Annotated in this window: 42 protein-coding genes and 1 riboswitch; of the genes, 19 read left to right on the forward strand and 23 right to left on the reverse strand. The window is 74.0% G+C overall.

Features of this window, described 5'->3' with window-relative positions:
• Together AB0N76_RS27575 and AB0N76_RS27580 are read left to right on the forward strand one after the other, a co-directional pair.
• Nucleotides 1-463, forward strand: a 463-nt coding sequence (locus AB0N76_RS27575; protein WP_363561473.1) for a hypothetical protein, incomplete at its 5' end; no start/stop codon positions are given.
• Nucleotides 464-485: 22 nt separating this feature from the next.
• Nucleotides 486-842: a hypothetical protein gene (locus tag AB0N76_RS27580; RefSeq protein WP_363561475.1), complete on the forward strand. Its 357-nt coding sequence runs from the start codon at nt 486-488 to the stop codon at nt 840-842.
• A 135-nt stretch (nt 843-977) separates the two neighbouring features.
• Here the strand turns inward: AB0N76_RS27580 and AB0N76_RS27585 are convergent, their stop codons facing one another.
• The 3 genes from AB0N76_RS27585 to AB0N76_RS27595 all read right to left on the reverse strand — a co-directional run bounded on the left by AB0N76_RS27585 (nt 978) and on the right by AB0N76_RS27595 (nt 3505).
• Nucleotides 978-1775, reverse strand: coding sequence for a hypothetical protein (locus AB0N76_RS27585; RefSeq protein ID WP_363561477.1), 798 nt, complete (start codon nt 1773-1775; stop codon nt 978-980).
• Nucleotides 1776-1794: 19 nt separating this feature from the next.
• Nucleotides 1795-1995 carry a hypothetical protein gene (locus AB0N76_RS27590; protein WP_363561479.1) on the reverse strand — a complete coding sequence of 67 codons (201 nt, stop codon included), beginning with the start codon at nt 1993-1995 and terminating at the stop codon, nt 1795-1797.
• Between the two features lie 136 nt (nt 1996-2131).
• The gene (locus AB0N76_RS27595; protein ID WP_363561481.1) at nt 2132-3505 is read right to left on the reverse strand and encodes an MATE family efflux transporter; all 1374 of its coding nucleotides are present in this window, start codon (nt 3503-3505) and stop codon (nt 2132-2134) included.
• A gap of 202 nt (nt 3506-3707) precedes the next feature.
• Between AB0N76_RS27595 and AB0N76_RS27600 the strand changes: the two genes are divergently transcribed.
• From AB0N76_RS27600 to AB0N76_RS27630, 7 genes are all read left to right on the forward strand, one after another.
• Entirely contained in the window at nt 3708-4250 is a 543-nt protein-coding gene (locus AB0N76_RS27600) for a PadR family transcriptional regulator (protein WP_363561483.1), read from the forward strand.
• Between the two features lie 388 nt (nt 4251-4638).
• Complete coding sequence (locus tag AB0N76_RS27605; protein ID WP_363561549.1) at nt 4639-5385, forward strand: class I SAM-dependent methyltransferase; 747 nt, start codon at nt 4639-4641, stop codon at nt 5383-5385.
• A gap of 177 nt (nt 5386-5562) precedes the next feature.
• Complete coding sequence (locus AB0N76_RS27610; protein ID WP_363561485.1) at nt 5563-6195, forward strand: phosphatase PAP2 family protein; 633 nt, start codon at nt 5563-5565, stop codon at nt 6193-6195.
• Nucleotides 6196-6304: 109 nt separating this feature from the next.
• Entirely contained in the window at nt 6305-7207 is a 903-nt protein-coding gene (locus AB0N76_RS27615) for an acyltransferase domain-containing protein (RefSeq protein ID WP_363561487.1), read from the forward strand.
• A 252-nt stretch (nt 7208-7459) separates the two neighbouring features.
• Nucleotides 7460-8305, forward strand: coding sequence for an isocitrate lyase/PEP mutase family protein (locus AB0N76_RS27620; RefSeq protein ID WP_363561551.1), 846 nt, complete (start codon nt 7460-7462; stop codon nt 8303-8305).
• Nucleotides 8306-8370: 65 nt separating this feature from the next.
• On the forward strand, nt 8371-8628 hold the full coding sequence (locus AB0N76_RS27625) for a hypothetical protein (protein ID WP_363561489.1): 258 nt from the start codon (nt 8371-8373) through the stop codon (nt 8626-8628).
• A gap of 104 nt (nt 8629-8732) precedes the next feature.
• Complete coding sequence (locus AB0N76_RS27630) at nt 8733-9692, forward strand: bile acid:sodium symporter family protein (protein WP_363561491.1); 960 nt, start codon at nt 8733-8735, stop codon at nt 9690-9692.
• Between the two features lie 495 nt (nt 9693-10187).
• Here AB0N76_RS27630 and AB0N76_RS27635 read toward each other — a convergent pair whose 3' ends face one another.
• The 3 genes from AB0N76_RS27635 to AB0N76_RS27645 are packed head-to-tail and all read right to left on the reverse strand — an operon-like array spanning nt 10188 to nt 13326.
• Entirely contained in the window at nt 10188-11045 is an 858-nt protein-coding gene (locus AB0N76_RS27635; protein WP_363561493.1) for a hypothetical protein, read from the reverse strand.
• Nucleotides 11042-12895, reverse strand: coding sequence for a GMC family oxidoreductase (locus AB0N76_RS27640; RefSeq protein ID WP_363561495.1), 1854 nt, complete (start codon nt 12893-12895; stop codon nt 11042-11044). The genes AB0N76_RS27635 and AB0N76_RS27640 overlap by 4 nt, the downstream gene beginning before the upstream one ends.
• Nucleotides 12892-13326, reverse strand: a complete 435-nt coding sequence (locus AB0N76_RS27645; RefSeq protein ID WP_363561497.1) for a hypothetical protein — start codon at nt 13324-13326, stop codon at nt 12892-12894. The genes AB0N76_RS27640 and AB0N76_RS27645 overlap by 4 nt, the downstream gene beginning before the upstream one ends.
• 335 nt (nt 13327-13661) lie before the next feature.
• On the opposite strand from AB0N76_RS27645, the gene AB0N76_RS27650 reads away from it, so the two are divergent.
• Nucleotides 13662-14456, forward strand: coding sequence for a DUF4389 domain-containing protein (locus AB0N76_RS27650; protein ID WP_363561499.1), 795 nt, complete (start codon nt 13662-13664; stop codon nt 14454-14456).
• A 136-nt stretch (nt 14457-14592) separates the two neighbouring features.
• Here AB0N76_RS27650 and AB0N76_RS27655 read toward each other — a convergent pair whose 3' ends face one another.
• The 4 genes from AB0N76_RS27655 to AB0N76_RS27670 form a co-directional block, all read right to left on the reverse strand.
• Nucleotides 14593-16392 carry a S8 family serine peptidase gene (locus AB0N76_RS27655; RefSeq protein ID WP_363561553.1) on the reverse strand — a complete coding sequence of 600 codons (1800 nt, stop codon included), beginning with the start codon at nt 16390-16392 and terminating at the stop codon, nt 14593-14595.
• Nucleotides 16393-16750: 358 nt separating this feature from the next.
• Nucleotides 16751-17581, reverse strand: a complete 831-nt coding sequence (locus AB0N76_RS27660; RefSeq protein ID WP_363561501.1) for a poly-gamma-glutamate hydrolase family protein — start codon at nt 17579-17581, stop codon at nt 16751-16753.
• 141 nt (nt 17582-17722) lie between these two features.
• Entirely contained in the window at nt 17723-18478 is a 756-nt protein-coding gene (locus AB0N76_RS27665) for an alpha/beta fold hydrolase (protein WP_363561503.1), read from the reverse strand.
• A 195-nt stretch (nt 18479-18673) separates the two neighbouring features.
• Entirely contained in the window at nt 18674-19339 is a 666-nt protein-coding gene (locus AB0N76_RS27670; protein ID WP_363561505.1) for an AAA family ATPase, read from the reverse strand.
• 674 nt (nt 19340-20013) lie between these two features.
• Between AB0N76_RS27670 and AB0N76_RS27675 the strand changes: the two genes are divergently transcribed.
• The 3 genes from AB0N76_RS27675 to AB0N76_RS27685 all read left to right on the forward strand — a co-directional run bounded on the left by AB0N76_RS27675 (nt 20014) and on the right by AB0N76_RS27685 (nt 21710).
• Entirely contained in the window at nt 20014-20214 is a 201-nt protein-coding gene (locus AB0N76_RS27675) for a hypothetical protein (protein ID WP_363561507.1), read from the forward strand.
• A 133-nt stretch (nt 20215-20347) separates the two neighbouring features.
• Nucleotides 20348-21190: an aldolase gene (locus tag AB0N76_RS27680; protein ID WP_363561509.1), complete on the forward strand. Its 843-nt coding sequence runs from the start codon at nt 20348-20350 to the stop codon at nt 21188-21190.
• 1 nt (nt 21191) lies between these two features.
• Nucleotides 21192-21710, forward strand: coding sequence for a dihydrodipicolinate synthase family protein (locus tag AB0N76_RS27685; protein ID WP_363561511.1), 519 nt, complete (start codon nt 21192-21194; stop codon nt 21708-21710).
• Here AB0N76_RS27685 and AB0N76_RS27690 read toward each other — a convergent pair.
• Nucleotides 21707-22960, reverse strand: a complete 1254-nt coding sequence (locus AB0N76_RS27690) for an RNA-guided endonuclease TnpB family protein (protein WP_363561513.1) — start codon at nt 22958-22960, stop codon at nt 21707-21709. The genes AB0N76_RS27685 and AB0N76_RS27690 overlap by 4 nt on opposite strands.
• 132 nt (nt 22961-23092) lie before the next feature.
• On the opposite strand from AB0N76_RS27690, the gene AB0N76_RS27695 reads away from it, so the two are divergent.
• Nucleotides 23093-23485: a dihydrodipicolinate synthase family protein gene (locus AB0N76_RS27695; RefSeq protein ID WP_363561515.1), complete on the forward strand. Its 393-nt coding sequence runs from the start codon at nt 23093-23095 to the stop codon at nt 23483-23485.
• A 23-nt stretch (nt 23486-23508) separates the two neighbouring features.
• Here the strand turns inward: AB0N76_RS27695 and AB0N76_RS27700 are convergent, their stop codons facing one another.
• Nucleotides 23509-24084, reverse strand: coding sequence for an XRE family transcriptional regulator (locus AB0N76_RS27700; RefSeq protein ID WP_363561517.1), 576 nt, complete (start codon nt 24082-24084; stop codon nt 23509-23511).
• 171 nt (nt 24085-24255) lie between these two features.
• Here AB0N76_RS27700 and AB0N76_RS27705 point away from each other — a divergent pair, with 171 nt between their 5' ends.
• The 3 genes from AB0N76_RS27705 (at nt 24256) to AB0N76_RS27715 (ending at nt 26292) form a co-directional block, all read left to right on the forward strand.
• Nucleotides 24256-25023, forward strand: a complete 768-nt coding sequence (locus tag AB0N76_RS27705) for a hypothetical protein (protein WP_363561519.1) — start codon at nt 24256-24258, stop codon at nt 25021-25023.
• 174 nt (nt 25024-25197) lie between these two features.
• Nucleotides 25198-25365, forward strand: coding sequence for a hypothetical protein (locus tag AB0N76_RS27710; protein WP_363561521.1), 168 nt, complete (start codon nt 25198-25200; stop codon nt 25363-25365).
• 66 nt (nt 25366-25431) lie between these two features.
• A complete protein-coding gene (locus tag AB0N76_RS27715) occupies nt 25432-26292 on the forward strand; it encodes a hypothetical protein (RefSeq protein WP_363561523.1) in 861 nt (286 codons plus the stop codon).
• A 2-nt stretch (nt 26293-26294) separates the two neighbouring features.
• On the opposite strand, the gene AB0N76_RS27720 is transcribed toward AB0N76_RS27715, so the two are convergent.
• The 3 genes from AB0N76_RS27720 to AB0N76_RS27730 all read right to left on the reverse strand — a co-directional run bounded on the left by AB0N76_RS27720 (nt 26295) and on the right by AB0N76_RS27730 (nt 33551).
• Complete coding sequence (locus AB0N76_RS27720) at nt 26295-27230, reverse strand: ABC transporter ATP-binding protein (RefSeq protein ID WP_363561555.1); 936 nt, start codon at nt 27228-27230, stop codon at nt 26295-26297.
• 154 nt (nt 27231-27384) lie between these two features.
• Nucleotides 27385-30222: a hypothetical protein gene (locus tag AB0N76_RS27725; protein ID WP_363561525.1), complete on the reverse strand. Its 2838-nt coding sequence runs from the start codon at nt 30220-30222 to the stop codon at nt 27385-27387.
• Entirely contained in the window at nt 30219-33551 is a 3333-nt protein-coding gene (locus AB0N76_RS27730) for an FtsX-like permease family protein (RefSeq protein WP_363561527.1), read from the reverse strand. The genes AB0N76_RS27725 and AB0N76_RS27730 overlap by 4 nt, the downstream gene beginning before the upstream one ends.
• 329 nt (nt 33552-33880) lie before the next feature.
• Between AB0N76_RS27730 and AB0N76_RS27735 the strand changes: the two genes are divergently transcribed.
• Entirely contained in the window at nt 33881-34588 is a 708-nt protein-coding gene (locus tag AB0N76_RS27735; RefSeq protein ID WP_363561529.1) for an ABC transporter ATP-binding protein, read from the forward strand.
• A gap of 36 nt (nt 34589-34624) precedes the next feature.
• Here AB0N76_RS27735 and AB0N76_RS27740 read toward each other — a convergent pair whose 3' ends face one another.
• On the reverse strand, nt 34625-35224 hold the full coding sequence (locus AB0N76_RS27740) for a GNAT family protein (protein ID WP_363561531.1): 600 nt from the start codon (nt 35222-35224) through the stop codon (nt 34625-34627).
• Nucleotides 35225-35442: 218 nt separating this feature from the next.
• Here AB0N76_RS27740 and AB0N76_RS27745 point away from each other — a divergent pair, with 218 nt between their 5' ends.
• Nucleotides 35443-36354: a hypothetical protein gene (locus AB0N76_RS27745; RefSeq protein ID WP_363561533.1), complete on the forward strand. Its 912-nt coding sequence runs from the start codon at nt 35443-35445 to the stop codon at nt 36352-36354.
• Nucleotides 36355-36576: 222 nt separating this feature from the next.
• Here the strand turns inward: AB0N76_RS27745 and AB0N76_RS27750 are convergent, their stop codons facing one another.
• The 7 genes from AB0N76_RS27750 to AB0N76_RS27780 form a co-directional block, all read right to left on the reverse strand.
• Entirely contained in the window at nt 36577-37002 is a 426-nt protein-coding gene (locus tag AB0N76_RS27750) for a hotdog domain-containing protein (RefSeq protein WP_363561535.1), read from the reverse strand.
• Between the two features lie 296 nt (nt 37003-37298).
• Nucleotides 37299-37486, reverse strand: a riboswitch (cobalamin riboswitch).
• A 104-nt stretch (nt 37487-37590) separates the two neighbouring features.
• On the reverse strand, nt 37591-38784 hold the full coding sequence (locus tag AB0N76_RS27755) for an LLM class flavin-dependent oxidoreductase (protein WP_363561537.1): 1194 nt from the start codon (nt 38782-38784) through the stop codon (nt 37591-37593).
• Between the two features lie 61 nt (nt 38785-38845).
• Entirely contained in the window at nt 38846-39982 is a 1137-nt protein-coding gene (locus tag AB0N76_RS27760; protein WP_363561539.1) for an acyl-CoA dehydrogenase family protein, read from the reverse strand.
• Nucleotides 39979-40713, reverse strand: a complete 735-nt coding sequence (locus AB0N76_RS27765; protein WP_363561541.1) for a class II aldolase/adducin family protein — start codon at nt 40711-40713, stop codon at nt 39979-39981. Before AB0N76_RS27765 ends, AB0N76_RS27760 begins: the two co-directional genes overlap by 4 nt.
• Entirely contained in the window at nt 40703-40984 is a 282-nt protein-coding gene (locus AB0N76_RS27770; RefSeq protein ID WP_363561543.1) for an acyl carrier protein, read from the reverse strand. The genes AB0N76_RS27765 and AB0N76_RS27770 overlap by 11 nt, the downstream gene beginning before the upstream one ends.
• A gap of 117 nt (nt 40985-41101) precedes the next feature.
• On the reverse strand, nt 41102-42544 hold the full coding sequence (locus tag AB0N76_RS27775; RefSeq protein WP_363561545.1) for a class I adenylate-forming enzyme family protein: 1443 nt from the start codon (nt 42542-42544) through the stop codon (nt 41102-41104).
• Nucleotides 42541-43185 (reverse strand): nitroreductase family protein (locus AB0N76_RS27780; protein WP_363561547.1); only part of this gene is annotated, 645 nt, incomplete at its 5' end. The genes AB0N76_RS27780 and AB0N76_RS27775, both read right to left, overlap by 4 nt.

Genomic DNA, 43185 nt, shown 5'->3' on the forward strand with positions numbered 1-43185 from the left:
CGCCACCGCCACCCGACGCGCCGTCGGCGGCACCGGTACCGGTACCCGCGGGCGGCTCGCCGCCGCCGGCGGCGGGTCGGAGGCCGCGGCGGCGGCCCGCACCGGCGTCAGCATCAAGTCGGTGCGCCTCGCGCTCGGCAAGGCCGGGATGAGCGTCAAGGGGTACGACATCGTCCACGTCCCGAAGATCGAGCACCCCAACTCCATCGCGCTCGGCAACAGCCCCTTCGGGGGGAAGGGCGGCGGCAACGCGCTGCGCGTCGCGATCACCGGGCCGAACGAGCTCCCGCTGATCGAGATCAGCACGGAGGGCCTGCGGGACATGGAGACGGCGCTCAAGACCATCCTCCACGAGCTCTACCATCACAAGACCGGGCACCTGCCCGATCTGGAGGAAGCGGCCGAGAACTATGCCGAGAAGCGGTACGCCGAGTACCTCCGCAGAACGAAGAAGAGGAAGTAAGGAAAGCAGTGGGAGCGCGGGAATGAAGGCCTACACCGACAGTGAGATCCGCGAGCTGGCCGGCCAGCCCGGCTTCGTCGACGACCAGTCGGAGAAGCTGTGCCCGGCCTGCGGGAAGCAAGCGGTGCGCAGCTACGTCTACGAGGGCAGCCGGGCCGGTCGGCCGGTGCTGTTCTGGCGGACGTGGTGCCACGCGTGCCGCCGGATGTGCAGCTCGGTCGGCGTGAAGCCCAAGCGGCTCGCGTTCGACGATCCGTTCGTCCGGATGACGCCGGACGAGCGGAGGGTCGTCTCGGCTGATTCGGACGGTTTCTTCGACCGGCTGGACCAGCTGTGGCGGAAGGGGACGCTGCCGCAGCGCTTCCACGGCGCCGCCTGAAACTCCTGATTCGAGGCACCGGCCGTCGGCCTCCAGGACCCGGAGCGGGTCCTGGAGGCCGACGGCGTTTCGGGGGGATCTCGCCGTTTCCGCCTTGCGGTTCGGGGCTCGCCGGTGGGCTCGGCCGGGGCTGGCTCAGCGGCGGACGAAGAAGGTCGCCGCGTCGCGGTTGCCGAGCCAGCGCAGGGTGAGCGGGCAGTGGGACAGCGGGCGCCAGTGGGCGGCGAGTTCGGCGAAGAAGGACGGCTCGGCGCAGAGGCCGCCGGGGCGGTCGCCGAGGTAGAGGACGCCGGGGCCCCGGTAGGCGCGCAGGGCGTCGACGGCCATCGGGTCGCCGTGCGGCGGCCAGAGCAGGGCGAGCACCCGGTCAGGGTGGGCGGCCGCGTCCTCGGCGGCCCGGCCGGGCCCGACCTCGGTGTACTGGAAGCGGTCGGTGAACCCGTTCCGCCCGGCCCGGGCCTCCGCGTCGGTGGCCAGCACGTCGACGCCGCGGGCGCGCAGCAGCCAGGCCCAGTAGCCGCTGCCCGCGCCGACCTCCAGCAGGCCGCGCCCGTCCAGACAGCCGGTGATCCAGTCCAGGGCGGTGCGGGAGGCCAGCGCCCAGCTGTAGATCCGGGAGAGCTCCTGCCGCCGGGGCAGCGGCCGCCCCAGCTCGGCGGGGAGGTGGTCGAAGACCTCGATCACCGGCCGCTCGCGGGTGCCGTGCCGCAGCGCGGGATACCAGAGCAGCGGGACCATCTGCGGGTTCCGCGCGGCGAACTCGACGTCCTGCTCGGGGAGCAGGTCGCCGAGTTGCCGGAACGGGCGGCCCCAGCCCGGGTGGTGCAGCTCGGGCCGCTCGGGCCGGGAGGCCCAGAGGTGGATGAGCCGCTCGGCGGTCTCGGCGACCAGCCGGGCGGTGGGGTCGCCGGACGCCCCGCTTCGTTCGTTCATCGGGGCGGCCGGTGACCCGTCAGAGCGCCATGTGGTCCTGGACGACCAGGCCACCGGCGATGTCGGCCGGCTGGCCGAGCATCCCCATGTGCGCCTCGACGACGATGCCGGGCGTGTCGGCGGGCTCCTGCACGGCGCTCACGCCGCCCACGACGGCGGCGGCCGCGAGCGCCGCGGTGGCGGCACCGATCAGGGCGGTGTGACGGTTGCTCAGTTCCATCGCGCTACCTTCGGTCTCGAACGATCGATCGCGCGCAGTCTAGGCAGGGGGATCCGCTCGTTCAATCGATTTTCCGACGGCCTTCCGGCGGCTTTCCCGCGGCCCGTACGGCCTGGCCGCCGACCTGCCCTCCCGCTCACTCGACCGCCGCCGGTGCGCGCCGGACCGGTCGTCCGCCGGCGCCGGACGGCCGGTGCCCGACCGGCGGCCGACGGCGGCCCACCAGGAGGTGGAGCAGAGCGAGTTGGGCGAGCGCGCCGATCGTCATACCGGCCCAGAGGCCGTCGACGCCGATCGGGCCGGACAGCGCGGCACCGGCGGCGAGCTGCGCGGCGAGGCCGAGCAGCACGGCGAGCACCAGCCGCCGCCCCGCGCCGGTCGCCTGGTGGACACCGCCGAGGGCGACCACGAGCGCGTAGGGCAGCAGGTAGAGGCCCGCCATCCGGAGGAAGCCGACCGCCTCGCCGGCCACCGCCGGGTCGTCGGTGAACAGCGCGGCCACCGGCGTGGCGGCGGCCACGCAGAGGACGGCGGCGCCCGTGCCGAGGACGGCCGCCAGCCGCGCGGTGTCCCGGCCGAGGGCGCGGACGGCGGCGGCGGAACCGGCTCCGGTGAGCCGGGCGGCCTCGATGGCGGCCGCCTGGCGGACGGCGTAGAAGGCCATGGTGACGATCAGCAGGACCCGGTAGCCGACCCCGTACCCCGCGACGGCGGGCACCCCGAAGGAGGCGACCAGGCCGAGCTGGGCCGTCCCGACGCCCATCCGCGCGGTGAAGTCCAGGCCGAACGGCGCGCCCGCCGACACGATCGCGCGGGCCGTCGGCAGCAGCCCGGGCGCGTCCGCCGGGGCGGGCTCGTCCACCGGGGAGGACAGCCGGTGGCGGCGCCTGAGCAGGAGGGTGGCGGCGAGGGCGACGGCCCGGGAGAGGGTCAGCGCGAGCGCGGCGCCGGTGACGCCGAGGGCGGGGAGCGGGCCGGGGCCGAGGATCAGCAGCGGGTCCAGGACGAGCAGCAGGGAGTTGGCGAGCAGCGCCATCCGCATCGGCGTCCGGGTGTCGCCGACGCCCTTGAACAGCTCGTCGGCGACACGCTGGCCGAAGAACAGCGCGAAGGAGGGGAAGGCGACGGCGAAGTAGTCGGCGGCCAGCGTGGCGGCCGCGCCGTCCAGGAAGCTGTGGGCGAGCGGCTCGCGGAGCAGGAAGCCGGGGACGGCGAGCGCGAGGCTGCCGAGGGCGCAGAGCCGCCAGGCCGCCCGGGCGACCCGCCCGGCGGCGGCCCGGTCGCCGGCGCCGTGGGCGTGCGAGAGCCGCACGGTGACGCCCGAGCTCACCACCAGGACGAGGCCGAGCAGCAGGTTCTCCACGGTGCCGGCCAGGGTGACGGCGGCGACGGCCGGTCCGCCGAGCCCGGCCACCCAGTAGGTGCCGATGACGGCCGCGATCACTCCGGACAGCAGTTCGCCGTAGACCGGTCCCGCCAGCGCGACGAGTCGCGGCAGGTGTCCCCGCATGGTTCCTCCCCGTTCCCCCGGCCGCGTCCCGACGGGCGGCCGATCCTCGAATAGAGATACCTCGAATCGATGCACCTCGGCAAGAGGTACGATGAGTCCGGCGCAGGGCGCGCGGACTGCGCGCACGCTCGGCCGACCGGGTGATCGGCGCCCGCGGGCAAGAGGCCGGGTGGACCACCCCGACGACGGAAGGACCTCGACCGTGCTGACCCTCGCGATCCTCGGCTTCCTGCACGACGAACCGCTGCACGGCTACGAGCTGAAGTCCCGGATCACCGGCCTCACCGGCCACGTCCGACCGGTCAGCGACGGCGCGCTCTACCCCGCGATCACCCGCCTGGAGAAGGCCGGACTGCTGCTCCGGCGCAGCGAGCCGGGCAGCGGGGCCGTCCCCCGCCAGGTCCTGGAACTCACCGCCGAGGGGCGGGCCGAGCTGGAGCGCCGGCTGGCCGAACCGGAACAGGCCGAGATCTCCGACCAGATCCGCTTCTTCACCGTCGCCGCCTTCCTCGACCGCCTCACCGATCCGGCCCGGCAGGCCGCGGTGCTCCGGCGGCGGCTCGCCTTCCTGGAGGCGCCGAGCAGCTTCTTCTACGACGCCGACGGCCGTCCGGTGACCGCCGAGCAGGAGCGCAATCCGTTCCGGCGCGGCATGCTGCTGGTCGCCCGGGCGTCCGGGGCCGCCGAGCGGGCCTGGCTGGCGGAGACGATCGCCGCGCTGGAGAACAGCCCCACGGGCGGCTGACCGGCCCGTACGGCGCACCTTCCGGAGCGGTATCCGCTCCCCCGGCGCGTCGCTATGATGAGCCGCCTCACCCCACGGCCGACCCGTCCGGTACCACGGCACCGCCGCGAGTGACCAGTCCGCCGGGCCCCGCCCGCGCTCGCTCCGCCCGCCCAGGGAGACCGCCGTGACCAGTGCCGACACCTCCGCCGCCGACGCCTCCGCCACGGATGCCTCCGCCGCCGCTTCCGACGGTGCCGCCGCCGGTGCCGCCGCCCGTTCCGGTACGCCGGTGGACGGCGGGGCCGCGCCCCGGCCGGCCACCGATCGGGACTCCATCCCCGGCTGGTTCTTCCGCCTCGACCGGGACGCCTTCGAGCACCTCCTCGCCGCCCAGAGCGCGGCGGGCGTGCGCGGCGACATCCTGGAGCTCGGCAGCTACCTCGGCCGCAGCGCCGTCGTCCTCGGCGACCTCCTGCGGCCGGGCGAGCGGTTGACGGTCTGCGACCTGTTCGACTCCGAGGCGGGGGACGCCGAGAACGCCGCCGAGATGACGATGTCCTACCGCTCCTCGCTCACCCGGAGCGCGTTCGAGGCCAACTACCTGGCGTTCCACCCGGAGCTGCCGGTGATCGTGCAGGCGCCGACCTCGGTCCTCGCCGACGGCCGCGTCCCGGCCGGCAGCTGCCGCTTCGTCCACGTCGACGCCTCCCACCTGTACGAGCACGTGGTGGGGGACATCGAGGTCGCGCGGCGGGCGCTGGCCGAGGACGGGCTGGTGGTGCTGGACGACTACCGGTCGGAGCACACCCCGGGCGTGTCGGCGGCCGTCTGGCAGGCGGTGTTCACGGCCGGGCTGCGGCCGGTGCTGCTGACGCCGATGAAGTTCTACGGGACGTGGGGCGACCCGGAGCCGGTCCGGGAGGTGCTGCTGGCCCGGGACTGGCGGGCCGAGGGGTACACGGTGGACGAGGACACCATCGCGGACCTGCGCGTGCTGCGGCTGAACTACGTCGTGCAGCCGCCGGCGGCGGCGCGCTCGGGTCCGCGCCGACTGCTGCTGGAGCTGCTGCCGCCGGTGGCCACCCGGGCGGTCCGGCGGGCGCTGCGGGCACTGCGCGGGCGCCGCGCCGCCGGGGCGGCCGGCCCGCGCTGAGCAGCCGCTCCGGTACGGCCGGCTCGGTTCGGCTCGGGGGACGACTCGGCACGGGGGGGGACGACTCGGCCCGGGGGGGGACGGCTCGGCACGGGGGACGACTCGGCCGGCAACTACGCTGTCCGCCATGCGTCGAACGATCATGACCGCCGTCACCCGCCCCGGCCGGCCGCTCCGGTGAGCACCTTCGTCCCGCCCGAGCCACCGGCCTTCGCCGCCGCCTCGCCGCGCGAGCGGGCGGCGCGGATCGTCACCGAGGTGCTCGCGCCCGCCCATCTGGTGATCGCCCTGTTGCTGCTGGTCGGCGCCCACGCCACCGCGGGCTGGTCCGGCCTGGGCTGGGGGCTGCTGGCGGCGCTGTTCTGCGGGGTGGTGCCGATCGGCGTCATCGCGCTCGGGGTGCGGCGCGGCAAGCTGACCGACAAGCACATCCGGCTCCGCCGCCAGCGGGTGGTGCCGATGGCGGTCAGCCTGTCCTCGGTGGTCGCCGGGGTCGCGCTGCTGTACCTGCTGCACGCTCCGGCCGAGGTCGGGGCGCTGGTGGTGGCGATGCTGGTCGGGCTGGTGTCGGCCCTGGCCGTGACGGTGTGGTGGCAGATCTCGCTGCACAACGCGGTGGCCGGGGGCACCGCGATGATCCTGCTGCTGGCGCTCGGCCCGGCGTCGCCGGCGCTGCTGGTGGCGGCCGTGTCGATCCCGGTGGGAGTGGGCTGGTCGCGGCTGGCGCTCAAGGCGCACACGCCGGCGCAGGTGCTGGCCGGTACGGCGCTCGGCGGCGTCTCCGCGCTGGTCTTCGCGCTGCTGCGCTGAACGCGGCTTTTCCCCGGATGCCCCCGCCGCGTCACCGGGGCCGTCGGTAGGGTCGGCCGGTCGGGCCCGCCGACCGGGCGGGGCCGTCCGTAGACCCGTGGAGGGGACCGTGGAGCCGTATCTGCCGACGGACGAGGACCTGGTCGACGCGCTGCTGGCGCTGGCGGTGCCGTTCGAGGAGGTGAACGGCCTGCTGGCGGCCCGGGCCCGGCTCGCCCGGGACGCGGGGCTGCGGGCGCTCTTCGAGGAGGCGCTGCACGCCCAGGCCGCCGCCGTGGGGACGCTGGGCGAGCCGTCCGGGCTCACCCCGGACCGGCCGGTCGGCGTCGACGGTGCCGAGGCGCTCGCGCCGCTGCTGTTCGTCGCGCTGGCCCCGCGGACCCGGGCCCTCCACCGGGAGCTGGGCGTACCGGCCGGGGTGACCCGCGCGACGCTGGCCGACCTCGGTCGGCAGCTCGCGGTCAGCCGGTGGCGCGGCCGGGCCGGACTGGCCAATCCGCGCTGGCTGACCCTGCACTTCCGGGGCGAGCTGTTCCAGCTCGGCCGGCTCCAGTTCCAGCGCAGACTGCTCACCGGGCCGGACGCGGCGGCGGCCCGGGCGGCGGGGTACGGCGAGTGGAGCCTCCAACTGCACATCCCGGACCACTGCGGCCCGCTCTCCCCCGCCGCCTGCGACCGCGCGCTGGACCGGGCCCGGGCGTTCTTCCCCCGGCACTTCCCGGCCGAGCCGTACTCGACCGTCCGCATCTTCTCCTGGCTGCTGGACCCGCAGCTCGCCGCCTACCTGCCCACCGGATCGAACATCCTGCGGTTCCAGCGGCGGTTCGCGCCCGCGCCGCGGACCAGGCCGCCGACGGCGCCCGAGGACGACAACCCGCTGCGCTACGTCTTCGGCGACGCCGACCGGCCGCTCGACTCCCTGCCCCGGGACACCGCCGTCCAGCGCGCCCTGGTCGACCACCTCAAGGCGGGCGGGCACTGGTACGTGACCGGTGGCTGGGCGGCCTTCTGATGCGTTTTCGCCATTCCCTTTCCTCATATCAATATGACTGCGCTTCACTCCAACGAGGGAACTTCTCTTAAAGATTTGCCCACGGAACATTAAAGTGCGCATAGTGATGACGCCTCAGTTGGCCCTAGTAATGGCCAAATTATGGCAAAGCCCGTGCGTGTCGCGCACGGGTTCCCGACAGGTGAGGAGACGGCGTTGCGTCACGGAAACCTTCACGACGGATACGGGCTCGGCCACGGGTACGGGCAGCGGTTGCGCGAGCGGATCGCCGGGCCCGGCACCACCCCCCTCATCGGCGTCTACGACATGTACTCCGCCTCGATCGCGGCCGAGCACTACGACGGCATGTTCGTCTCCGGCTTCGGCTTCGCGGCCTCCTACTACGGCCTGCCCGATATCGGCTTCATCGCCTGGCCGGACATGGTCGCCTTCGTCGAGCGGCTGCGCGGCGCCTTCCCCCGGCACCACCTGCTGGTCGACATCGACGACGGCTACGTCGACCCCGAGGTGGCCTGCCACGTGGTGCGGCGGCTGGAGCGGATCGGCGCCTCGGGCGTCATCCTGGAGGACCAGAAGCGGCCGCGCCGCTGCGGGCACGCCGACGGCAAGCAGGTCCTCCCCCTCGACGAGTACCTGGAGAAGCTCGACCAGGTCCTCGCCGCCCGGACGGACCTCGTCGTGGTGGCCCGCACCGACGCCACCGAGGAGGCCGACATCCTGCGCCGGGCCGAGGCGCTCGCCGCCACCGACGCGGACGTGATCCTGGTCGACGGCGTGCGCAGCGAGGAGTGGATCCGGCGGGTGCGGCGGGTCGTCGGTGACAAGCCGCTGCTGTTCAACCAGATCGCCGGCGGCAAGTCGCCCCGGCTGTCGCTCTCCGAGCTCGGCGAGCTGGGGGTGGACGTCGCGATCTACAGCACCCCGTGCCTGTTCGCGGCCCACCGGGCGATGGACGAGGCGCTCGCCGGGCTCAAGGTCGCGGACGGCCGGCTGCCGGCCGCCGCCGGGGAGAGCCGGGAGATCGGCGTCCGCGAGTCCACCGAACTGCTGGAGCGCAACATCGCCCGGTCGAACGTCCCCGAGGGGGTGGGCGTGTGACGTTCCGGATGCCGTTCCGAATGACCGTCCGGATGCCGTTCCGGACGCCGCGGGCCCGTCGACGGATGGCCGCCGCAGGACTCGCGGCCGTCTGCGCGGTCCTCGGCCTCGCGGCTCCGGCGGCGGCCGCCGAGCGCAGCCTGATCACCGTGATCGACAACTCCCAGGCGGACTCGATCATCGAGATCGACCGGACGGCCAACCTCCAGACCGGGCACGGCTCGGCCGGGAGCGACCACGACGGCTCCACCACCCTGGTGAGCGCTCTGCTCGGGCTCGCCCCGACAGGCCCGGTGGAGGAGGAACCGGAGGGCGAGGAATGACAACGATCCGTCAGCACCGGGCGCCGCCGCCCGCCGTCCGGGGCCGTCCGCCCACACCCGACAGGGACCCTCGGCGACCGTGGTGGCGAGTCCTCGATCCGTACGTGGCCGCGCTCGCCGGCGCAGTGGCGCTCGCCGCGCTGCTGCCCGCCACCGGGCGGGCGGCGGTGGCTGCCGAGCTGGCCTGCGACCTCGCGGTCGGGCTGCTGTTCTTCCTGTACGGCGCCCGGCTCTCCACCCGGGAGACCCTCGCTGGGCTTCGCCACCTCCGGCTGCACGGCCTGGTCCTCGGCTGCACCTTCGTCCTGTTCCCGCTGCTCGGGCTCGTCGCGACGGCGCTGGCACCCGTGCCGCTGACCGAGCAGCTGCGGACCGGGGTGCTGTTCCTCTGCCTGGTGCCGTCCACCGTGCAGTCCTCGGTGGCGCTCACCGGCGCCGCCCGGGGCAACGTCCCGGCCGCGATCTGCGCCGGCACCTACTCCAGCCTGCTCGGCCTGCTGCTGACCCCGCTCCTCGCCGCCTGGCTGCTGGACGCCCGCGCCGCCCTGTCGGCCGACGGCCTGCTGCGGATCTGCGCCCAGCTGCTCGCCCCGTTCGTGGCCGGCCAGCTGCTGCGCCCGTGGATCGGCGGCTTCCTGAGCCGCCACCGGCGGGTGCTCACCCCGGTCGACCGGGGCTCGATCCTCCTGGTCGTCTACACCGCGTTCAGCGGCGCGGTCGACCAGGGCATCTGGGCCACCGTCACCCCGTCCGCACTGCTCGGCCTGCTGGCGGTCCTGCTCGCCCTGCTCGCGACGGCCCTGGCCGCCGCCCGCCTGGCCGCCCGCCTCCTACGACTGGACCGCGGCTCCGAAGTGGCCGCCGTACTCTGCGGCTCCCAGAAGAGCCTGGCCAACGGCCTCCCGATGGCCACCGTCCTCTTCGGCCCCCAAGCCGCCCTCGTGGTGCTCCCCCTGATGATCTACCACCAACTCCAACTCCTGGCCGGCACCCTCCTCACCACCCACTGGTCCCGCACCTCCCCCGCCCACCCGCCCGCAGAGGCGGCGCCTCGGCCGACCTGATGCGGGGCGAGGCCGGGGGCGGCCACTGATCCCGCACCTCGGCTACCCAGCCCACCGGCGGCCTCCTTCCCCATTCGACCACCCGCCCCGCAGAAACTGCGGCTCGGTCACCCCGGGGCATGGCAGGGCAGGGGGCACCCACTGATCCGGCTCCCCACCCCCGGCCACATAGGCGGCAGCTCGGGCGGACCCACGCGGAGCACGCCCACCAGTCCAACACCTCCGCTACCCCGCCCCCACCCAACCACCCGACCCACAGCAGCGGTGGCTCGATCGGACCCGCGCGGAGCACACCCACCAATCCCACACCTCGGCCACCCCACCTACCCAACCACCAGCGTCCTCCCCCCACACCCGGCCGCCTGCCCCACCCGCCCCGCGGAGGCGGCAGGTCGGGCGGCCCGTTGCTGGGCGGGGCCGGGGGTGGGGGTCAGGGGTTGGGGTGGTCGGCGGCAGGTCGGGCGGCCCGATACCGGGCGGGGCCGGGGGTGGGGATCAGGGGATGTAGTAGGGGCGGTGGTGGGCGGCTACGGGGGCGGACTGGTAGGTCCAGACGGCCGCGGCCGGGGCGTTGCCGAGGAGGCGGGCGAGGTCAGCGGTGGACTCGGCGGTGCGGTCGCCGGGGCGGTGGCCGCCGAGGGTGAGGCGGACCCGGTCGGCGGTGCGGACGTCCAGGGGGTGGAGGCGGTAGGGCTGGTTGACGGTGAGGGGGCCGGCCAGCAGGCGGCCCTCCGGGTCGGTGCCGTAGCCGGTGACCGGGGTGTTGATGATCGGCTCGCCGTCCAGGCCGGCGAGGTCGGCTTCGAGGGAGAAGAGTTCCTCCTCGTGGCGGCGGAGGCCGTCCGGCTCCAGGGTCGCCCGGTGGCAGGAGAAGGACCAGCGGTCGTGCACGGCGGCCGCGTTGAGCGAGGGAAGGACGGTGGTGAACCAGCCGGGGTGCTTGGGTTCGGCGTAGAGCCGGGTGCCGGCGTCGATGGCGAGCGGGTTGTCGCAGAGCACGTGGAGCCGGGCGATGCCGAGCAGTCGGGTCTGGTCGTGGCCCCGGGCGTACTGGCCGTAGTCGACGGCCGGGAGCCGGTCGGCGGCGGAGCGCGGGTGGGCGATCACGTTGATCTCCACCTCCTGGGTGATCCCGCCGCCGGTCGGGTACTGGGCGAAGTACAGCTGGTAGTTGAGCGAGACACAGGCCCGCCCGCCGAAGTCGGCGGCGGCCAGCGCGGGGTGGCGCTTGGCCAGCAGCTCGTGCACCGGGCCGGGGTCGACCAGGTAGTCCACGCCGATGTTGTGCAGCGCGCCGTAGTGGAAGGGCAGGTGGTACGGCTCCGGTACCGGGGGCAGGGGCAAGCCGGTCATGAGGACTCCCGGGGTGAGGTGGTAGCGAAGGGATCGGCCGCGAAGGAATCGGGGTCGGCGGACGAGCCGGTGGTGAGGGTGACCGGTCGGCGCAGCGAGGCCAGGTCCCGGTGGATGCGGTCGGCGCTGCGCAGGGCGAGCGCGGCCATGGTGAGCGAGGGATTGGAGGTGCCGAGGGAGGGCATGGAACCGCAGCCGACGGCGTACAGGTTGGGGTGGTCCCAGCAGCGCTGCCACTGGTCGACCACGGAGGTGGCCGGCGAGTCGCCCATGATGTGGGTGCCGCCGGCGTGGCCGGCGCCCCGGTAGGCGTAGGGCCGACCCTCGTGTTCGAGCCGTCCCGGCCAGCGCGGGCCGGCCTCGTAGCGGGTGTGGTCCTCCGCGCCGAGCAGGGCGAACAACTGGTCGGAAACGGCCCGGGCGGAGACCATGCCGTGCCGGACGTAGCCGGAGAGGTCGTAGTGGATGGCGGGGCGCGGCAGGCCGAGGCGGTCCCGGCGGTCGTGGTCGAGGGTGACCCGGTTGGCCGGGTCGGCCGGCTGCTCCAGCTCGAACTGGAGCGAGAACTGTCGGCCGAGCCGGTCGCCGAGCCGGTCGCGCAGTTCCTTGCCGCGCAGTCCGGCGCGCAGCATGGCCTCGGTCTCGGTCCGGGGGTCTCCCCCAGCCCAGGACCAGCCCCAGTTGCCGATCTCGATCCGGAACGGCGCCCGACGGGCGCGGGCCGGGCCGAAGCGGAAGGCCTCCAGCCCGCTGGTGGAGCCCGGGCCGCGGTAGGGGCCGGTGGGTTCCGGCAGCAGGCCCCAGGTGAGCAGCGCCGGGTGGTCCATCAGGTTGCGACCGACCTGGTCGCTCCGGTTGGCCAGGCCGGAGAGGAGGAGCAGTCGGGCGTTCTCGATGGCGTGGGCGGCGAGCACGACCAGGTCGGCGGTGGCCCGGTGGGTGCCGCCCCCGGCGAGGTACTCCACGCCGGTGACCCGGCCGTCGGCGGCGCCGTCGACGAGGACCCGGCTCACCACGGCGTCGGTGCGCAGCCGGACGCCGGGTGCCCAGCGGGCCTGGGTACGCAGCGGGGTGTACTTGGCGCCGGTCGGGCAGGCCGGGACGCAGGAGCCGGCGCCTTGGCAGAGCGGGCCCGCGGGCTGGTCCGCCGGGTCGTCCGGACGGGTGGGCCGGCCGTTGCGGGCGTGCGGGGTGGTGCTGACGGCGAGCCGGGCGTCCTCGGCGGCGGCTGGGTCGCGGACGGTCCGGCCGTCGAGGGCGCGGGCGAGCGTCCGGTCGAGGTGGGCGGCGGGAATGGGGCGCATCGGGAAGGCGTAGTCGTCGGGGATGGGCAGTCCGACGGCGCGGCGTTGCTGATCGGCGTCGGCGGCGACGCCGAGCTCGTGCTCGGCCTGGCGGTAGTACGGTTCGAGGTCGTGGTAGCCGATCGGCCAGTTGCGGCCGTGGCCGAGGTCGGCGGTGTGGAAGTCCTCGGGGTGCATGCGCGGGGTGAGGCCGGTCCAGAGCAGTCCGGTGCCGCCGTTGGCGCGCAGGTAGCCGCTGGCGTAGGGCAGCGGGCCGTGCTGCCCGAGGTGGCCGGTGGCGGTGAAGCCGCCGTCGGGCAGGCCGAGGAGGTCGCTGACGTCCGGGGAGGGCGCGTCCTCGCTCCGCGGGTACGGGGAGGTGGGGGTGCCGCCGCCGGCCGCCCGGTACGCGGTGGCGGTGGTGGCGGAGTCGGGTACGGCGTGGCCGGCCTCCAGGACCAGGACGCGGTGGCCCTGGGCGCCGAGCCGGTGGGCGACCAGCGAGCCGGCGAAGCCCGCCCCGACGACGATGACGTCCCAGTGGTCGTGCTCGGCTGTCGCGTTCACCGGTCTCCTCCGAGCTGCGGGGCCTCGGACCAGCTGCCGTGGCCGGGGGCGGTGCTGCCGGGGGCGGCCCCGTGGAAGGTGCGCCACAGCAGCCCCTGGTCATGGGCCCGGGGCGAGGTGGGCGGTTCGTCGGGCCAGGCGCCGACGTACCAGAGGTGGAGCAGGGCGTGTTCGTCGCGGACCCGGTGGGCGAGGAGGGTGCGGTGGTGTTCGTGCGCCATTCCGGTGGCGCGCAGTTCGGTCTCGTCGAAGCCGGTCAGTTCGGCGGAGACGCGGAGGAAGGCGTCGAAGTCCGCGATCCCGGCGAGCTCGTCCCGGGCGGCGGGACCGAACGGGCCTGACTGGCCGAATGAGCCGGACTGGCCGGACTGATCGGGCCTGCCGGGCGGCGGCGGCCCCGGCAGGTGTTCGTGGTCGTCGATCGCTGGCAAACCCGGCACCCCCACGGTGAGCACTTCACGTCTGGGACATGACAGCCGATCGGGGCGGCGCCCGACCGTGACGTCAACGCGATGCTGCCCCCGTCACCCACCCCCGGCGAGGATCCGATCGGAATCGATCGATCAAGGTCGCTCAATGACCGTTTTCTTACCAATTGACGATCGGCAAGAGAGCAGATCGAATGCTGAAATGACCGCAGGAGACCGTTCGGGCCACCGTCCACCGAGTGGCGCAGCACGGCGCGCGGGCCCGGCGCGCGGCTGCGATCTTCGGAGCACGCGCGGGTTCACCGCGCCCCGCCCGGTGTCGAGACCTGGAGGCCCCGATGTGGCAGGCTCCCCCCGCAGCCACGCCCTACCCGACCGAGTGGCTGCCGGTGCTCGATCTGCCCGCTCCCGGGCCGCAGAACCGGCTGACCGTGCTGCTGCGCATCCTGCTGCTGATCCCGCAGTTCATCGTGCTCTGGGTGCTCTCGGTGGTGGCGTTCCTGGTCGCGGTGATCGGCTGGTTCGGCGCGCTGGTGCTGGGCCGGCTGCCGGGCTTCGCCGCCGACTACCTCGCCACGTACGTGCCGTACGAGACCCGGGTGACCGCGTATCTGATGCTGACGCACGACCGCTATCCGCCGTTCGGCTTCCAGGCTCCCGGTCACCCCGTCCAGGTGGAGCTGAGGCCGGGCGAGCTGAACCGGCTCGCGGTGCTGTTCCGGCTGATCCTGGTCATCCCGGCGGCGATCGTCCAGGGGCTGCTCTACGCCGGCTGGTGGGTGGTCGGCTGGATCAGCTGGCTGGTGGTGCTGATCCTGGGGCGGATGCCGCAACCGCTGTTCGAGGCGACGGCCGCGATCCTGCGCTACCGGATGCGCTACCTGGCCTACCTGCTGATGCTGACCTCCGCGTACCCGAAGGGGCTCTTCGGCGAGGAGCCGGGCTCGGTGCCGGGCGGTCCGGTGTCGGCGACCCGGCCGCTGGTGCTGAGCGGCGCCGGGCGCGGGCTGCTGATCGTCTTCCTGCTGCTCGGCCTGGTCTCCGGGGCCACCAGCTCGGTCACCGCGAGCGTCACCTCGGACGATGACGACGAGGTCCGGCAGGTCACCGGACCGCTGGCGCCGGGACCGTAGGGGAGGTCACCGGACCGCCCGGCAAAGAAGACCGGCCGGCGCGCCTCGTGAAGAGGTCGCGCCGGCCGGTCCGCGTCATACCCGTCCGTGCTGCCCGCTGGACCGGACGGACCGGGAAGGTACCCGGGGGTAGGGCCTAGAAGGTCAGGTTCCAGGCGTCGATCGTGCCGACGTCGCCCGCGGCGCCGTCCTTGACCCGCAGCTTCCAGGTCCCGTCGGCGGCGCTCGCGGAGGCGTTCACCGTGTACGTCTTGGCGACGTTGTCGGCGCTGTCGCTGTCCGCGAAGTCCTCCAGCAGGTAGACCGTGCCGTTCGGCGCGACCAGCGAGATCACCAGGTCACCGCGGTAGGTGTGCTTGATGTCCACGCCGACCTTGAGGGTGGCGGGGGCGTTGCCGCCGACGCCGGTGACGGTGATCGGGCTCTCCACGGTCGTGTTGTCGCCGATCGCGACGTCGGCCGTGTTCTCGAAGTACTTGCCGGTCGGCGGGGTGGAGCCGCCGACCGCCTTCAGCGCGTCGACCTGGCCCTCGCCGAAGAAGGCGTTGTTGGCGGTGGTCCCGGTGCAGCGGCTGTCGGAGGCCGGGCAGGCCACGTCGTTGGCCTGGGTGGCGAGCTTGGCCCGGATGTCGGCCGGGGTGAAGGTCGGGTTGGCGCTGGCGATCAGCGCCGCCACGCCGGTCACGTGCGGCGAGGCCATCGAGGTGCCGTTCTTGCTGCCGTACTTGCCGCCGGGCAGCGTGGAGTAGACGCCGGTGGCGCCGTCACCGCCGGGCGCGGCGACGTCGATGACGCCCCGGCCGAAGTTGGAGTAGGAGGCCTTGCCGGTGCCGCTGGCCATCGCGGCGACGGTCACCACGCCGGGCAGCTCGGTTGGGATGTCGATGCAGGCGTTGGTGATGGTCCGGGTGACCTTGGTGGAGTCGTTCGGGCTGTCGCTGTCGGTGGTCTTGTTGGCCAGGTCGTAGTTGGAGTTGCCGGCCGCGGCGACCTGCAGCGAACCCTTGCCCTCGGCGTACTCCTGGGCGCGCTTGACGCCCTCGATGATGGCCGCCTGGTCCAGGTTGTCCGGGCAGTTGAACTGCCACGGGTCGGTGTAGTAGCTGTTGTTGGTCACCTTGAAGCCGTGGTCACCGGCCCAGACGAATCCGCAGACGGTGTTCTCGGCGAAGAACAGGGTGCTGGTCGGCTCGGCGATCCGGACCGAGGCGATCTTGACGCCGGGGGCCACCCCGATGACGCCCTTGCCGTTCTTCGCCGCGGCTATGGTGCCGGCGACGTGCGTGCCGTGGGTGTCGACGTCGCGCCAGGCGCCGGTGCGGGTGTCGGCCTTGCCGTACGCGCAGGACGCCGAGTCGGCGGCGTCGAAGTTGGGCGCGAGGTCCTGGTGCTGGTCGTCCACACCGGTGTCCAGCACGCCGACCTTGACGGTGGGCGAGCCGGTGGAGACCGCCCAGGCCTGGTCGGCCTTGATCTGGGTCATGTCCCAGCGGTTGGTCTCGGTGAGCGTGGTCGCCGACTGGGCCGGGTTGGCCGGCAGGGCCGGGCTGTACGCGTCGGCCGGGACGTCCGAGGTCCGGGTCGCGCCGACCTGCTGGATCCCGGCCACCCCGCGCAGCGTGGCGGCGAAGGTGCCGGAGGTCGAGTGGGCGACGATGACGCCGATCGCGTCGTAACTCGCGAAGACGGTACCGCCGTTGGCGGCCACCGCGGTCTTGGCGGCGGCGACGTCGGCGGGGGCGCTGATCACCAGGTAGGCGCGGGTCCCGGCGGCCCAGCCGGCGGCGACCTGCGGGGCGGTCGCGGCGGACGGGGCGGCCGCGGGAGCCGCCGGAGTGGCGGAGTCCGGGACGGCGGACGTGGCGAGGGCGACGGGCGCGGCGGGAGCCGCGGTGGCCAGCGTCGCGGGGGTGACCAGGCTCGCGGCGGCGAGCAGTGCGAACACGGCGGCGGGGCGGCCGGTTCGGCGGGATATCAGGGGTGACACGTGCGTCCTCCGAGATCGGCCCGTGCTTGAGGGGGTCACACGGGGGTTGAACGCAACATGCCAGAAGTGTGAGCACTTGGGGAAGGCTTTACGCATGACTCCTTGTCACAAACGTGTCAACATTTGATGTCACCCGTATTGCCCCAGCCATCCCACCCATCCCAATCACTCCCGGAACCCCGACCGCCCCACCCGTGCGCCCGCTCGCGGTGAGCGGACGGACGGATGGGGCGGCGGGCGGACGGAAGGGGCAGAAGCCTCGGACCGACGGGCGGGCGGAGCCGGCCAGGAACCGGTCAGGAACCGGTCAGAGGACGGGCTGGGTCGCCTCCAGGCGCTGGACCGCGGTCCGGACCGCGGTGACGTAGCTCCAGAACAGCGGCAGGGTGTTGGCCGCGCGGTCGGTCCGGGTGTTCTTGCCCGCGGCGAACATCGCGGCGCGCAGCTCGGTGGTCATCTCCAGCTGGGCACCCATGCCGAGCAGGCTGCGGTTGCAGATGTTCTCGGGCGAGATGCCGGCGATCTCCTCCTCGCCGGAGGCCGTCACGGCGCGGATGCCGGCCGCCGCGAACTCCTCCATCAGGTACTGGCGGAAGGTCGCGTTCAGGCCGCCGACCAGCACCGCCTGGGCGCCGGCCTCCAGACCGGCCTGAGCGGCGGTGCAGCCGTGCAGCGACAGCACGTTGAGGCTGCCGGCGCACACCGCGCGGGCGGTGGTGTCGTCACAGTGGGTGGAGGTGACGTGCAGGCTGCTGTTGCCGGAGGAGCGCATGCCCTCGAACATCCAGAAGTCGTGCACCGGACCGGCCGCCGGGGTCGGGGCGAGGTCGGCCGGGTGGTAGCCGGCGATGGCCAGGCACAGCTCGGAGGTGCCACCCTCGATGCCGCCGCCGTGCGGGGCGATCACGGTGGTGCGGACCAGCGCCGCGCGGGTCGCCGCGCCCTGGTCGTCGACCAGGTGACGGCGCGAACGGCGGCCGTAGTCCACCCCCTCGACCAGCGTCGGGTCCGCGTAGAGCGCCGTGTTCGAGGCGTAGAGGTCGGCGGCGTGGGCGGGAGCGGGGCGGAGGACGGCGCCCACGGCGGTGAGGGCCGGGGCGGCGGCGAGGACGGCTATCAGGGAGCGACGGTTTATCACGGCGGGTGAGCTTCGCAGAGATGAGCGATCTTCGCAACCGGACCCCCGCCCTGACCTGCGACGATCCGTGCCCGATCCGGACCCTCGGCCCCCCGACGGCGGAACGTCGGGGGCCGGGGCACCGGTCTTACCGACGGGCGGTCAGGCCGCCAGGTGGGCCTTCAGCACCGCCAGCACGGCGGCACGCTCATGGACCAGGTAGAAGTGACCGCCCGGGAACACGTGCACGTCGAAGGCGCCGGTGGTGTGCGCTTTCCAGCCGTCCACCTGGTCGACGCTCACCCGCGGGTCGGCGTCGCCGGTGAGCGCGGTCACCGGCACCGAGACCAGCTCGTCCGGCGCCGCCTGGTAGGTCTCGATGGCCGTGTAGTCGCCGCGCAGCGCCGGCAGGATCAGCGCCTGCAGCTCCGGGTCGGCCAGCACCCGCTCGTCCGTGCCGCCGAGCCGGCCGAGCTCCGCGAGCAGCCCCTCGTCGGGGAGCAGGTGCACCGTCGAGTCCCGCGGGTCGGACGGCGCCCGGCTGCCCGAGACGCAGAGCCGCACCGGCCCCTTGACCCCGTCCCGCTCGAACCGGCGCGCCACCTCGAAGGCGACCGCCGCGCCCATGCTGTGCCCGAACAGGATCAGCGGCCGGTCCGCCCACGGCCGCAGCTCCGCGTAGGCCCGCTCGGCGAGGTCGGTCAGCGAGTCGAAGGCGGGCTCATCGAGCCGGTCCAGCCGGCCGGGGTACTGGACGGCGACCACGTCGGCGTACGGCGACAGCGCGGCCGACCAGTCGCGGAAGAAGCCGGCCGAACCGCCCGCGTGCGGAAACAGGACGACCCTGGCGGGCGCCGAGTCGGAAGGGTGGAAACGGCGGAACCAGAGACTGTCGGTGACGGCGGGACGGCCGGTCATACGGGGAGCTCCCTCTCTGCTGACGGTTCGACTGATGGTGCGACTGACGGATCAGCTGACGAATAGCCAGGCGGATCCGCGGACGGATCTTGCCGATCCTTCCGACGCATCGACTGGATGATCTCCACACAGTCTCCCCGGCCGACCCACTCCTCCGTCAACCGACCACCGGGCACCGGCCCACGACTGGCCGCCCTACGACGGGCCCGGACCGAACCGCGCCGCCTCCGCCCGCGACCGGGACAGGCCGTCCAGCAGCAGGACCGACACCGCCTCCGGCACCGGCGTGACGGCCCCGCCGCCGGCGTGCTCGGTCAGCGCGCCGAGCAGCCGGTCGAGGCCCCGGCGGTGCCGGGCGAAGGCCCGCCGCGGCGCCCAGCGGCCACGGGCCCGCTGGCCGGCCAGGGCGGTGTCGGCGCCGACGTCCAGCAGCACCACGTGCAGCTCGCGGCCCTGCCGCGCGGCCTCCCGGGCGAGCCAGCGGCGCATCCAGGCCCGGCTCCCGCAGTCGTGCACCAGCAGCGGCCCGCCCCGGCGCACCGAGCGGCGCAGCAGCCGGAAGTACTCCAGCCGCGCCCACGGCCGGTAGACGGCGTACGGCAGGCGGTCCGGCATGACGGCGGCGCAGGCCTCGTGCACGGCACGCGGATCGACGGTGGCAGCCCGGGGCGCGCGGGCGGACCAGCGCCGCAGCAGGGTGCTCTTCCCGCTGCCGGGCAGCCCGGACACGACCACCACGGCGTCGGCCGGATAGCGGACGGTGAACGACTCCCCGGCGGCCCCGCGCAGATCCACCAGGCCCCGCGGCTCCGTCCCCACCAATTCCGCCCCCGGCCCGTCCACGATGACCGACCTGTCCATGCTGCTCACTCACCCTGTCCGTGCCGACCTGGAACGATAACAATCCACGCACCCCACCCACCCCCCGGTTCCCCACCCCCCGACCCGGCCCGCCCAACCGGCACCCACCTCGGCCCCGCCCGACGGACCGACCCCGACGGAGGCCGCGACCCGAGAGCCCGCCGGAAACCCGGCCCGTTCCACGGGACACACCTCGACCTTCATCGGCTCGGACGGCCCGCCACCTGAGGCCGCCGAACCCGGGGGTGCCAGGAACCCGGCCACGGGCTCTGGGTGCCCAGGGGGTGTGGCGCGGGGGCTCACTCGATCGGGTCGGGGGGATTCGGGGGGTGGCCGTCGGTGGGGTCCGGATGGTGACGGTAGGTCCTAGGTAGTTGCCGAACGTGATGGCGTGTCGGGTGGAGTGCTGGGGCCGGGATGGGGACGTACACCGGGCAGGTGCCGGCGGGACCGGGGACCTCGGCGGCCTGGACCGGTCCGGCGGGCGGCGGCGGTCACGCTCGGAAGCCCCCGATACGCGCTGACGCGCGCCGTTCGTGCTTCGAGCGCCCGCGCGCGGGACCGGCCGTGGGGCGGGCGGTAGGCGGAACCGCCCGTGAACACTCGATCCGGTGGGCCGGTCTGCCGATATCCCCGGCGGCACTCCTTCCCGCCGTCCCCTGGAGGCGACGTCCGTGACCTGGCTCCGCGTGCTGACCGCGCTCGGCATCCTCGCCGTGGCGGCGAGCGCCGTGCTCGTCTTCGCCCTCTGCACGGCCGCGTCCGAGGGTGAACGCGCCCCGGGCGGCGCACCGCCCGAGGAGGGGGTCGACGGCGATCTGCGGGCGCGGGCCGAGCGGTCCGGGCTGATCCGGCGCATGGGCGGCGAGGACTGACGGTCCGCCAGCACCGGACCGACACCCGGGGCTCGGGGCACCATCGACATCAGGACACCATGTGTCCTAAGGTGAACGACGTGTCATCGTCGGACTCCCGACCCCCTCGGTCCCGTGAAGGAGAAGCCCAGCCATGGCCGACACCATGACCACCTCGACCGCCGCCAAGGCGGACCTGGTCGACCTCGCCCAGCGCCGGATGCACAGCGCCATCCCCGACAACGACTGGACCATCCGCCAGAAGCTCGCCCTCACCTGCCGGATCCTCTTCGACGCCGGCCACGACTCCGGCCTGGCCGGCCAGATCACCGCCCGCGCCGAGCGGCCCGGCACCTACTACACCCAGCGGCTCGGCCTCGGATTCGACGAGATCACCGAGGCCAACCTGCTCCTGGTCGACGAGGACCTCGACGTCCTCGAAGGCGAGGGCATGGCCAACCCCGCCAACCGCTTCCACAGCTGGGTCTACCGGGCCCGCCCGGACGTCACCTGCATCATCCACACCCACCCGCCGCACATCTCGGCGCTGTCCATGCTGGAGACGCCGCTCCTCGTCTCGCACATGGACCTCACCCCGCTCTACGACGACTGCGCGTTCCTGGAGACCTGGCCGGGCATCCCGGTCGGCAACGAGGAGGGCGAGCTGATCTCCGCCGCGCTCGGCGACAAGCGGGCGCTGCTCCTCGCCCACCACGGGATGCTGGTGGCCGGCGGCGGCGTCGAGGAGTCCTGCACCCTGGCCGTGCTCTTCGAACGGGCCGCCCGCCTCCAGCTGCTGGCCTCGGCGGCCGGCCGGATCCAGGAGATACCCGAGGCGCTCGCCCGCGAGGCGCACGACTGGACCTCCACGCCCAAGCGCAGCCAGGCCAACTTCGCCTACTACGCCCGCCGCGCCCTGCGCGCCGGCCACGGCGACGCCCTCGGCGCCGTCGACACCACCACTGCCACCCCCGCTCGTTCCGAAGGCGGTGCCTGAGATGGCCGACCTGCTCCTGGAGGGGATCATCGCCTACCCGGTGACCCCGTTCGGCCCCGGTGAGGAGGGCACCGTCGACACCGACGCCCTCACCGCCCTCGTCGACCGGCTCATCGACTCAGGCTGCCACGCCGTCGCCCCGCTCGGCTCCACCGGCGAGAGCGCCTACCTGGACGACCGGGAGTGGCAGACCGCCGCCGAGGCGGCGCTCGCGGCGGTCGCCCGCCGGGTCCCGGCCGTGGTCGGCATCGCGGACCTCACCACCCGCAACGCCGTCCGCCGCGCCCGCATCGCCGAACGGGCGGGCGCGGACGCGGTGATGGTGCTGCCGCTGTCCTACTGGAAGCTGGACGAGCGCGAGGTCACCCGGCACTTCACCGAGGTCGCCGACGCGGACTCCATCCCGGTGATGATCTACAACAACCCGGCCACCAGCGGCGTCGACCTCTCCCCCGAACTGATGGTCTCGCTGGTCGACCGGGTCGAGAACATCACCATGTTGACATCCTCCCCGCCCTAGAGGACGGGGATTCCTCCCGCGCCTGCGGCACGGACACCCGTGCGCGGCAGGTCGCCGAGGTGGGTTCCCCGTTCGACGGGCCGTGCCCGGCGTGGGATCGCCACACCAGGTCTTGCCGGCCCTCCAGGGGCGTTTAGCCTGTCCGCCCGCCCGGCGGCCAGGATGTTTCGAGCAGCGTTGAGGTCACGGTCATGCAGCACACCGCACGCGGAACAGGCCCACTCGCGAACGGCGAGGGGCTTGGGTCCGTCACGGTGCCCGCACGCCGAGCAGAGCTGGGAGGACGGGTATGCGCGGGGCACGATGCCGATGTGCCGTCCGTAGCGGGCGGCCTTCTCCTCAAGGAGTCGCCGGAAGGCGGACCATCCGGCGTCGTGGACAGACTTGGCCAGCCGGCCACGGCCGAGGCCGTGCACGTTCAGGTCCTCCAGGTACACCGCTTGGTTCTCGCGGATGATCCCGATGGCCTGTTTGTGCAGCCAGTCCCTGCGGGTGTCGGCCACCTTGGCGTGTGCCTTGGCGACCTTTCTGCGGGCCTTTGCCCGGTTCTTCGACCCCTTGGCCTTGCGGGCCAGTTCCCGTTGCGCGGCCTTGAGCTTCTTCTCGGCCTTGCGGAGGAAGCGCGGATTGTGGATCACGCTGCCGTCCGAGAGGACCGCGTACGTGGTCAGCCCGAGGTCGATGCCGATCTCGGCGTCGACCTCGGGCAGGTGGTCCGGTTCGACGTCCACGACGAAGCTCGCGTGGTAGCGCCCGGCGGCGTCCAGCACGACCGTCACGGACGACGGGTCGGCGGGCAGCGCCCGCGACCACTTCACCCGCACGTCACCGATCTTCGCCAGGTACAGCTTCCCATTGCTCCGGATACGGAACCCATTACGGGTGAACCGCAGCGACTGCCGGGCGTCCCGCTTCGACTTGAACCGGGGCAGACCGACCGGGCGGTCGGCACGTCTACCCGACACCGATTCGAAGAAGTTCCGGTACGCGGTGTCCAGATCCCGAAGGGACTGGATCAGCGGATCCACTCCCACCGACGCGAGCCAAGCGCGCTCAGCGGTCTTCTTCGCCTCGGTGATGACCAGCTTCTGCAAGTCCGTGCTCCTGGGGTACGGCAGGCCACCCTTGCGGGCCTCCTTCCGCGCCGCCAAGGCGTCGTTGAACACCACACGCGCACACCCGAACGTCCGGGCCAGAACAGGCCGCTGACTTGCCGTCGGGTAGATGCGGTAGGAGTATCGAAGGTGCACGAGGTCAACCTACCGGCGGGCACTGACAACGGCTCGCGTCAGAACCTCCGAAGATCACTCCGCTGCTTCGCGGCTCCGGGTCGAGTCCCATTCCTCCCCGGCCTGAAGGCCGGAGCATCCTGGGAGGCAAAGGTGAAGGAGAGCAGCGGCGACATCCGGCGGATGCACCGGCTGGCCGAACTCACGGACGGCGCGCTGCCGTTCTACAACGGCAGCAATCCGCTCGCGCTGGAGGCCTTCGCCGCCGGCGCGGCGGGCTGGTGCACGGCGGCGGCCTGCCTGATCCCCGGTCCGGTGCTGGAGCTCCACCGGGCGGTCCGGGCCGGGGAGCCGGACGCCGCCCGTGAGGTGTTCCGGCGCCAGCTGCCGGTGCTGGAGTTCATCCTGCGCGGCGGCCTGCCGACCACCGTCAAGGCCGGTCTGGCCCTGCAGGGCTTCGACGCCGGTGCGCCGCGCCGCCCACTGCTGCCGCTGGACGAGGCGCGGACGGGGGAACTCGCCGAGCTGCTCCCCGCGCTGGGCTGAGCCGTTCCGGCAGCGCTCAGCACTCAGGGCAGGGTCGGGACGCGGTCCGACGGGCCGGCCGGGTCGTCGTGGATCACCACGAGGATCGCGGCCGGCCCGTCGCCGGTGGAGCGGCAGCGGTGCGGCAGCGCGGCGTTGAAGTAGACGCTGTCCCCCGGGCCGAGGGCGACCGTCCGCTCCGGGAACTCCAGTTCGGCCATGCCCTGGTGGACGAAGAGGAACTCCTCGCCCGCGTGGGACTTGAACGGCGAGTCGGCGAGCTCGGCCGGCGGGTACATCATGAACGGGACCATCTGCTTGCCGGCCAGCCCGGTGGCGATGCCCTCGTAGTGCGGGGCGCCCGGTCCGGCGCCCCCGGCCATCGGGGTCCGCTCGCCGGCCCGGACCACGGTGACCAGCTCGGGTTCCACCTCGTCCGAGAAGAGCCGGCTGACGTCCACGTTCAGCGCGTGCGCGAGCTTCAGCGCGGTGGAGATGGACGGGTCGCTGAGACCGCGCTCCACCTTGGAGAGGTAGCTCTTGGTGACGCCCACCCGCGCCGCCAGCGCCTCCAGGCTGAGCCGGTTCTGCTTCCTCAGCACCCTCACCCGGCTGCTCATGCGCCGCCTCTCACCCACCTGTCGCCCCGGAACCTTGCGGTCCAGTATCCCCCAAGCCGGTGCGGCCTCCGACCGTGCGTACACGAGCGGCCGGGCCCACAATGGAAGAAAGGCACATCACGTCAACAGTGACAGAGAGTTAACGCGGTACCAGTAGCATCCGAGGTTGACATGGCCGACAAAGACACCGGACCCGGTGGACCGAGCGGCATCGGCGACCGTCCGCAGGACGACTTCGTCGCGAGAAACCTGTCCGATCCGTCGGACCGACCGGCGAAGACGCTGACGCTCAGCGGTCTGCTGGGCGACAGCGACCGTCCCGGTCACCGGCGGTTGTACTTCAACAAACAACTGGACTACTACGCCGAGTTCGCGTCGGATGACGTCGTCTCGGTGGAGGACATCCCCAGCGACCAGCCGCCGTTCGTCGGGCTGGACGCGACCAAGGTCACCCTGCGTCGCGAGGCGCCGGTGGCCTTCACCCAGGTGCAGACGGCCGCGCCGGTCGACGATTTCGACCTCGACCTGCGGCTGGGGCAGGCGGAGGCACAACCGGGACCGGCGGTGGGCCTGCCTGACACCTTCGACACGGAGTTCCCCACCCTGCCCACGGACAACACCCTGGGGTGCGAGACCCTCGACACCTGCTTCACCTGCGCCGGCTGTCAGACCAGGTTCGGCCCCTGCCTGACGGTCCCGCCCCTCACCAGGATCCCCGCGCTCTGCGCGACGGTCCCGCCGGTCACGGAGTTCCCGAGGTGCCACACCATTCGCGGCGCCACCTGCATCACCTGTGACACCTGCCTGACCTGCGGCGGGGCCACCTGCCGTACCTGCGGGCCGCGCGCCTGCTTCACCACCCGGACCATCACCACCTTCACCACCGGCCGGACCTTCAACCGGACCTGCATCACGTGTGCCTGCCCGGAATTCCCGTGAAGGAGCATCCCTGACCTGACAAGACCCGACAAGACCCGACCCGAACGCGCCGTCGGCGCACAGAACGAGCCGTTCGACCGCATGCCCTGGTGCACGAACGTCGGCCCGGGTGATCATGGCTGTGATCATCGCTGACGCATCGTCACACCGTCGCCACTGAAGGGTGGATCGAGCATGCTGATCGACTGGCCCACCGAGCCGTTCGAGTTCCGTCTGCACCGCGACCCGGAGCAGGTGGTCCGCGCCGACGACTGGGAGCCGGAGGGCCGACCGGTGGTGCTCGCCTTGGAGGGCGCGTCCGCGCCGGAGCTGTGGGAGGCGGAACGGTTCCGCATGCTCTAGACGCGCATCCGGCACGTCCGCACCGGCCTGTACCTCACTGCGGAGGGCAGCGGCGCCGGCCCGGCGGTGACCCTGCGTCCGCTGTTCCCGGACACCGGCAAGGACACCTCGTACTGGCGCCAGGCGTGGCGGTCGTTCGTCCAGCGCGACAGCGGGCGGCTGATGGCGATCAACGACCTGTCGGACTGCGTGCTGGGCGTCGGCGCGCCCGTCGGCGCGTTCAGGAACGAGCGGCTGCTGACGCTCGAACGCACCACCGGCTCCCAGGACCGGGACTGCACCGCCTGGGCGCCCGCCCCGCCCAAGGTGGCCCCCTGGGCCGACCTGCCGCGGGGCACCGGGCGGGTGCGGACCACCGCGCAGCTCTACGAGCGCCGTTCGCGGGTGATCGAGTTCATCGAGGAGCCCTACCTGCTGGAGGTGCCGGGCCGGACCCTGGCCCCCGGCACGGTCCTGGACTCCTTCGCGTTCGACGAGTTCTCCCGCACCGGTTGGTACCGGCAGGAGAAGGAGGGTGATCTCCGCACGTTCACCGAGGGCTTCGAGGGCCCGGACCGGGTCCGCAAGACCTTCCACCGGCTGGCCGGCTCTCCGGGCCGGTACGTCGACGCCGACGAGGTCGACGTGCACTACGTCGAGCCCGTCGCCGTCGCGCACACCAACTTCCCGGCCCGGCTGCTCATCCCCGTCGAGGGCAGTACGCAACTGCTGCGGACCAATCACCGGCTGAGCAGCGGCCACCCCTTCTTCAACCAGCCGGTGCAGCGCCGCGAGGGCACCTACGCTCCCAGGTACGACAGCGCCGGCCTCGTCGCCTCCTGGGAGAAGAGCTGGATCGCCGACAACGACACCAGCAAGAAGGTCTTCCTCAGCTTCGACGGCCATACCTTCGTCGACGAGATGGACGTCACCTGGGTCACCAGTTGAGATCAGTGCCCTTCGAGGTCGTCGGGGCGGACCGCGATGTGGTCGGGGGCCAACTCGACCGCCACCCGGTGCTCCATGCCGAGCGCCTCCAGGAACTTGGCGGGCAGCTGGACCCGGCCGGTGCGGTCGAGCATCACGTACTCGGTCTCGTTCACCGACTCCTCGCCGTGCTCGTCGGTGAGGGTGCGGCGGAGCACCTCGCTGCTGGTGCGGCCGTCGCGGATGGCGACCGTGCGGCGGACCTCGCCGGCCACCATCGGGTCGTGGGTGACGATCACGACGGTCGCCCCGAGGTCGCGGTTGACGGTGCGGAAGGCCTCGAAGATGCTCGCGCCGGTCTCGGAGTCGAGCTCGCCGGTCGGTTCGTCGGCGAGCAGCACCGGCGGGTTGTTGGCCATCGCGACCGCGATGGCGACCCGCTGCTGCTGGCCGCCGGACATCTCGGTGGGGCGCCGGCCGGCGAGTTCGCCGATCTCCAGGGCCTCCAGCAGTTCGGCGACCCGGGCGGCCTGCCGGCGTCCGGCGCCGCGCGAGTTGCGGCCGCCGCGCAGCTGCATGGGCAGCGCGATGTTCTCGGCGGCGGTGAGGAAGGGCAGCAGGTTGCGGGCGGTCTGCTGCCAGATGAAGCCGACCACCTCGCGGCGGTAGCGCAGGCGTTCGCGGGTGGACATCTCCAGCAGGTCGCAGCCGGCGACGGTGGCGGTGCCGGCGGTCGGCACGTCGAGGCCGGCCAGGATGGTCAGCAGGGTGGACTTGCCGCTGCCCGAGGCGCCGACCAGGGCGACCAGGTCGCCCTGCCGGATGGTCAGTTCGAGGCCCTGGAGGGCCTGCACCTCGACGCCCTGGGCGCTGAAGATGCGGACCAGGCGGTCGCAGACGATGGCCGCGTCGGCGCCGAAGGCCTTGGGCGAGGCGGCGGCGAGGGCCCGTTCCTGCAGTTCCCGGAAGGTGGGGGCCGGGGCGGCCGTCCGTTCCTGTGCGCTGTTGTTCACCGCTGCTCTCCTCTCGTCGGCGCCGTGCTGTTGTCGTGGACGCGCTCGTGAACGTACCGCTGTACTGGTATCGGGGCGGGTCGGCGGGCCGGGCCGGCGGTCATCGCTGGTCCCCCGCCCGCAGTTCGGTGGCGATCTGGCGCCGGCCGGCGATCAGCGCCTCGGCGACGACCCCCGCGGAGACCAGCGCCGCGAGCCCGAACGCCTGGATCAGGACCGGCGGGAGGGCCACCGGCAGGCCGGGCGCGATCTCCGCGCCGACCAGGATGGACAGGTCGAACGCGGGGCCGAGCAGGGCGACCGCGGCGAGCGCGACCAGCGCGCCGCCGACCGCCGCGACCAGCATCTGCGGGACGGTCTCGACCAGGATCAGGGTCAGGCCCTGCCGGGGGCGCAGGCCCATGGTCCGCAGCCGGGCGAGCAGCGCGGTGCGCTCGGGCGCGGCCCGGACCAGGGTCAGCAGGACGGCGAGCAGGGCGAGCGCGCCGGCGCCGATGACGGCGGTCCAGAACAGCCGGGCGGCCGAGTCCTGCAGCGGGTCCTCGGCCAGCTTGTCGGCCACCGCCGCGCTGGTGCGCACCGTGTAGCCGGGCGGCAGGGCGCCCGCGGCCGATACGCCGCCCGCACCGTCGGCGATCGTCGCCTTGGTCTTCTTCGCGGCACCGGGGACGATCAGCTCCTGCACCAGGCGGGTCAGTTCGCCCTGGTCCGGGGTGCCGATGCCGAACCAGAGGCCGGCGCGGCCGGTCTCGGGCGCGCGGGCGGTGGCTGGTCCGGCGGGCAGCACGACGAACTTCCGGCCGTCCCCTTGGAGGGCGGGCGTGTCGTCGATCGTGTCGACCGTACGGACCAGCAGTTCGCCGCCGCCGGGCATCCGGACCCGGTAATCGCGCTCCCCGCCGAGTTGCTTCGCCAACGCGCTGGAGATCAGGGCCGGGAGGGGTGTCTCCACGCCCCCGTCGCCCCCGGCCAGCAGGGCCGGGTCGAAGGCGCCGCGGCCGAGCGAGCGGGAGATCTGCGCGTAGGCGGCCGGGTCGGCGGCCACCGCGGTGACCCGGGTGGTGCCGCTGCCGGCGCCGAGCACGAACACCTCGGTGTCGGACCAGACCGGGGTCGCCGCCCGGACTCCGGGCAGGGCGGCCGCGGCGTCGGTGAACGCCTGCGGAACCGTCACGCCGATCGGCAGCACCACGGAGGCGTCACCGCCGACGGACAGCCGGGCGGCGCGGGTGCGGGAGGAGTCCACGGTGTCGAGGACGGTGGCGCCGAAGCCGGCCGTGGTGACGGCGAGCAGCAGGGCGATCAGCGGCAGGACGGAGGGCCGGCGGTCGGTGCCGTTGCCGCGCGAGGCGCGGGCCAGGCCGAGGAAGCCGACGGCGCCCCGGCCGCGGCCCGCCGCCCCGGCGAACAGGCCGACCACCGGCGGCTGGATGCGCGCCAGCAGCAGGCCACCGGTCAGGGCGAGCAGCAGCGGGGCGGCGACCAGCAGCGGGTCCATCTCCTCCCCGGCCGGGGCGACGCCGCGTCGGCGGACCTCCAGCACGGCCGCAGCGGTCACGGCAAAAACGGTGAGTTCGCCGGCGAGTCGCCGGCGGCCGGCGGCCGCCCGGGGCCGGGACCAGAGCAGCGCGGCGCGGACCGGCAGTGCCAGCAGGGCGAACAGGGTGACGCCGAGCGCGGCCAGGACGGTGCCGCCCCAGCGCGGGGTGGGCAGCAGCAGGAAGGCGAGGACGAACGCCACCGCCGCCGGGGGCAGGACCGTCACGGCGCCCTCACCGAGGAGTCGGCGCAGCACGTCGCCGCGCGAGCCGCCGCGGGCCTGGAGCAGCCGCAGTTCGGCGATCCGCCGGTCGAAGGAGAGCACGGCGGTCAGGCAGAGCACCAGGACGCCGACGCCGGCGAGGCCGGCCGGGCCGATCGTGGCCAGCGGCGCGACGGCCTGCTGGCGTTCGGCCGCCTGGCTCAGCAGTTTGGGCAGCGGGGAGGTGAGCTGCAGGTCCTGCCGGTAGGTCGTGTCGCTGAGCGCGGTGGCCGTCGGGCCGGTCAGGTAGGAGGCGAGGTCGCGCTGGGTGTCGGCCAGGCGGTCGGCGCGCAGGCCGTCGATGTCGACGGGTAGCCGCCAGAAGTCCTGGGCGCCGATCTCCCAGGAGCCGATCTGTTCGAGGGCGTCGCCGGAGACCAGCCCGGTCGTACGCCAGTAGGCCCTCGGCAGTTTCTTGATCTCGGTCATGTACTGCAGGCAGGGCCCGGCGGGGCAGCCCAATTCGACCCAGAACGGTTCGGCCGGGTCGTGGGCGGTGAAGATGCCGACCACTTCGGCCTTGGGGGCCTCGCCGTTGATCGACGCCTTGGTGTCCAGGACGTCGCCGAGGCGGATGCCGACGGTGTCCGCCGTGCTCTTGCTGATCGCCATCCGGACCGGTCCACCCGTGCCGGCGTCGGGCCACCGGCCCTCGACCAGGGTGGCGTGGTCAGCCAGACCCTTGAGGTAGAGCAGGTCGAGGGTCGGGGGGAGCTCCTCGGGTGTGGCGAGCCCGGGGGTGGTGAGGGTGCGGGGCTTTCCGCTGCGGGCGCCGTAGACCGGGCCGTCCGGGGCGACGGCGAAGGTCTCGCCGGTGTGCAAGGTGAGCTTCCCGGTGATCTCGTCGAGTTCGCCCGCGGTCCCGCGCAGCGCGCTGGTGGCGTAGACGCTGGTCGCGGCGGGGCCCCGGTCGTGCAGGAAGTCACGCAGGCCCTGGTCGGCGGTCCGGTCGAGGACGCGCGGGAAGGCGGCCGCGAGGAAGACCGTGCCGAACGCGAGGACGGCGGTGAGAACGGCGGCGAGCGGCGTCGCGCGCAGCCGGGTGCGCACCCAGGGCGCGGGCCGGTGGGCGACCGTCGGACCGGTGCCGGACTCCGGACCGGTGCCGGGCGTGGTGGGGTCGGCCGGGCTGGTCACATCTCCTCCAGGTGCCGCAGTCGCTGGGCCACGTCCCGGCGGCGGCGACCGCCGAGGAGGGCCGACAGCAGCGGGACGGCGGCGATCGCGGCGGCGAGCAGCACGGCGGTGCCGAGCGGCAGGTCCACCAGGACCTCCGGGACGGGTCGGCGGGCCGTCGGGGTGAGCACCACGAGCGGCACGATCAGATGGACGATCAGGGCTCCCAGGCCGAGGCCGACCAGGGTGCCGAGGCCGACCAGGACGGCCTGTTCGGCGGCGGCGGTGCGGACCAGCCGGCGCCTGGGGGTGCCGAGGGCGAGCAGGACGGCGAAGTCGCGGGAGCGTTCGCCGGCGGCGGCGGCCGCGGCGGCGCCGAAGCCGATCGCGGCGAGCACGGTGGTGACGACGGCGATGGCGGCGAGGGCGTTCTGCGGGGCCGCGCTGAGCGGGTCGCCGAGCAGGCCGGCGGCGACCTCGTCGCGCAGTTGGAGCTCGGGGGTGCCGGGGGCGGCGCGCAGGGCGGCGGCGGCCTCGGCGGGGGTACGGTCGCCGGGGCCGGTGGCGGGCAGCCACCATTCGGTGGGGGCGGGGGTCTCGCGTCCGGTGACGGCGAGCGCCCGGGCGACGGTGCCGAGGTCGACGAGCAGGGCGGATCCGCCGGCCACGGGCAGCGACTCGACGGTGCCGGTGATCCGCACCTGGAGGATGACGAGGCCGAAGGGCACCCGGACGGTCGCACCGACGGCCGCGCCGGTGGCGGCCAGGTAGCCGCCGGTGGCGACGCCGGTGATCTCGGTCGACGCGGGGCCGGCGGCGGGGGCGATGACCGGGGCGATGACGGCGCGCTCGTTGCCGAGGCTGGTGCGGGCACGCGAGTAGCGCACCGTCAGCAGCCGCCGGTCGTCGGAGGGGTCGGGGCGGACCTCGGCGCCGATCGCGCGGGTGCCGCTGTCGCCGCTGTTGGTCCAGCCGAGGCCGGCGGGGACGGTGGCGGGCACGGCGGGGGCGGTCGCGCTGTCGGCGGCGGCCAGCCGTCGGACGGTCAGGACGCCGCCCTGCCCGGGGCCGTAGCTGAGGTTCATGCCGACGACGGTGAGCGGCGCGGCGGCCGAGCTGAGCCCACCGTCGGTCAGCGCCGCGAGGTCGACGGTGGCGCGGCCGTCGCCGGTGGCCGGGATGCCGGTGAGCGGGGCGATGTAGGTGAAGCCGTAGCGGTCGCGTAGCAGCAGCCAGGCGTCCGGGCCGTGCTTGCCGGAGTCGTCGGGGTCGGCGGCCAGCACGTCGGGCGTGTGGGTGAGGTCGACCTCGATCCGGTGCGGACGGCCGGGCAGCGGGACCCCGACCGGGGCGGGCGAGCCACCGGTCAGCGGGGTGAACAGCGCCTTCGGGTCCTGGCCGGCGAGGAGGTCGGCGCGGACCGGGACGCGCTCGGCGAAGGCGGCGGCGTCCAGGGCGAGCAGCTGGGCGGTGGTGCTGTCGGGCAGGGACTGCTCCGCGCGGGCGACCGGGATGAGCCGCTCGGCGCCGGGCAGGGTGGCGTACCGGCTGCCCTGCCCCATCGGGGAGCTGTGGGAACCGTGGATGCGCAGCCCGCCGGCGGTGGCGAAGGAGGCCTGGTCCTGCTGGGAGCGGTTCCAGGTGGCGTGCTGGCCGAGGGCCAGGACGCCGGTGGAGACGCCGAGCACCAGCAGCAGGACGGGGCCGCTGGCCCGGCCGGGGCGGCGGGCGAGCTGCCAGCCGACCAGGGCGGGTCCGAGGCCGCGGCCGCCGGCGGCGATCCGGGCGCCGACCCGGGCGGCGAGCGGGAGCAGCCGCAGGGCGAGCAGGGTGCCGGCGCAGAGCGCGAGGGTGGGGGTGGCGACCAGGACCGGGTCCAGGCCGAGGCGGCCGTCCGCGTCCGGCGACAATCCGCCGCTGTACTGGGCGAGTTGCTGGTAGGCGAGGACGGCCAGGGCGAGCAGGGCGAGGTCGGCCCCGGAGCGGGCGGCGCCGGCCGCCACGGCCTGGCGGCGGCCGGCCCGGCGCAGGACCGCCTCGCCGGCGCCGCGCAGCAGGGCGGGGACGGCGGCGAGCAGTACGCAGCCGAGGGCGCAGGCGACCGCGACCGGCCAGAGGGTCCAGCGGAGCGAGGTGTCCAGCGGGACGTGGCGCAGCGGACCGAAGCCGCCGAGGACGCGGAGCAGCGGCGGGGTGAGGAGCGGGGCGAACAGCGCGGCGGGCAGGGCGAGCAGCAACGCCTCGATGGCGGTGTAGCCGCCGAGCCGTCGGCCGGAGGAGCCGCGGGCGGCGAGCAGGGCGTTCTCGGCCTGCTGGCGGGTGGCGATGAGGTGGACGACCAGGAGCAGGGCGGCGGCGGCCAGCACGATCAGCTGGAGGGCGCCGATCAGCAGGGTGGAGCGGGCGACCATGGCGCTGGAGTCGAGTTCGCGCAGCAGGTCGGGCAGGTCGGTGCGGGCGAGCAGGCCGGCGTTCTTGTTGAGGTCGTCGCCGGCCCCGGTGATCCGGCCGCGAAGGGCGTCGACGGCGGCGGGGCCGACGCCGGTGAAGTCGGCGTCGAGCAGCCAGCTGCGGCCGTTCTGCGGGAGGCCGGCGGCGGTGAAGACGGTGTCGTCGACGAGCAGCGGGCCGTAGGTGGTGAAGCCGCCGAGCTGGATCTCGCGGCCCTGCACCGGGTCGAGCCGCCAGTACAGGTCGGTCGGGTCGGTGGCGCGGTAGACGCCGGTGATCCGGACGGTGAGCGGGGCGCCGCCGTAGCGGTCGGTGAGCCTGACCTCGGCGGGGAGGGCTTCGGCGGTGAGGCCGAGGCGGGTGAGGGTGCTCTGCGGGACGGCCGCCTGGACGGGGCCGGGGGCGGTGCCGGTGGCCTCCTTGCCGGCGGCGGCGGGCCAGGCGCCGGCGAGCAGGCCGACGTGCTGGCGGTCGAGGGCGGCGAGCAGGGTGAGGTCGGACTCCTTGCCGCTGCCCGGCTGGCCGCCCCCTTGGTTGCCCGTCGGGTTGCCCGCCTGGGCAGGTTTGGCGCCGTCGGCCGTGCCGTCCGGCAGGCCGTAGGAGCGGCTGCGGGACAGGGCGCGGGTCTCGGTCGGCAGGTCGCCGAAGAGGGCGCGGCCGTAGTCGGCGACCGCGGCGTCGTCCTTGGTCCGCTTGTCCAGCCCGTGCTCGGAGTTGACCACCACGGTGGTCCGCGGGTGCCCCTGGCCCTGGAGGGCCTGGCGCTGTCCGATCTCGCCGACGGTGCGCTGGAAGGCCACCAGGGCCGTGAGCACCGCCGTCGTGATCAGTACGGTGAGCAGGGCGGCGGTGGCCAGGGGCAGTCGCCCGCGCAGACGGCGCACGACGAAGCCGAGCATCCTGTTCCTCCCCCGGTTTCATGAGGTCCGCGCGGCGCCCGGTCCGGGCACGATTCGATCCGACTGCGCGGGTGGGCGCCTTCGGCGCGCCGATACGATGATCACCGGCGCTTGATCACCGGATAGCGGACGATGCTGTCAGATCCGGTCAAGGAAAGGAAGGGACTTGCGCGAATGATGTAAGTAATGAGCAAATGCTGCGGATCGCAACGCCGTTGACGCTGACGGCACGTCAAGCCGACGCGTTTCGATTGACCATGAACACATCAGCTCATTCACCGCCGCATCACCGGCGGGGAGCGCCACAGGAACACCCAGGGGGATGCCGCATGACGCAGCAACCGGCCGGCACCGTCACCGCTCCCATGGTGGCCGTCACCGATCTCCGCCGCAGTTTCGGGACCGGCGAGCGCACCGTCCACGCGCTGCGCGGCGTCTCCTTCGTCATCGGCCGCGGCGAGCTCACCGCCCTCAAGGGCCGCTCCGGCTCCGGCAAGACCACCCTGCTCAACCTGGTCGGCGGCCTGGACGCGCCGACCGGCGGCACCATCACCCTGGACGGGACCGACCTGGGCGCGCTGGACGAGGACGGGCGGCTCGCGCTGCGCCGCGACCGCCTCGGCTTCGTCTTCCAGTCCTTCGGCCTGCTGCCGGTGCTCACCGCCGCCGAGAACGTCGGGGTGCCGATGCGGCTGCGCAAGGTCCCGGCCGCCCAGCGCGAGGAGCGGGCCCGGACGCTGCTGGCGCTGGTCGGCCTCGCCGACCACGCCAACCAGCGCCCGGGCGAACTCTCCGGCGGCCAGCAGCAGCGGGTCGCCATCGCCCGGGCACTGGCCAACGAGCCCGACCTGATCATCGCCGACGAGCCGACCGGCCAGCTGGACTCGGAGACCGGCCGTCAGATCATGGAGCTGCTGCGCGCGGTGGTGCGCAGCGAGGGCGTCACCGTCCTGGTCGCGACGCACGACCCGAACCTGATGGAGCTCGCGGACCGGGTGGTCGAGCTCCGCGACGGCCGGATCGTCGACGAGTCGTAGCGCGCCGCGCGGGGTTCCGGTTCGGCCGGAACCGGTTCAGACGGAGCCGGGGCCGGCCGGGACCGGCATGGCGCGCCAGGTCTCCGCGCGGACCTCCATGGTGACCAGGCGCATCGTGGTGTCGGCCTCGGCGAAGTAGCGCTCGGTCTCGCCGGTCGGGGTGAAGCCGAAGCGGGTGATCGCGCGGACCGCGTCGGTGTTCTCCACCGAGGTCATGCTCCACACCCGGCTGAGGCCGAGTTCGGCGAAGGCGAGCTTGAGCATCAGCCAGCCGATGTCGGGCGCGCAGCCCGAGCCGCGCAGGTGCCGGGCCATGGTGAAGACCCCGGAGTACCCGGTGGTGTCGTCCTCGACCTCCAGCCGGATGCCGCCGACGGGGCGGTCGTCGCCCTGCAGGCAGGCGGCCAGCTGGTAGTGGCGGCGCGGCAGTTCGGCGGCGGTCGCCACCGCCTCGTCGAGCCGGCGCCGGATCCGGCCGTCGTCCATGACGCCGGTCGAGAGGTGGCGCATCCCGGCCGCGTCACCCCAGACGGAGCGCATGGCGTCGAGGTCGTCGGCGCGGTGGTCACGCAAGCGGACGAGGGCGGTCTCCAGGACCGGCAGGGTCGTGGGCGGCTGGACTGACGTGCTGTTCATGATCGAACCCTAACGAACTGGTGCGTTTCGATGCCCGGTCGGGTCACCCCGGCCGTGCCCGCAGTAAAGCGGTCGTGGATTGACATCCGATCAACGCCGCGACTTTCCGTTATCCCGGCGCCCGGCGCGGGTCTCCGAGTCGTCATGCGGGCCGAATCCCCTCGGCCCCGGACGGCGTGCCCGGTCGGGCTCGCGCCCCGTACGGGAAGGACCCGCCGATGACCGCTTCTCCCGCTCGCCCGTTCTCCCGGGGGTGGCTGCTCGCCTCCTGCGTTCCGGTGCTGCTCGTGCTCGGGATGGCGGCCACCGTCCCGTCGGCCCCCGCCGGTTCCGCCGGGGCCGCCGGCGCAAGTACGGACGGGACGGACGGGATGCCCGGGATGCCAGGCATGGCGCATCCGGCGGGCGCCGCCGCCGGACCCACCCGGGGCCTCGCCGCCGAGCAGGACGGCTACCGGCTGGACATCGCGACCTCCCGGCTGCCGGCCCAGCGGCCGACCGCCCTGCGCTTCACCGTCACCGGCCCGGACGGCTCGCCCGTCACCGGCTTCGCCGTCCACCAGACCAAGAAGCTGCACTTCTACGCGATCCGCGGCGACCTCACCGGCTTCCAGCACCTGCACCCCGACATGGCCGCCGACGGCACCTGGACCGCCGATCTGGCCGCCCTCGCCCCGGGCACCTGGCGGCTGTACGCCGACTTCGTCCCGGACACCGGCCCGCACGCCGCGGAGCTCGTGCTCAGCCGCACCGTGACGGTGCCCGGCGAGGCCGCCGCGGTGCCGCTGCCCGCCCCGGAGGAGAGCGCCACCGTCGACGGCTACACCGTCACCCTGCACGCCCGGCCGATGGCCGGCGCCCACCAGTTGGTCGCCACCGTCAGCCGGGACGGCCGACCGGTCGACGATATCCAGCCCTACCTGGACAGTTACGCCCACCTCACCGCGTTCCACGCGGGCGACCAGGCGCTGGCCCACCTCCACCCGGCGGACCGGGTCGACGGCGACCACGGCGGACCCACCCTGACCTTCCAGGCCCTGCTCCCCGCGCCGGGCGACTGGCGGGTCTTCCTCCAGTTCCAGACCGCCGGACAGCTGCACACCGCCCAGTTCACCCTGCGCGTCGACTGACCGTCACAGCCTGACGCCGGGTGCGGGCGTGGGTGAGGGCGCGGGTCCAGGCGCGAGCACGGCTCCGGGTACCGGGCGCGGGTCCGGGCGCGGGTCCGGGCGCGGGCGCAGGCGCGAGCCTGGGGTGCGGGCGCGGGTGCGGGTCAGGGGCGCGGGTCCGGGTGCGGGCCCGTGCGGGTCCGGGCGCCGGGGCGGCGCGCGGACCCGCGTGGGTCGCGGCGGTCAGGACCGCCGGGCGCGGCGTTCCCTGGAGAGGCGCTCGCGCCGCTGGTCGGCGGGGGTCTCCGGGACCAGGGCGGGTACCCGGTGCGGCTGCCCGTCGGCGTCGACGGCGACGAACACCAGCTGCGCCGTCGCCACCCGGGTGACCGGTCCGGTGAGGTTCCACCGTTCCGCCGTGACCACCACCGAGACGTCCATCGAGGTGCGCCCGGCGTGGTCCACCCGGGCGCGGACGGTGAGTAGGTCCCCGGCCCGGACCGGGGCGAGGAAGGTCATCTCCTCGACCGACACCGTCACCGCGGGCACCCCGGCGTGGCGGCCCGCGGCGGCGGCCGCGGCGTCGTCGATCAGCTTCATCACCACGCCGCCGTGCACCGTCCCGTAGAGGTTGGTGTCGTGCTCGCTCATGATGTGCGCGAGGGTCACGGCCGAGTCCCCCGGCGTCCGGGACGGGGCCGGGTCGGCCGACGGGACCGGCGGAACCGGCGGAACGGAGGGAACCGAGGGCGCCGTCATCGGGCCGTCACCTCCCCGGTGGTGGTGCCGGCGGTGCGGGATCCGCGCTGACCGGTCTGCTTCACGGAACTCTCCTTCGCGAGTTCGCGGACCCGGAGCGAGGCGTGCGTGCGGAGCGGACGGGCACACGGATGCGCCCCCTGCCACGCCGTCGGCCCGCCCTCGGGGTCACGGTGAGACCGGGGACCGCTGCGGTCCCCGGGCAGTGGCAGGTCTTCGGACTCGCGGGCACGCCACCCGTGAAAGGGCGGACACCTAGTGGCCGTCGCTTCCCGGGCCCGGCCGGGCCCAGTGCGTCTGACGGCGGTCGTTCCCGCTCACCGCTGCGGGGCAGTCCCGGACTCCCACCGGGTTCCCTCTTGCGACGCGCCTGCCTGGCGGACAGGGCGAACCAGCTGCGCGCACCACTCTACGGCCACCGCCCGGCCCCATGATCACCAACCGGCACCGGGGCCGTCGCACCGCGGGTGCGACGGCCCCGGTCGGGCAGCGGAGTGCTCAGGCGCGGGCCGCGGCGTCGCCGTCGGTCTCGGTCCCGCCGTGCTCCGCCATCGCCTTGGTCCGGGCCGCGAAGCCGGCCTCCTGCATCGCGGTGCGGTTGGCGGCCGCCCAGTCGTTGGAGGCGCGCAGGCGGTCGGCCGTACCCCGGAAGCGGGGCACCACGAAGCGCGCGAACAGGTCGAGGCTGCGCCGCTGGGCCTCCCGCGACGCCCAGTCCTGGCAGGAGATGAGCAGGGTCCCGAACCCGCCGGTGATCTCCTGCAGCTTGGTGATCGCGCCGACCACGTGCTCGACGTCACCGGCGATGATGCCGTTGGCCGCCACGGTGGCCTCGAAGGCCTTGGCCCCGCTCTGCGGGTTGCGCGACATCGGGATGGCGAAGGTGTCGATCCAGAGCTCGTTGCGCTGGCGCAGCCACCCCTCGCGGATGTCGTCCAGCGCCTCCTCCGAGGTGGGCGCCACGTGCACGGGGACGACCAGGCGCCAGTCGTCCCGGGACACCTGGCGGCCCGCCTCGGCGGCGGCCTCCTCGTGGTGGCGCCACTGGTCCGCGAGCCGTTCGAGGCCCAGGCTCAGGCCGGCCCGGACCGCGCCCCACGGCGGCGCGGCGTGGGAGAGCACGCTGATGCCGAGCCGGCCCGCCAGCTTGACCCCGAACGGGGTGGCGGCGCTGGCGACGGTGACCTCCGGCCCGCCCGGGGTGAAGGGGTCGAGCTGGAGCCGGGCGTCGACCAGTTTGAACCAGCCCTCGTCCCGGGTGACGGTCTCGCCGGCGAGCAGCGCGACGACCGTCTCCATGGCCTGGGCGGTCCGTTCCCGGGTCGACTGGGGGTCGATCCCGAACATGTGCATGTCCGAGATCACGGACCCGGCGCCGCCGCCGAGGATGAACCGGCCCCGGGTCTGGTGGTCGAGCTGGATCGCCCGGTCGGCGACCAGGAAGGGGTGGTGGTAGGGCAGCGCGGTGACACCGGTCGCGAACTTGATCCGCCGGGTCCGTTCGGCCGCCGCGGCGATGAACAGCTCCGGCGCCGGGATGGTGCCCCAGCCCGCCGAGTGGTGCTCCCCGATCCACAGTTCCTCGTAGTTCAGGGAGTCGACGAGCTCGACGAATTCCATGTCGCGCTGGTACAGGAGGTTGAGGTCCTCGCCGATCGGGTGGAGCGGGGAGATGAAGCAGCCGAAGCGCATGGTGTTCCCTGGGTCGGTTGAGTGGTGACGGGCGTTCGGGGACGCCGGGGGCGGGCGGCGGTCACAGCGCGCGAGCGATCGCCGCCCGCTGGATCTGGTTGGTGCCCTCGATGATCTGCAGGAGCTTCGCCTCCCGCATCCACCGTTCCACGGGGTGGTCCTGGACGTAGCCGTGTCCGCCGAGCACCTGGACGGCGTCGGTGGTGACCCGCATCGCGGTGTCGGTGGCGAAGAGCTTCGCCTGGGCGGCTTGGGTCGCGAACGGCCGTCCGGCGTCCCGGAGTCGGGCCGCCTCCAGGAGCAGCGCGCGGGAGGCCGCGACCTGGGTGGCCATGTCGGCGAGCAGGAAGCCGACGCCCTGGAAGGTGATGACGGGCGCGCCGAACTGGATCCGGCCCTTGGCGTATTCGGTGGCGTGGTCCAGGGCCGCCTGGGCGAGGCCGACGGCGCAGGCCGCGATGCCGAGCCGCCCGTGGTCGAACACCGAGGCGGCCACCAGCATGCCCCGGTTCTCCCGGCCGAGCCGCATGCCCGCGGGCACCCGGACGTCGTCGAGGACGACCTGGGCGGTCGGCAGGGTCGCCACCGCCATCTTGTGCTCCGGCGGCTGGGGCAGCACTCCCGGGGTGTGTGCGTCGACCATCAGGCAGGTCAGGCTGCCCAGGCCCGCCGTACCGGTGCGGCAGTAGACGTTGTAGAGGCCGGCCACACCGCCGTGGCTGACCCAGGACTTGGTGCCCGAGATCCGGTAGCCGTCGCCCTCGCGGACGGCGGTGGTGCGGATGCCCTCCAGGTCCGAGCCGGCCTCGGCCTCGGACAGCGCGTTCGCGCCGAGCACCTCCCCGCTCAGCAGCTCGGGGAGCCACCGGTCGCGCTGGTCGTCGTCGCCGAACCGGGCCAGGCCGTGCGAGGCCAGCACCTGGAGGTGGACGGACTCGGCCACCGCGAACCAGCGGTAGGCGAGCCGCTCCAGCACCTGGAGGTAGACGGTGTACGGCTGGTCGCCGCCGCCCCAGCGTTCCGGGAACGGCAGCCCGATCAGCCCGGCCCGGCCGAGCAGTTCGACCGTCTCCCGCGGGAAGCGGCCGGAGCGCTCCTCGACGTCGGCGCGCGGCGCGAGTTCCTTGTCCGCGATCTCCTCGACCAGGGCGAAGAGTTCGCGCTGGGTGTCGTCGGCGAAGTGCCGCTCGACCTTCACCAGTCCACCGCCTCGGGGAAGGCGCGCAGCACGGCGCGCACCGAGTGCTCCCAGTAGGAGCGGACCGCGAGGTCGCCGTAGATGAAGTCGCGCTTGGCCTCGACGTCGACGGCCGAGGAGCTGTGGTACTTGCCGGGCGCGGATTCCACCAGGAGCTGGAGCCGGCAGGCCCGTTCCAGCAGGTGGGCGAGGACGACGGCGTGCTTGAGCGTCTTGCCGACCACCAGTCCGCCGTGGTTGCGGAGCAGCAGCGCCGGGTCGGGGCCCAGGGCGGTGGCGACCGCGCGGCCGGTGGCGATGTCCAGGATGGTGTTGCTGGTCAGGGTGAAGCGGGACAGCCGGTCCTCGAAGTAGGCCCCGTCGTGGGAGACCGGTCTCAGTTCGAGGTCGGTGGCGCCGAAGGCCAGGGTGTACGGCGCGTGGCTGTGCACGATGCCGTTGACGTCCGGCCGCGCCGCGTAGACCGCCTGGTGCAGGGCGAGTTCGGGCGGGGCGAGCCGGTGCGCGGGCGCGTCGGGGTCGACCTCGGCGGGGATGACGTCCGCGGGGACGCATTCGTCGAAGCCGGTCAGCGCGCCCTTGATCTGGAAGGCGCGGCTGCCGGGCAGCCGGGCCGAGACCTGTCCCTGGTTGAAGTCGTCGTGCCCGCCGAGCGAGAGCGAGCGGGCGGCGATGGCGAGCCGGCCGCGCAACTGCCGCTCGGCCGGGGTCTGCTGCGGATCATCCGGCATGGGTGCCGACTCCCTGGCCTTCCATGTACGTCACCAGGCCGTCGACGGTACCGAGGGTGCCGGCCGCCTCCTCCAGGTCGATGTAGACGCCGAACTCGTTCTCCAGGGAGTCGATCAACCGCAGGAAGGACAGCGAGGACATGCCGAGCTCGGCGAAGGTGGAGCTGCCGGCGGTGACGGCCTCCAGCGGGAGTCCGCCGTCGCTGGCGCTCACCGCGAGGTCGGCGACGCGGACGTGCAGGGCACTGCCTTTCGGGGCCTGACTGGTCATGACACTTCCGTTTCGTTGGGAATCCGGTGGGACCGGGGAATCCGGTGGGGCCGAGGAATCCGGTGGGACCGGGGCGGCCGACGGGAGGTCCGCCGCCCGGGGCGGCGACGGCCCGGCTCAGCCCTCCAGCAGCGCGCGGGCGGCCGCCAGCCGGGGCTTGCCGATGCTGGAGGCGGGGATGCGGTCCACGACGGCGAGGCGTTCGGGCACCTTGTACGGGGCGAGCAGGCCGCGACAGTGGGCGCGGACGGCGTCCGCCGCCAGGCCGGCCGGGGCCTCGACGAGCGCGCCGAGCGCCTTGTCGCCGTCGGACCTGGTGACCTCCAGGACGAGGGCGTCGGTCACGCCGGGCACGGTGCGCAGGACGTCCGCGACCTCGGTGGGGTCGACCTTGCGGCCGCCGACGTTGATGAGCTTTCCCGAGCGGCCGGCCAGGTGCAGCAGCCCGGCCGCCAGGTAGCCCTCGTCGCCGGTCGCGTAGAACCCGTCCTCGTCGAGCCGGCGTTCGAGCACGCCGGGGGCGTTGAGGTAGCGCGAGCCCATGGACGTGGAGCGGACCGCGATCGCCCCGGGCTCCCCGGCGCGGGCCCCGTCCGGGATCCGGAACCGGACGCCGGGCAGCGGTGCGCCGAGGCCGCGGGCCGGGTCGGGCTCGCGGTCGAAGGTGAGCGGACCGGTCTCGGCGATGCCGTAGTAGTTGGCGACGGCCAGGCCGTAGCGCTCCCGCAGGGCGCGGGCGTCGTCCGGCGGGAGCGGGGCGCCCGAGGAGATCGCCACCCGGATGCCGGCGAGTTCCGGGGCCGGGGCGGTGCGGCGCAGCAGCGAGGCGTAGAGCGCCGGGAACCCGGTGAGCCGGGTGGGCCCGGTCTGCCGGACGTAGCGCAGCACGTGTCCGGCCGACGGCAGGCCGCCGGCCAGGTGGAGGAGGGAGCCGGCCAGCAGGCCGGGGACGAGGGAGGTGTTGAAGGCCAGGCCGTTGGCGAGGCCGGCGAAGCAGAGGATGCGGTCCTCCGGTCCGAGGCCGGTGCCGTCGATCCAGCCGGTGGCGGCGCCGATCACCGCGGTGCCGGCGAACTCCACGCAGTTGGGGTAGCCGGTGCTCCCGGTGGTGTAGCGGCACAGTTCGGTGGTCGCCAGCAGCTCCGGGCGGTCGCGCTCGCCGGTGGCCTCGCTGAGGAACAGCGGACCGTTCAGCGCGCGGGCGGGCCCGGCCGAGCCGACGGGCAGCGGGCGGTCGTGGACGAGCAGGTCGATGCCGCAGCTGCGGACCGCGGCGGAGATCTCCGTCTCGCCCCACTGGGGGTCGAAGAGGAACGGCACCGCGCCGGCGGCGAGCACGGCCAGCAGGGCGACCGGGTAGTGCGCGGTGTTCCCGGCGCTCAGCGCGACCCGCGCGCGGTCCGGTCCGGACCACCCGTCGAGGCCCAGCCCGGCCCGTAACTTCTCGACGCGGGAGAGGAGTTCGCCGTACCGGAGGGTCCCCTCCGGGTCGCCGAGCGCCGGCCGGTCGTGGTGCTCCGCCAGGGCGGCGCGCAGGCGCTCCCACAGCAGGCCCGTCATCCTTCCCCCTGGGCGTAGGCGATCTCGGCGCGGTCCAGCTTGCGGTCGTCCTCGCGGTCGCTGCCGAGCGCGACCACGTACAGCAGCTCGCGGGTCTCGTCGAGCCCGGCGGCGGCGAGCCAGCGGGCCGCGTCGAAGCCGCCGACGCCGGTGACGCCGATGGCGTTGCGCGCGGCGCCGAGGTAGAGCAGGTGGGCGGCGGCCGCGGAGCGGAAGATGGCCTCGCGCAGCAGGGCGGGGCCGCTGCCGAGGGTCCCGGCGCGGTCGGCGTGCAGCAGGACGAAGGAGTCCGCGCCGGCCAGGTGGCTCTGGCCCATGCAGGCGCGGGCGATCGCCGCGTTGTCGGTGACGAACGGGGTCGCGACGAAGCGCGGCGCGCCCTCGTCCGTCGGGCGGTCGTCGGGCAGCCGGCCCGGCGCGGACAGCACGGTGACGCCGAAGCCGGTGCCGGTCAGGTCGCAGGGCAGCTCGGTGGCCAGGGTGCCGAGGGTGTCGAGCAGGACGGCGGGGTCGAGCGGCTGGCGTCCGAAGCGTTTGGACGAGCGGCGCATCCGGGAGAGTTCGGTCCACTCCCCCCGCCGGATGCCCGCGGCCTCCGGGAACGCGGGCGGCGCGTCGACGACGGTGCGCGAGGTCACCGG

This window comes from Kitasatospora sp. NPDC093806 (assembly GCF_040683335.1).
GTDB lineage: Bacteria > Actinomycetota > Actinomycetes > Streptomycetales > Streptomycetaceae > Kitasatospora.

Bases quoted from the DNA above. Each gene is read 5' to 3' on its own strand.
- AB0N76_RS27625 (WP_363561489.1), top strand. From the start codon at position 8,371: ATGGCCGCCGCAGGACTCGCGGCCGTCTGCGCGGTCCTCGGCCTCGCG.
- AB0N76_RS27590 (WP_363561479.1), bottom strand. From the start codon at position 1,995: ATGGAACTGAGCAACCGTCACACCGCCCTGATCGGTGCCGCCACCGCG.
- AB0N76_RS27710 (WP_363561521.1), top strand. From the start codon at position 25,198: ATGCTGATCGACTGGCCCACCGAGCCGTTCGAGTTCCGTCTGCACCGC.
- AB0N76_RS27730 (WP_363561527.1), bottom strand. From the start codon at position 33,551: ATGCTCGGCTTCGTCGTGCGCCGTCTGCGCGGGCGACTGCCCCTGGCC.
- AB0N76_RS27585 (WP_363561477.1), bottom strand. From the start codon at position 1,775: ATGAACGAACGAAGCGGGGCGTCCGGCGACCCCACCGCCCGGCTGGTC.
- AB0N76_RS27740 (WP_363561531.1), bottom strand. From the start codon at position 35,224: ATGAACAGCACGTCAGTCCAGCCGCCCACGACCCTGCCGGTCCTGGAG.
- AB0N76_RS27685 (WP_363561511.1), top strand. From the start codon at position 21,192: ATGGCCGACCTGCTCCTGGAGGGGATCATCGCCTACCCGGTGACCCCG.
- AB0N76_RS27595 (WP_363561481.1), bottom strand. From the start codon at position 3,505: ATGCGGGGACACCTGCCGCGACTCGTCGCGCTGGCGGGACCGGTCTAC.
- AB0N76_RS27700 (WP_363561517.1), bottom strand. From the start codon at position 24,084: ATGAGCAGCCGGGTGAGGGTGCTGAGGAAGCAGAACCGGCTCAGCCTG.
- AB0N76_RS27765 (WP_363561541.1), bottom strand. From the start codon at position 40,713: ATGCCGGATGATCCGCAGCAGACCCCGGCCGAGCGGCAGTTGCGCGGC.
- AB0N76_RS27580 (WP_363561475.1), top strand. From the start codon at position 486: ATGAAGGCCTACACCGACAGTGAGATCCGCGAGCTGGCCGGCCAGCCC.
- AB0N76_RS27770 (WP_363561543.1), bottom strand. From the start codon at position 40,984: ATGACCAGTCAGGCCCCGAAAGGCAGTGCCCTGCACGTCCGCGTCGCC.
- AB0N76_RS27745 (WP_363561533.1), top strand. From the start codon at position 35,443: ATGACCGCTTCTCCCGCTCGCCCGTTCTCCCGGGGGTGGCTGCTCGCC.
- AB0N76_RS27680 (WP_363561509.1), top strand. From the start codon at position 20,348: ATGGCCGACACCATGACCACCTCGACCGCCGCCAAGGCGGACCTGGTC.
- AB0N76_RS27705 (WP_363561519.1), top strand. From the start codon at position 24,256: ATGGCCGACAAAGACACCGGACCCGGTGGACCGAGCGGCATCGGCGAC.
- AB0N76_RS27735 (WP_363561529.1), top strand. From the start codon at position 33,881: ATGACGCAGCAACCGGCCGGCACCGTCACCGCTCCCATGGTGGCCGTC.
- AB0N76_RS27635 (WP_363561493.1), bottom strand. From the start codon at position 11,045: ATGACCGGCTTGCCCCTGCCCCCGGTACCGGAGCCGTACCACCTGCCC.
- AB0N76_RS27665 (WP_363561503.1), bottom strand. From the start codon at position 18,478: ATGACCGGCCGTCCCGCCGTCACCGACAGTCTCTGGTTCCGCCGTTTC.
- AB0N76_RS27670 (WP_363561505.1), bottom strand. From the start codon at position 19,339: ATGGACAGGTCGGTCATCGTGGACGGGCCGGGGGCGGAATTGGTGGGG.
- AB0N76_RS27775 (WP_363561545.1), bottom strand. From the start codon at position 42,544: ATGACGGGCCTGCTGTGGGAGCGCCTGCGCGCCGCCCTGGCGGAGCAC.
- AB0N76_RS27755 (WP_363561537.1), bottom strand. From the start codon at position 38,784: ATGCGCTTCGGCTGCTTCATCTCCCCGCTCCACCCGATCGGCGAGGAC.
- AB0N76_RS27650 (WP_363561499.1), top strand. From the start codon at position 13,662: ATGTGGCAGGCTCCCCCCGCAGCCACGCCCTACCCGACCGAGTGGCTG.